The 57671-nt window shown below is 42.4% G+C and carries 52 protein-coding genes; 21 read left to right on the top strand and 31 right to left on the bottom strand.

The features are described from left to right. Positions 1–181 precede the first annotated feature (181 nt). From N482_RS16585 to N482_RS16595, 3 genes are all read left to right on the top strand, one after another. The gene (locus N482_RS16585) at positions 182–775 is read left to right on the top strand and encodes a Crp/Fnr family transcriptional regulator (RefSeq protein WP_063378093.1); all 594 of its coding nucleotides are present in this window, start codon (positions 182–184) and stop codon (positions 773–775) included. Positions 776–947: 172 nt separating this feature from the next. Beyond that, a complete protein-coding gene (locus N482_RS16590; RefSeq protein WP_063378094.1) occupies positions 948–1379 on the top strand; it encodes a hypothetical protein in 432 nt (143 codons plus the stop codon). 404 nt (positions 1380–1783) lie between these two features. After that, entirely contained in the window at positions 1784–3007 is a 1224-nt protein-coding gene (locus N482_RS16595; protein ID WP_063378095.1) for an FG-GAP repeat protein, read from the top strand. A gap of 97 nt (positions 3008–3104) precedes the next feature. Here N482_RS16595 and bfr (N482_RS16600) read toward each other — a convergent pair whose 3' ends face one another. The 3 genes from bfr (N482_RS16600) to norR all read right to left on the bottom strand — a co-directional run bounded on the left by bfr (N482_RS16600) (position 3105) and on the right by norR (position 5858). Further along, a complete protein-coding gene (gene bfr, locus N482_RS16600; protein ID WP_063378096.1) occupies positions 3105–3596 on the bottom strand; it encodes a bacterioferritin in 492 nt (163 codons plus the stop codon). Positions 3597–3599: 3 nt separating this feature from the next. Continuing rightward, positions 3600–4070: a bacterioferritin gene (gene bfr / locus N482_RS16605; RefSeq protein WP_023402135.1), complete on the bottom strand. Its 471-nt coding sequence runs from the start codon at positions 4068–4070 to the stop codon at positions 3600–3602. A gap of 213 nt (positions 4071–4283) precedes the next feature. Continuing rightward, positions 4284–5858, bottom strand: coding sequence for a nitric oxide reductase transcriptional regulator NorR (gene norR, locus N482_RS16610; RefSeq protein WP_081228023.1), 1575 nt, complete (start codon positions 5856–5858; stop codon positions 4284–4286). Between the two features lie 119 nt (positions 5859–5977). Between norR and N482_RS16615 the strand changes: the two genes are divergently transcribed. The 3 genes from N482_RS16615 to hmpA are packed head-to-tail and all read left to right on the top strand — an operon-like array spanning position 5978 to position 8663. Continuing rightward, positions 5978–6271 carry a hypothetical protein gene (locus tag N482_RS16615; protein WP_231100884.1) on the top strand — a complete coding sequence of 98 codons (294 nt, stop codon included), beginning with the start codon at positions 5978–5980 and terminating at the stop codon, positions 6269–6271. Beyond that, on the top strand, positions 6272–7453 hold the full coding sequence (locus N482_RS16620) for an NnrS family protein (protein ID WP_081228024.1): 1182 nt from the start codon (positions 6272–6274) through the stop codon (positions 7451–7453). It begins immediately after the preceding gene. A 46-nt stretch (positions 7454–7499) separates the two neighbouring features. After that, complete coding sequence (gene hmpA, locus N482_RS16625; protein ID WP_063378097.1) at positions 7500–8663, top strand: NO-inducible flavohemoprotein; 1164 nt, start codon at positions 7500–7502, stop codon at positions 8661–8663. Between the two features lie 73 nt (positions 8664–8736). Here hmpA and N482_RS16630 read toward each other — a convergent pair whose 3' ends face one another. After that, positions 8737–10320 (bottom strand): LamG-like jellyroll fold domain-containing protein, encoded by a 1584-nt coding sequence (locus N482_RS16630; RefSeq protein ID WP_063378098.1) that lies wholly within the window; start codon positions 10318–10320, stop codon positions 8737–8739. Continuing rightward, on the bottom strand, positions 10311–10889 hold the full coding sequence (locus N482_RS16635; protein ID WP_063378099.1) for an alkaline phosphatase family protein: 579 nt from the start codon (positions 10887–10889) through the stop codon (positions 10311–10313). The genes N482_RS16630 and N482_RS16635 overlap by 10 nt, the downstream gene beginning before the upstream one ends. A gap of 249 nt (positions 10890–11138) precedes the next feature. On the opposite strand from N482_RS16635, the gene N482_RS16640 reads away from it, so the two are divergent. Together N482_RS16640 and N482_RS16645 are read left to right on the top strand one after the other, a co-directional pair. Then, the gene (locus tag N482_RS16640) at positions 11139–11828 is read left to right on the top strand and encodes a hypothetical protein (RefSeq protein WP_063378100.1); all 690 of its coding nucleotides are present in this window, start codon (positions 11139–11141) and stop codon (positions 11826–11828) included. Continuing rightward, complete coding sequence (locus tag N482_RS16645; RefSeq protein ID WP_063378101.1) at positions 11825–12706, top strand: hypothetical protein; 882 nt, start codon at positions 11825–11827, stop codon at positions 12704–12706. The genes N482_RS16640 and N482_RS16645 overlap by 4 nt, the downstream gene beginning before the upstream one ends. 73 nt (positions 12707–12779) lie before the next feature. On the opposite strand, the gene N482_RS16650 is transcribed toward N482_RS16645, so the two are convergent. The 5 genes from N482_RS16650 to N482_RS16670 all read right to left on the bottom strand — a co-directional run bounded on the left by N482_RS16650 (position 12780) and on the right by N482_RS16670 (position 16681). After that, positions 12780–13289, bottom strand: coding sequence for a hypothetical protein (locus N482_RS16650; protein WP_063378102.1), 510 nt, complete (start codon positions 13287–13289; stop codon positions 12780–12782). A gap of 25 nt (positions 13290–13314) precedes the next feature. Next, positions 13315–14424, bottom strand: a complete 1110-nt coding sequence (locus N482_RS16655; protein ID WP_063378103.1) for a YHYH protein — start codon at positions 14422–14424, stop codon at positions 13315–13317. 146 nt (positions 14425–14570) lie between these two features. After that, positions 14571–14987 carry a nucleotide triphosphate diphosphatase NUDT15 gene (locus tag N482_RS16660; protein ID WP_063378104.1) on the bottom strand — a complete coding sequence of 139 codons (417 nt, stop codon included), beginning with the start codon at positions 14985–14987 and terminating at the stop codon, positions 14571–14573. Positions 14988–15151: 164 nt separating this feature from the next. Further along, positions 15152–15520, bottom strand: a complete 369-nt coding sequence (locus N482_RS16665; RefSeq protein WP_063378105.1) for an MmgE/PrpD family protein — start codon at positions 15518–15520, stop codon at positions 15152–15154. Between the two features lie 684 nt (positions 15521–16204). Then, positions 16205–16681, bottom strand: coding sequence for a hypothetical protein (locus tag N482_RS16670; protein ID WP_063378106.1), 477 nt, complete (start codon positions 16679–16681; stop codon positions 16205–16207). A 1157-nt stretch (positions 16682–17838) separates the two neighbouring features. On the opposite strand from N482_RS16670, the gene N482_RS16675 reads away from it, so the two are divergent. From N482_RS16675 to N482_RS16690, 4 genes are all read left to right on the top strand, one after another. After that, complete coding sequence (locus tag N482_RS16675) at positions 17839–18318, top strand: low molecular weight protein-tyrosine-phosphatase (protein WP_063378107.1); 480 nt, start codon at positions 17839–17841, stop codon at positions 18316–18318. 112 nt (positions 18319–18430) lie between these two features. Next, positions 18431–19132 (top strand): CTP synthase, encoded by a 702-nt coding sequence (locus tag N482_RS16680; protein WP_063378108.1) that lies wholly within the window; start codon positions 18431–18433, stop codon positions 19130–19132. 84 nt (positions 19133–19216) lie between these two features. Continuing rightward, on the top strand, positions 19217–19861 hold the full coding sequence (locus tag N482_RS16685) for a 2OG-Fe(II) oxygenase (RefSeq protein WP_063378109.1): 645 nt from the start codon (positions 19217–19219) through the stop codon (positions 19859–19861). Positions 19862–19980: 119 nt separating this feature from the next. Continuing rightward, a complete protein-coding gene (locus N482_RS16690) occupies positions 19981–20268 on the top strand; it encodes a hypothetical protein (RefSeq protein ID WP_063378110.1) in 288 nt (95 codons plus the stop codon). 34 nt (positions 20269–20302) lie between these two features. Here the strand turns inward: N482_RS16690 and N482_RS16695 are convergent, their stop codons facing one another. The 6 genes from N482_RS16695 to N482_RS16720 are packed head-to-tail and all read right to left on the bottom strand — an operon-like array spanning position 20303 to position 27519. Beyond that, positions 20303–21595, bottom strand: coding sequence for a sensor histidine kinase (locus N482_RS16695; protein WP_063378111.1), 1293 nt, complete (start codon positions 21593–21595; stop codon positions 20303–20305). After that, positions 21595–22929, bottom strand: a complete 1335-nt coding sequence (locus N482_RS16700) for a sigma-54-dependent transcriptional regulator (RefSeq protein ID WP_063378112.1) — start codon at positions 22927–22929, stop codon at positions 21595–21597. The genes N482_RS16695 and N482_RS16700 overlap by 1 nt, the downstream gene beginning before the upstream one ends. A 59-nt stretch (positions 22930–22988) precedes the next feature. Further along, positions 22989–24191, bottom strand: coding sequence for an ABC transporter permease (locus N482_RS16705; protein ID WP_063378113.1), 1203 nt, complete (start codon positions 24189–24191; stop codon positions 22989–22991). Between the two features lie 13 nt (positions 24192–24204). Continuing rightward, positions 24205–25518, bottom strand: a complete 1314-nt coding sequence (locus N482_RS16710; RefSeq protein WP_063378114.1) for an ABC transporter permease — start codon at positions 25516–25518, stop codon at positions 24205–24207. Position 25519: 1 nt separating this feature from the next. Next, entirely contained in the window at positions 25520–26242 is a 723-nt protein-coding gene (locus N482_RS16715; protein WP_063378115.1) for an ABC transporter ATP-binding protein, read from the bottom strand. Between the two features lie 14 nt (positions 26243–26256). Beyond that, a complete protein-coding gene (locus N482_RS16720) occupies positions 26257–27519 on the bottom strand; it encodes an efflux RND transporter periplasmic adaptor subunit (RefSeq protein ID WP_063378116.1) in 1263 nt (420 codons plus the stop codon). Between the two features lie 222 nt (positions 27520–27741). On the opposite strand from N482_RS16720, the gene N482_RS16725 reads away from it, so the two are divergent. Then, a complete protein-coding gene (locus N482_RS16725; protein WP_063378117.1) occupies positions 27742–28215 on the top strand; it encodes a histidine phosphatase family protein in 474 nt (157 codons plus the stop codon). Between the two features lie 309 nt (positions 28216–28524). Here N482_RS16725 and N482_RS16730 read toward each other — a convergent pair whose 3' ends face one another. After that, positions 28525–29964, bottom strand: a complete 1440-nt coding sequence (locus tag N482_RS16730) for a PLP-dependent aminotransferase family protein (protein ID WP_063378118.1) — start codon at positions 29962–29964, stop codon at positions 28525–28527. A 184-nt stretch (positions 29965–30148) separates the two neighbouring features. Here N482_RS16730 and N482_RS16735 point away from each other — a divergent pair, with 184 nt between their 5' ends. Both N482_RS16735 and N482_RS16740 read left to right on the top strand, forming a co-directional pair. After that, on the top strand, positions 30149–30724 hold the full coding sequence (locus N482_RS16735) for a GNAT family N-acetyltransferase (protein WP_063378119.1): 576 nt from the start codon (positions 30149–30151) through the stop codon (positions 30722–30724). Further along, on the top strand, positions 30721–31317 hold the full coding sequence (locus tag N482_RS16740) for an FMN-binding negative transcriptional regulator (protein ID WP_063378120.1): 597 nt from the start codon (positions 30721–30723) through the stop codon (positions 31315–31317). Before N482_RS16735 ends, N482_RS16740 begins: the two co-directional genes overlap by 4 nt. A 425-nt stretch (positions 31318–31742) precedes the next feature. Here N482_RS16740 and N482_RS16745 read toward each other — a convergent pair whose 3' ends face one another. The 4 genes from N482_RS16745 to N482_RS16760 form a co-directional block, all read right to left on the bottom strand. Further along, positions 31743–32189, bottom strand: coding sequence for an Hsp20 family protein (locus N482_RS16745; protein ID WP_063378121.1), 447 nt, complete (start codon positions 32187–32189; stop codon positions 31743–31745). A 286-nt stretch (positions 32190–32475) separates the two neighbouring features. Beyond that, entirely contained in the window at positions 32476–33588 is a 1113-nt protein-coding gene (locus tag N482_RS16750) for a response regulator (RefSeq protein WP_063378122.1), read from the bottom strand. Positions 33589–33671: 83 nt separating this feature from the next. Then, complete coding sequence (locus N482_RS16755; RefSeq protein ID WP_063378202.1) at positions 33672–35267, bottom strand: GAF domain-containing hybrid sensor histidine kinase/response regulator; 1596 nt, start codon at positions 35265–35267, stop codon at positions 33672–33674. Between the two features lie 211 nt (positions 35268–35478). Beyond that, positions 35479–38055 (bottom strand): TonB-dependent receptor plug domain-containing protein, encoded by a 2577-nt coding sequence (locus N482_RS16760; RefSeq protein WP_063378123.1) that lies wholly within the window; start codon positions 38053–38055, stop codon positions 35479–35481. Positions 38056–38543: 488 nt separating this feature from the next. Between N482_RS16760 and N482_RS16765 the strand changes: the two genes are divergently transcribed. Continuing rightward, positions 38544–39587 carry a type III polyketide synthase gene (locus N482_RS16765; protein ID WP_063378124.1) on the top strand — a complete coding sequence of 348 codons (1044 nt, stop codon included), beginning with the start codon at positions 38544–38546 and terminating at the stop codon, positions 39585–39587. An 80-nt stretch (positions 39588–39667) separates the two neighbouring features. Here the strand turns inward: N482_RS16765 and N482_RS16770 are convergent, their stop codons facing one another. From N482_RS16770 to N482_RS16785, 4 genes are all read right to left on the bottom strand, one after another. Continuing rightward, on the bottom strand, positions 39668–40333 hold the full coding sequence (locus tag N482_RS16770; protein ID WP_063378125.1) for a GntR family transcriptional regulator: 666 nt from the start codon (positions 40331–40333) through the stop codon (positions 39668–39670). A gap of 211 nt (positions 40334–40544) precedes the next feature. Continuing rightward, on the bottom strand, positions 40545–42038 hold the full coding sequence (locus tag N482_RS16775; protein WP_063378126.1) for an aldehyde dehydrogenase (NADP(+)): 1494 nt from the start codon (positions 42036–42038) through the stop codon (positions 40545–40547). Between the two features lie 42 nt (positions 42039–42080). Beyond that, positions 42081–43082: a 4-hydroxyproline epimerase gene (locus tag N482_RS16780; protein ID WP_063378127.1), complete on the bottom strand. Its 1002-nt coding sequence runs from the start codon at positions 43080–43082 to the stop codon at positions 42081–42083. 12 nt (positions 43083–43094) lie between these two features. Then, positions 43095–44009 carry a dihydrodipicolinate synthase family protein gene (locus N482_RS16785; RefSeq protein ID WP_063378128.1) on the bottom strand — a complete coding sequence of 305 codons (915 nt, stop codon included), beginning with the start codon at positions 44007–44009 and terminating at the stop codon, positions 43095–43097. A 205-nt stretch (positions 44010–44214) separates the two neighbouring features. Here N482_RS16785 and N482_RS16790 point away from each other — a divergent pair, with 205 nt between their 5' ends. Together N482_RS16790 and N482_RS16795 are read left to right on the top strand one after the other, a co-directional pair. After that, entirely contained in the window at positions 44215–45453 is a 1239-nt protein-coding gene (locus N482_RS16790; RefSeq protein WP_063378129.1) for an NAD(P)/FAD-dependent oxidoreductase, read from the top strand. Positions 45454–45480: 27 nt separating this feature from the next. Further along, entirely contained in the window at positions 45481–46695 is a 1215-nt protein-coding gene (locus N482_RS16795; protein WP_063378130.1) for a M24 family metallopeptidase, read from the top strand. Between the two features lie 45 nt (positions 46696–46740). Here N482_RS16795 and N482_RS16800 read toward each other — a convergent pair whose 3' ends face one another. Continuing rightward, a complete protein-coding gene (locus N482_RS16800) occupies positions 46741–47466 on the bottom strand; it encodes a hypothetical protein (protein ID WP_063378131.1) in 726 nt (241 codons plus the stop codon). Positions 47467–47652: 186 nt separating this feature from the next. Here N482_RS16800 and N482_RS16805 point away from each other — a divergent pair, with 186 nt between their 5' ends. Continuing rightward, positions 47653–50037, top strand: a complete 2385-nt coding sequence (locus N482_RS16805) for a hypothetical protein (RefSeq protein WP_063378132.1) — start codon at positions 47653–47655, stop codon at positions 50035–50037. A 59-nt stretch (positions 50038–50096) separates the two neighbouring features. Here the strand turns inward: N482_RS16805 and N482_RS16810 are convergent, their stop codons facing one another. The 4 genes from N482_RS16810 to N482_RS16825 form a co-directional block, all read right to left on the bottom strand. Beyond that, complete coding sequence (locus N482_RS16810) at positions 50097–50510, bottom strand: hypothetical protein (RefSeq protein WP_063378133.1); 414 nt, start codon at positions 50508–50510, stop codon at positions 50097–50099. A gap of 220 nt (positions 50511–50730) precedes the next feature. Beyond that, entirely contained in the window at positions 50731–50973 is a 243-nt protein-coding gene (locus N482_RS16815; protein ID WP_063378134.1) for a hypothetical protein, read from the bottom strand. After that, entirely contained in the window at positions 50954–51898 is a 945-nt protein-coding gene (locus N482_RS16820) for an ornithine cyclodeaminase family protein (RefSeq protein WP_063378135.1), read from the bottom strand. The genes N482_RS16815 and N482_RS16820 overlap by 20 nt, the downstream gene beginning before the upstream one ends. Positions 51899–51909: 11 nt before the next feature. Beyond that, on the bottom strand, positions 51910–52998 hold the full coding sequence (locus N482_RS16825) for a Xaa-Pro peptidase family protein (RefSeq protein ID WP_331245819.1): 1089 nt from the start codon (positions 52996–52998) through the stop codon (positions 51910–51912). A 588-nt stretch (positions 52999–53586) separates the two neighbouring features. Here N482_RS16825 and N482_RS16830 point away from each other — a divergent pair. Together N482_RS16830 and N482_RS16835 are read left to right on the top strand one after the other, a co-directional pair. Further along, positions 53587–55224 carry an alkaline phosphatase D family protein gene (locus tag N482_RS16830; protein ID WP_063378137.1) on the top strand — a complete coding sequence of 546 codons (1638 nt, stop codon included), beginning with the start codon at positions 53587–53589 and terminating at the stop codon, positions 55222–55224. Positions 55225–55424: 200 nt separating this feature from the next. Beyond that, entirely contained in the window at positions 55425–56678 is a 1254-nt protein-coding gene (locus N482_RS16835) for an aromatic amino acid transport family protein (protein WP_063378138.1), read from the top strand. 50 nt (positions 56679–56728) lie between these two features. Here the strand turns inward: N482_RS16835 and N482_RS16840 are convergent, their stop codons facing one another. Next, entirely contained in the window at positions 56729–57649 is a 921-nt protein-coding gene (locus N482_RS16840) for a diguanylate cyclase (protein ID WP_063378139.1), read from the bottom strand. Between the last annotated feature and the right edge of the window lie 22 nt (positions 57650–57671).

The following is a 57671-nucleotide window of genomic DNA, read 5'->3' on the forward strand; positions in this document are numbered from 1 at the left end:
GTGGTTTAGGCGACGCTTACATTCTACAGGCTCGTTATATTTACAGGAAGTATGAGTGAATCTATGAAAAAGTATTTTTCCTTAGCGATCAGTTTCTTGCTTTTATTGGGCGTAACTACAACTTCATTATTTTTTAATACATTTTCAGGCCCAATATCTAAAAATCACCAACTGTAGTTCTATGAAATATTTTAGAAAAATGATTGAGCACTCTATTCCTGTCGATGACGATGAGTGGGCTAGTGCTTGCAAAATATTTGACATAAAACATATCAAAAAAGGAACAATGGTACATCACGCAGGTGAAGTGTTTAGTGAAATATGGTTTGTTAAAAGTGGTTTAGCCCGTTCATATTTTAGTGATATGAATGGCACAGAACATACTTGGCAGCTCTATTTTCGCGGAAAAAGTAAACATGGTTTAAACCACTTTATGGACGATAGTGTAAGCTTTTACGAAAAATCAGGGTCAATGCTTCACTTTGAAATTCTTGAAGATTCCGTTTTTTATGTAACGTCTCTGGAAGCGCTTGATAAGTTTATATCACAAGATAAAAAATGGGCGTTTTTAGCGAGTAAATGGATACATAACACCTATTACTCTGCAACATACAAACGTGTCCTTTCTCTCATGTCAGAGACTGCTGCCCAAAGATATGAACGTTTACTTGATGAGTATCCTTTTATATTTAAACAAGTTAAGTCATATCATATCGCATCTTATCTTGGTGTCGCTCCCCAAACATTGAGTAAGTTAAAAAATGAATCTAGGTGAATGAATTTAAGTATTCCGTTATCTACCATGTGACTTTTCAACGGAGACTAACAATGAATACCTTGCAAAAATTTAAACACCTACAAGTACAAAACGCCCCGCTGTATTTTGATATCGCGTGGAATTTAAGTAACGTTGCTGAGCTTAGTGTTAGGCATACATGGGGAAAATCATGATAGAACTTACACAGATAGGTGAAAAACTCATCGTTATTGGCATTGTCTTTTTCCTTGTGGGTTTAATACAAGGTGCTTTGATCCCAATTGTAAAAAACTCTCGAATGGCGCTTTCTGGTCACTTGACTGCTGTTCAGTGCGCAATGGCCCTATCGATCTTTGGTGTTATTTGGTCGCTGGTTGAGCTGCCCTTATCTTTAGAAATTTTTGTGGCTTATGGCTGTGCATTGGGATTCATACTTATATGGCTGGGAATAACAATTGCGTCTGTCACAGGTGCAAGCAAAGCACTTCCAATCGCTGGCGCTGGGTTTTCAGCTATCGTCACTACCGAATTTACGGTTAAAGTTATGGTACGTATTGGGTCACTACTTTCACTAATCACCTGTGCTGTGTTGGCTTTTGGGTTACTGCCAATACTCTGGTAGTCGTAACAGATGCATAACAAAGCCATCCATTAAGCCTTCTTCGGTCTCGCTTTTTGGGTTAGGCTCAAGCGCCTGTTTAGCCCAGAAAGCGCGCTGGTCGCCGTCGGTAAATAGCCACGTTAATAAACGTCTGCAATTTACACCTAGAGCTAAGGATAGTTTACTGGTAAACGACCAAGTCTGGCGTATATGCGAACGTCAGATTTAATTGTCCTCCAATAACCTAAACCTGACAGTTTAACTTAAACGCTGCGACGACTATTAATTATTTACCCCATAATTGCTCCCGTAACCCACTATGCTTTTGATTTTTCAACGAGTCACTTTATCAATTATCCCTTGTTTAGCGACAAATATTGGATTAACTTAGATTTTTACCAGTATCTAGCACAAGGAAGATATTTATGAAGTATGGTTCCATTTTGACCTTCTTATCTTGTCTCACATTCATAGGCTCTAGCCAAAGTTACGCCAAGCAGCAAAAACTGTTACCTAATGATGGGAAAGCCGAAGACCAATTTAGTTTCAGTGTTGCGATAGATAACACAACCGCATTGGTGGGAGCTCATAAAGCGGATATCAAAAACATCCAAGATGCAGGCGCTGCCTATGTTTATTCTCTAGGTTCGGATGGTTGGCAACAACAGGCAAAGCTCATCGCATCTCCCGCATTTTCTGGTGACACGCTGGGCGGCAATGTGGCATTAAAAAATAATATAGCCATGTTAGGTGTCATCAAACGAGATGACAAAGGTGACAACGCAGGCGCTGTGTTTGCTTTTGAGAAAAACGCAAATACATGGTCACAAGAGCAAATTTTAACCGCTACAGATGCAAAAGCTGGCGATGCTTTTGGGCAAAGCATTGCGCTGACAGAGCGCTTTTTGGTCATAGGAGCGCCACACAGCGATGCACCATATGAAGATTCGGGCTCTGCCTATGTCTTTGTGCGAGAAAATAATACTTGGCAGTTTCAAACCAAATTAACCGCAAACGACGGTGCTAAGGACGACTTATTCGGCATAAGTGCCGCTATTGAAGGAAATACGATACTTATTGGTGCTGATTTGCATGATGAAAAAGCAAAAGAAGCTGGTGCTGTTTATGCGTTTGAGTTTGACGGTAAGCAATGGCGACAACAAGCAAAGCTCATGTCTAATGATGGTGCAGACACCGATATCTTTGGTGTGCGTGTGGCGCTGTCTGGTGATACCGCTTTGATCTCAGCAAGACGTGATGACATCGAAGGCGTGGGCACCGATGCCGGCTCAGCTTATATATTTGAGCGAAAAAACGGGAAATGGGCGCAAGTGCAAAAGTTAGTGGCACCTGATGGCCAAGCTGATGACAGGTTTGCTCGTGGTGTTGCACTTAATAAAGACACCGCTTTGATCAGTGCGATGCACCACGATGCCAAAGGCAATAATGCTGGTGCATTGTATGTGTTTAAAAAACATCTTGGGCAATGGCGTTTTACCTCAAAATTAATGGCTAATGATGCAGCACCTGAAGACAGGTTTGGTTGGAACATCGCTATAACCGATAAAAGAGCAATCGTTGCGTCGCCCCATCGCGATGACAATGGCAACTCATCTGGCGCGGCTTACGTCCTAGATTTATTGAATTAAGCACAACCTTTTAAACTTTTTAGTACAGATATAAATTAGTTCACAAAAAAAGAGCGCTCTATGCGCTCTTTTACCTTGCTTAACACGCTAACTTCCGTTAGCTGCCAGATCCTGAGCCACCATTCATTTGGCTCTGAATATAATTCTGGATGCCGATCAAATCTATTAAGCCCAAGTGTTGCTCTAGCCAGTAGATGTGGTCCATCTCTGTGTCATCAAGCAACGTTTCTAGCATTTCTCTTGTAACGTAATCTTGCTCTTTTTCACAAACCGCAATCACTTTTTTCAAATGATCTTTTACCACTACTTCAGCGGCTAGGTCATTTTCGAGCATCTCTTTAACGTTACTGCCCACATTGATAGGCGCGCGCGACGCCGTATCTGGCGTCCCTTCTAAAAAGAGAATACGCTCAGAGATGCGCTTTGCGTGATCCAGCTCTTCCTCATATTCATGCGAAAGCTTGTCATGTAGTCGGTCCATACCCCAGTCTTCATACATTTTAGAGTGTGCGAGATATTGGTCCATTGAACTGAGTTCAAGCGTCAGTTGCTTGTTAAGTAGATCGATAACCTTTTGTACACCTTGCATAATTTAGTCCTCCATCTGCGATTGAAGATAGTTTTCAATGCCAGTGTTTTTAATCAAGAAGTCTTGTGTTTCTAACCAATCCACATACTCTTCTTCGTACTCTAAGATGTCTTCAAGCAGCTCTCTACTGACATAGTCTTGTTCTTTTTCACACAAGTCTATCGCTTCTCGAAGTGCTGGTAACTGCTCATGTTCGAACGCAAGATCACAACTCAGCATTTCTTCGGTGTGTTCACCAATACGCAGTTTTTCAAGATGTTGTAAATTAGGTAGGCCTTCAAGAAATAGAATGCGCTCGATTAAGTCATCGGCTTGCTTCATATCCTTAATCGACTTCTTATAGGCCTTTTCGTTTAGCTCTTCTAACCCCCAGTTTTTATACATGCGAGCATGTAAAAAGTACTGATTGATCGAAGTGAGTTCGAGTGTCAAAATTTTATTTAAAGTGACAATTACTTGCTTACTACCCTTCATAGGGCCCCCTAGTGGCAAATTCAGTTAGACGCCATATAACAGTAGTTCAAACACAGGGCTTCGCAAGAATAAATAAAAATAACAAACTAGTTTATATATTCTTTTAAAATAAATAACTTATAAAAGAATTAAGAACAATTTTCATTGCCAATAACAGTTAAATTTCGGTCTCTATTACCACTTTAAATTGACACTTTCGATTACCCATCTTGACTACTTAACTTTCTTGATAGTTTCGATCCCTAAGCGTTTTGCTAAACGCACTAAATTCGCGCGGTCAATGTCAAGTGTGCGGGCGGTTGCAGACCAATTTAGGTGCTCATTATTGAGTTTTTGTAAAATAAGCTGCTTTTGAAATTGCTCGGTCGCGACTTTTAAAGAACTAAACGCTGAACTTTCTAGCAACGTTGTTTCATTTCTCTGCTCGGCTGCCGCAGCCTCAACGTACGTTAGCTCACAGTGCAGGGGCGTTATTTTGATAATGTCTTTTTGCCAATCCGCGTGCTTTGCTTTTAATGCTGCGCGGCTAAGTACATGCTCTAACTCCCTAACATTACCTGGCCAATCATGGGTTTTTAGTTGCTCGAGTAAAGACTGATCTATTACAAGCTGTGATACCCCCAATTTTTTGCGCAGCTGCTCAACAAAGTACCCAGCCAATGGTACAATATCAGTTACCCGCTCTCTAAGCGGTGGCACTTGTAACGGAAACACGCGCAATCTATGGTATAAGTCGGCTCTAAAACGCCCTTCTTCTACTTCCTTTTGAAGATCTCGATTAGTTGCTGCGACAATTCGTACATTAACGTGATGCGGCTTATCACTGCCGACAGGTTGAATCTCTCCACTTTGCAGGGCCCTCAAAAGCTTGCTTTGTATATGCAGCGGCAGCTCACCAATTTCATCTAAAAACAAAGTACCCTGATCAGCCACCAAAAATTTACCTTCACGATTGCTATCAGCACCGGTAAATGCGCCTTTGCGATGACCGAAAAATTCACTCTCTGCGAGATTCTCAGGTAAAGACGCGCAGTTTACTTGTACAAATGGTGCATTGCAGCGACTAGAGCTGCTATGCACTTGCCTTGCTACGAGCTCCTTACCGGTGCCAGTTTCACCTTGGATCAACACACTCAAATCTGAATTAGCAACCAAATTAATATCTGATTTTAATCGCTCCATGGGTGGTGACTCACCGATCATGTTTTGCGCTTGATGGCTGAGTTCATGCAACATCGCAAGTCCCGATTGTGCCCGTTTTGCCAATTTATGTGTATTTAATACAGCACTGTAATGTGCACTTACGGTCGACTGGATCATGGTTAATAAAGAGCGACTGTATGCATCAAAAGCATTTGGGGTCAGGCTATCGAAGGTAACCGCTCCGAGCAGTTGTCCCTGCTCATACAAAGAAAACCCCATACATGCATGCACGGGGAGTTCTCCATCTTCGGCGAGTAACATACCGTCATACGGGTCACTTAGTGCACAATCTGAAGAAAAAATCACAGGCTGCTCTGGTGCTTTGGCAATATTGGCAAGTCTTGGATGTTCAGTGAGCTTAAAGTGCCTCCCCATTACTTCTGGTGCAAGTCCGGTAAAGGCCTGAGGTATTAAAACATCACCTTGTGCTTGCAATACCACAATGGCATCTGCACTGATGCACGCTTGCAACGCACTCACTACAAACTGACTGTAAGTGCCTAATTCTACATGATTAGATTTTGGCAACGCCATTGCCAACTCATGATTCAAAGCGAGCAATTGTGACAAGCGTCTTTGCTCCATGTCATTTTGACCTATATGTGTATTTTAAACTCATACAAGAATATGTCTTTTTGACTCAAAAAATCAAGCAACAAAAACTAAGTGATTGTTTTGTAATAGGTAAAAAGTTGGCATGACTCATGCCATTAATAAACTACCTTATATCGACAGTGAGTTTAATTATGATGTCTGTCCACCGCTTAGATTATTCACCAATGCTGCGTAAGTTCCTCAGCATAGCCAATTATAGTCTCGTGATTAGCGTGATAGGGTTTGGTTTTGCCATTCTTGCAAGCTATCCGCTTGCAACAGCATTCTCACTGCCTGCACAAATTACGGCACATATCAGCAGCTTGCTCTTTGCCACATTACTCAAGATAAGTTATGTCGTGCGCTGCCTTTGCCAGTACAACTTAGGCTTGGAGGTGCGTTAAATGTCACTTATACAACTAGAACAATCATTGCCTGACGCTCACTTATTAAAGCCCTCAACCTGGCCTTGTCTTATGCAGGGGTTTAGGCCCATGTTTTTGCTCTCTGGTATTTGGGCAGTGTTCAGCATGCTAGTTTGGACATTAGTACTTAGCGGCACGCTACCATGGCACTTATCTGTTTCTCCAACACTTTGGCATGCACATGAGATGCTATTTGGCTTTGCCAGCGCAGTGGCCATTGGCTTTTTGTTTACGGCTTCACAAAACTGGACGGGGATCCCTACACTCAATGGTATTGGGTTACTTTTGCTCTCATGCGTTTGGTTAGCTGCCCGCGTTGTATTCCTATTTGCAGATGATTCATTAATTTTTCTAGCTGGCCTGCAAGCTGCATTTTGGTTACTTGCGATTTGTCATCTCACTCACACGTTGGTGCAAGCAAAAAGCCGTAAGAACTATCAATTTGTTATCATCTTGTGTGTGATGGCAAGCTTCAATTTAACGTTTATTTGGCTACTCGAAAATAACGACCTAGCGCTGGCCCATGTTTTTTCTCATTTAGCAATTTTAGGCTTTACCCTGTTGATCAGCGTGATAGCCGGACACATTATGCCCTTTTTTATCACCAGAGGGCTTGGCCTTAATCAGCAGGTGAAAACACCTAGGTTAGATAAATTACTGTTTTGGTCAGCAATCGTTGGGATCAGTGGCTTTTTCTCCCACCATATTTTCTCTAGCCCACTGAACCCTGGTTTCGTTTTAGTCTTTACAGCCTTTTTGCATTTAATGCGCTGCGCATACTGGTTTAACACTGGCGTTTTTACACGTCCACTGCTTTGGTCTTTATATTTGGCTTACCTATTTATGGCTTTAGGCCTTTTAGGGTTTGGTGGCGGATACCTCGGTTTCCCTTGGTATAGCAAAGATGCGTTGCACCTTATTACGATTGGCGCTATGGGTCTGATGATATTGTCGATTATGGCAAGAATATCCCTTGGTCACACAGCAAGACCATTGCAACCTCACCCGCTCATGGGCATTGCATTTGCGCTGTGCACGCTTGCTGCAATCACACGCAGTATTTTACCGGTTTTTATCAACCCTCATCACAGTTGGCTGCAAGTGCCCTACTTTGGATTGGCGCATTTGTCATCTTTGTCGCTGTGTATACCCCTATTTTAATGAAAAAACGCCTTGATGGGCGTCGTGGTTAATTTGGAGAATTTATATGCTATCAACACAAACAATAAAACTGGTTAAGGGCACCATTCCTCTGCTTGCAAACGCCGGAACAAAAGTGACAGACCACTTTTACAAACGCATGTTTAGTCACAACCCAGAGTTGCTTCATGTCTTCAATATCAGCAACCAAAAATCAGGCAAGCAACAGTTTGCATTGTTTAGCGCTTTGGCAGCTTATGCCACGCACATCGACAACCCTTCAGTACTTTCAGAAGCCATTAACCGTATTAACCACAAGCATGCGAGCTTAAACATATTGCCTGAACATTACCCGATTGTTGGCACCCATTTACTAGCAACTTTGGAAGAGATGTTCCCAAATGAATGTACGCCTGAAATCATCGCCGCATGGGCTGAAGCGTATGGCTTTTTGGCAGACTTATTTATTACCCAAGAAGAAGGGATTTATCAACAAAACGAAACCAAAGCGGGCGGATGGCGAGGCAAACGACGCTTTACTATTTCGAAAATAGTGCAGGAGTCTGATGTAATAAAAAGCTTTTACCTAAAACCTTTGGATAGTCGCCCTGTTGCTCAATACCAACCGGGACAATACCTTGCTGTCGAATGCCAAGCTGAGGACCAAGCATATCGCCAAATTAGACAGTACTCTCTTTCTCAAAGTGCTAAATCAGATCATTATCGCATTTCGGTTAAAACGGATGGGCTTATCTCTGGTCACCTGCATACATTAAATGAAGGTGATGAAATTGATGCCTACCCACCAGCTGGCGACTTTGTACTTCAGGTTAATCAAGCGCCAAAAGTACTTATTAGTGCAGGTGTTGGTATTACGCCTATGATGGCAATGTTAGAAACCCTTGCACAGCAGAATACTCAAGCACCATGTATGTTCTTACATGCATGTCGTAATATTGGAGAGCGCGCATTTTCTAGCAGTGTAGAAAGCTTTAAAACCGAGCTTCCTCAATTACAAACGCATACTTGGGTAGAAACAGGCCCTGAAGGGGCACACAGCGGTCTTATGCACCTTGCAGCACTAAAAGAGCTGCTGCCTTTGTTCGACGGTGAGTTCTATCTTTGTGGGCCGAGTGGCTTTATGGCATTTATCAAGGCTCAATTAATCGAACTTGGTGTAGACGAAGCGCGCATTATGTACGAAGTATTCGGCCCGCACGAAAGTCTATAAACTCAATCTTAATCAGACGAGTTCAGCAACCTGAACTCGTCTACATCATTCTCTATTTGCAATGAAACGCCTATTACTGCTCAATGAGCTGGATCGTGACGCTATCTGTACGTGGTCGGCAGTCGAATTTCGCATTGCGCTCACCGCCTATCAAATCGGCTTCCCACTCTAATCCACATTCCTGACCATAGGCTCTGGCGCTCACTTTACTGGCATGTGCGTTATTTAGTAAGGTAAACGTCAAATAGTCTCCACCTGTCCCTTCATCGAATTTAGCGTTACGTTCATTCAATATATGATCAGCATCCCACTCCAGTGCGCCTTTACCACCTTGCGCTACAAGGTAACCAGAAACTCGCTTAGTGACCTTAGATGACTCAACTTTATTAACTTGTAGCATTAACGGATCAGCGCGTCCTGCACAGTCCCATTTGGCGTTACGCTCTCTACTTCGTAACGCGGCGTCCCACTCAAGGCCACAAGTTTGACCATTTACTCTGGTAGTAATAATCACAGGATAATTTTGCCCAGCAGCAATGTTTGACTCAGCCGTTAAATATTGCGTCGATGTATTACCTAATATGCTGTTGATTTCTTTGCCTGCTCCGCCATTATATAGCGTGCGAACTTCATCCAAGGTTAACGCGCGACCCCATACAGCAAAATCATCCAAATCGGCTTTTAAATTGTATTTGTATCGGCCAGTTCCATCCTGTCCGATATTCCAATCAAGCGAAGAAGTAATATCTCCAACATCTGCGATACTCCCCGAGATGATATTCAACTCCCCTGTAGGGCTGCCAGCATATAATGTCGCGCTGCCGTTACGGTCAAACGTCGCGACCAAAAGCCACCAGCCATTAAAAGTATAATCAATTGGGTCGATGTCTTTTCGATCTGCCGAAGTAGATGCGATGTTGATACCGACATCATCGCCATTGCCTTCATTAGCTAAAAGTAATGTGCCACGGTTACTGCCGCTGTCCCAGTTTTTATTGCCGACAATTACCGGGTCGCCATGTTGATCACCACTGACGCGATACCATGTCATTAAGGTAAAGTCTCTTGCATGAGCAAAGTCCAGCTCAGCAGGATTGCCTAAGGTCAAAAACTCTTTGTCGCCATTTATGGCAACAAAGCGACCAAATCTCCCCCCAGAATTCATTTCTGGATTTCCCCCGCCAACCTCTGCGTGTAGGTGATTGCCCGATTTATCTTGAAAGTCGCCTTCAAACGGCAAGTATGTAATGAGATCGGTTTCAATGGCATCAGGAGCCTTTTGCTGCACGCTGTCACCTCTGACGACGCCATCCATATTGCTAGGCACAGCTACGCCGTGATGTGCAAGCACAGTCGGTGCTGCATCATAATTTTTTGGAATGCCCGTTAAATAACCCTGCTTTGCGGACTTAGATGCCACCAAAAATGGAATGGTATAGTTGTCGGCTGAGTGAATACCATGCGATGAACCCCGACCACCATGATCAGAGGTCACTACAATTTGCCAATTCTCATTAGCAAAGTTTGGGCGTGCTTTAATCGCATCGATAATACTACCAATTTGCCTGTCGACATCAGCGATTTCATCAACATAACCGGTGTCAGAAGCTGTAAAACAGCAGCTGTGACCTGCTGCATCAACGTCATCTAAAAACAAAAAATTGAATCAGGCGTAGTACCACGAGGCCATTTTGCGGCTTGATAGGTCCCGTTAATAATGGCCAATGTATTAGCAACATTGCCAGCATCATTAGAGTCAATTTTTACATCCGCTTCGTTGTCAATCTGCATATCAGTTGACCACGTTACTAAATAAGCAGTATTGAGTTTACTATTGTGTCGCTCTAACAGAGTTTGATAATGAGGGTACTGATCGTACCTTCCCGTATGTACGTCTGAATTCCCAGTTACGCCGCTTTTGGCAGAAGTAACACCGGTCATGATCCCGACATGATTAGGCCCACTGTTTGGCGCTGCGTCTTTCATTGTCTGCGCGTAGAATGCAAACGCACCTTGATAACCCTCAGCCCAAGTACCTTGAATTAACCTATCAAAGTTAGGCGTTTTCGCATTTTCAATACCGTCGCCGCGCAAACCATCGACAGCAATTAGTAAAGAGTGGTTACTTGCATCAGCCGCATTTACAAATGACAAACCGAGTGAGGCTAGCAATGCAGAACAATAAATGTTCTGACGTTTCTTTCTTGAGTTGTTTACTTTAAACATTTTCACATGATGTCCTTGTTGTTGGTCTAGTCCAATTACTCGGTGCCATCTTGATAAAAAAACACTCAAAAAATGAATTTATTATTAAACTTTTATGAATGAAAAATCTGAGGAGATATCATAAAACGCACTTTAAAAAATGAATTATTTTATGCCTTTTATAAAACTTTACAAAACCTTACAAATATAATTGCAATGAACTACCGATGTACCTAGAATTCCGCCTTTATTTTTTCAAAAGGTAAAACAATGAAAGCGATAAAATTAATTTTTGTAGCTGCACTTACTGTGTTCTTGGCTGCGTGTGGATCAACCCCTCAACCCACTGTTCAACTACAAAAACAACTTCTCAATGCAGAGAAACGTGTGGGAATTTATGTTGACGTAATTAATGAACCAACAACAAATATCTACGGTGCTGGTTGTTTGCTTTGTTACGGTGTTGCCGTAGCGGCAAACTCGTCTTTATCTAAACACCTTGAATCTCTACCAACTAGCGATATTGAGTCAAGCAAGCAAATCCTACTTGAAGGCTATAAAGCGAAGACTGGTTCTGTAGAGTTTATCGAACTAACAGAGCAAGAATTTAAAAAGCTTAAAAAGTTCAAAGGTGAATTGGGCTACGCGAAAAAAGATTTTCGCTCTTTAAAAGAATCAAAAAATATTGATGTACTGGTTGTATTAGATATTGCAACTCATGGTGCCTATAGAGGGTACACCAACTACATTCCAAATACTGATCCTCAGGGTTATGTGCGCGGCTTAGTGTACTCAGTAGACTTAGAAACAAACCAATACCTTCAATACCTTGAGCTTGACAAAAAAATCGTTGTTGATGGTGAGTGGGATGAGCCAAAGCAACAGTTCCCAGGCGTAACGAATGCTTACTATCAAGCGGTTGAACAAGTTAAAGAGACAATCAATAAGATTTTCTTATGATAAGCGTAAAGAAACTTTTAGTCTCTTTAGTGACGATTGCAGCCTTAGCGGGCTGCAAATCTCCAAAAAGAGATGACTATGTTGTAGCTAAGTCACTCAATAAAGACGACGTTATTGAACAAAGCGAATTTAAGTTTTATCTAGATACCAGTGCCCCGGTTGAGATTCGAGGTGAGTATTCTCACGATCGCTCTATCGATGGCAGTCAGGTTATGTATTACGGCACCCCCGGCGCCGCGTTAGTACAGGTATTTTCTCATGCTGCGATAAACAGTTCGTTAAAAGAGCAAAAATTAAAAGAACAGCAAGAAGAAGCAAACCGCTATATAAAACCACTTATTGAAGCTTCAAAACAAGTTACTCATGTTACTTTAACTCAAGGTATGAGTGATTACCTAGTGAGGCAGCTTCCTGTTGCTGGTGACAAAACGGTACATGTGAGGCCCATCTTCTTTTCTAATCAGGACATGAACAAGTTGTCTTTAAAGCTCATAGCCTGGATAGAAAAACCTAAGTCAAGTAAAACTAAAAGCCGTAAAAAGCTTAATAACTTGATGTACCAGAACATAATTGAGGTTCATGGTTCAACTTGGGGTGATGAATTGGCAACTCAGCTGATGGAAGGGCAAGCAGATATCTCAGAGCAATATGAGGCACTTTTTGTTCGCGCTGTCGACAGTTTAAAAAAGGACTTATCAGGCACGTACGTTCAGACACCACCGCAACAAACACTACACATTAAGAAGAAAAACAATAAACAATTCTTAAGAGCCAGCGTAATCGAACAGTCATGTGAATACGTTGTCATAAAAAACCTAAGAAACTGGATCCTTCACTATCCAGCTAGCTATGTCACTAATATCCAAAACCAATGTTAGTCACATTAAGTGAGTGTTGCTACAACTGATTTGTGCGTGCAACACTCTCTTTTCCTCTCAAAAATTTGGTCTCTTAAAATACTTTGGCACTGAGCTGTTTTGGCGTCAGGACAAACCTTTGCTTTAACCCTAAGCGTTTATATTTGGCAGTCATTGTCAGCTTTTGCTCGCCACTTTGACCATATAAACCATTATGAAATAACAACTTCTGTTTATGGTTTATGGCCATAAACTTACCCATTACCACGATTTGGTCAATGACTTTGCCATCACCACCGTGTGCAGCCTGAGGCGAAACCATTATACCTTGCAGTGTTTTCTTGGTTTCATTTTGATCCATAAATATCTGTTCCTGAATGGCCTCAATGATATTGTTCTTCGCGGCCTTAAACTCAGTGAGCGACAACTGTCCACTTTTATCTCTGTCAGCTTCTACAAAACTGGATGCGCTTAACGACACCACCATGTACGCACCAGAGTCGTCAAAGTTTAATGTGCCGTGCTCTGAAACCATTAAATGAGCTTTCGACGTGGCACAAAAAACCAGACTCACGGCAACAATTGCGCTAAATAAATGTCTCATTTCAACCTACTCCACACGGTAATTATTAAAGTTGGCCTTTTACACAGCGCTGAAAGTATGGGTAGCTATCAGTCGCGTAATAATGGTAAATACCCTCTGGAAATTCAGGTGTAACTCCAAAGCGACCATTGCATTCATCCAAGTCGCCGCTTCCAGCTACATATTCCCAATCTTGTGCAAATGTGCCCAGCGCATAAACCGAGGTAGAGGGGCGGTTACTACTGACATTTTCGACTAATTGGTAGCTGCCTTGCACCGCCTTTAATTCAGATTGCGCATTTTCTGCCTCGCTGTAACCATATCTGGCATAAATTGGAAATCCATCAGCGGCCCAGCCAATCAAAGTCATCGCGCTTTGAGATCCACTTCTTAGCGCTATAAACCCTTCTGGCATGCCATGGTAATGATAAGAACCATCCGGCTGGACATGTGCGTTGTTATCATCTGTGCCAAAATCAAAACTGGTTTGCCCAAGTGCCTCAATACTCCAATTACCCGTGTTGCCAACAAGGCTGCAACTGTTACCAGAGTCGTCACACGATCCCGCTGTATTTGCATCAATCTTAACGCCATTTAACACATAACCTGTCGCGCCCCTTGGGCCGCCTAGGGTACTGGCAGTGTCGGTTTTTGTGGGTGTTAGGGTATAAGCTATCGAGACATTAACTTCACTGATGGTATTAGGGTTACCTTGATTAGGGAAAGTACCCGTTGCGTGGTCCGGTATGCCATTTGCTACTAGTTGGCGCGCTGTGCCGCTGCAACTCCAATCGGCGCTACTGGTCGCTTGTACTGATGCCGCATCATTAAACTCGTTGTATACGTACTCACATAGCACCCCGTCGGTTGACCCTTCGGTTTGTGCTGTTCCATTCGCGCCGTCGTCGCTGTCGCTGTTATCCGTACTGGCATCTCCAGCATTTGAATCTGTGCTGGTGTCAGAACTATCCGACGACGAGGCGCTTTCCGATGTGGCAGCGCCACTATTTGTTGAACTTGCACTATTGTCAGACTGCACACTATCCGCAACTTGATTAGCATTATTGTCACTTGAACCGCACCCAGTGAGTACTAAAACAGACGCGCCCAAAGTCATCGCGATAACTCGATTAAGATAGATATTGTCGCATTTCATTTTTCACTCCTAAAGCTCTCAAAAACATCGGCCATGTTACTCGATCTATTCTTGCATTTTCGTTAACTATAAAAGTTGATTGTGCAAATACTGTGCAACCCGATAATTTGTTTCAACTTACTGTAGATATCGGAAATACAGGTAAATTAATTCAATGAGTTAGTATTAAACTCTAAGCCATCTTGTAATAAGTTTTGCATTGATAAAAACAGTGGTTTAGGCAATTGATCCAGAGGGAACCATTGCCACGATTTACATTTGTTGGGCTCCATTATGCTTGCTTCACCAGTTTGACACTGAGCTTGAACAAACAAAGTAATATAATGCTTCCCTTCTTTAAAGATGTCATTGGTAAAGCCAACTTTGGTCGGATTGGAGATCTTCAAGCCAGTTTCTTCTAGTACTTCTCTTACAGCACACTCTTCGACGCTCTCACCAAGCTCCAAATGGCCTCCAGGTGTTGCCCACGTATTTTCACCATGAGAGCCAATACGCTCCCCTAACAAGATCTTATTGTCACGCACCAGAATTACACCCACACCCACTCTGACGGTTTTTTCCATGATTGTTCCTTTTGTAATTTTCAAATTGCACTCAGCTGGGGTCAAAACGACCACCCGAATTTATCACTTAAATGCACATGGTCATTTTAACATGGAGCAAATCAGGAAATACATTCAGAATGCTCAAGGCAGCGCATAAATATCCTACCTTGATGATCAATAGCTTAGAATACAAGCAAATCCATCAAGCGATTAACGGGCGTCGATGTTAGCTTGCCAGCATCTTTACACAAATCATAAATAGTCTGGCATTGTGAAGGTGGGAATCGCGTGGCTAAACTTTGTCTGAACTTCTCTTCTAATACTGACATGCCCTCTTTTCGACGTTCTCTATGGCCGGTTGGGTATTCAATCTCTCCTTTTTCAGTGCCGCTACCGTCATTAAAAAACACCTGAATAGCATTCGCAATGGAGCGTTTTTCTGGGTCATGATAGTCTGCGCTGTAACGTTTATCTTCTATTACCACCATTTTATTACGCAGTGTAACTATTTGTGGCTTGCTGTGTTGGAAGGCATCGACATTCGCGCTCATACTTATAACTCCTGTTTTTCGCTGTTAGATGATTCTCATCCAGTCGAGCTTCGTTCTGTATCGTTCACTCAGAATGAAAAGGGCTGGCACAAAATCTAAGTAAATAGTCATTCATTTACGCACAATTTAAAAGATGGTACAGGTGAAATACTCTAAATTAATTAGGGAAAATATATGGTCGCTCGAAAACTCTCTTTAGTCTCCTCCTCAGACTCTGGATCTTTGGTTGTTAAATACAATCAACTCATTGAACACGCTGAAAAAGCGTATTTTTTGGCTTACAAGAGAAAGTAAGTAACACCTACAAGCAAGCATTTGAATTAAGCATTCAGTTACTTTGATCCCCCAATGCAAATATAGTGTCGGTTCGGCGTGTTGTTGAGGTGAGTAGCTACCGGTTTGATCACTGTCCTGTTTTCGAAGAAGCTGAAGATTAATTTTATTTAGAGGCGGCCGCTAACGCATTGGAAGATGTAGTGTGTGCAGGTACAGATATCGCGACAAGGAAGCAGCATTACAAGCATATAAATCAATAGCGTGCCTCGCCTGTGAACTCGTTCGTTTTAATCAAAGTATTCGCTGTCAGGTATTAATCCATCAATATGTTCAGACAAAAATGAGGCACTCTAAATTCCTAGCAAATTAATTTACATAGTGTGATGAATGTCCTGACAGCGAGGTGTATTAGTTAAAAATGTATGTGTATGCACCCAGATAAGACTGATTGTTACCCGATTTAGCTGGAATTCGGCATTCAAAATGGTACGCAGTACCAATGTCTCTGTCGCTACCACCTATCCCACTCGCTGACACGGACTGTAACAAGAAACCGGGGTAACTTGAGAGTGTAAAATCTTTGACGTTCAGGGTTGGTTTATTCGCGTAATGCTCCCAGTGTCTGCGTACCAAGCTACAATAAACCGTGCGATGAGGGTTTTTCCAAATTTCTAAGCTACTAAATTGCTTACCGTTGGGGTTTGGAATTGGGCATCTAAGCTTTAGTTCGTGCGTTGTAGACACATTTGTAACACCCGCTTCTTCATATGCTATTTCGCCATACAAACCCATTTGCTTACACTCTGTAGGATCTACTGATACTTTAACCTGCGCGGAGGTTGCACAACTGGCCAGTAACGCAGAGATTGCTAGTGTATATTTCATGATTCATCCTTAATCTTACCTTTAATGGAAACTCAATATCGCACAAATAAAACACAAAATACACATTTTAATTACAAGTTGTTAAGCTTGAATATTCCCTTTGATAAAAGACAACACATAGCTACTATCCTGTTCTAAATAAGTCGCTAATTTACGATTTAAATAGCGTATATATTGTGGCTTAAAACTTGTAATCACATCACCATTTTGCGTCGTTTCTACTCTAAAATATGCGCTTGGGTGTGCTCTTTATCGTCAGGAAAGTCAAAAAAGCACAATATTGATAAAATTCGATTGAGCTGCTCATAGCCAGCTTACCTTCAAGCCTTTCAAGCGCTTTCTTAACGTCTCTTGTTTCGACCAGCAAACGCTTTATGTTATTAAAATGACTCAAATGTTGATCCAGCCATGTGTGATAACAGTCAATCAGGTCCCCTTCAGGTTCGAGCAAAAAGTCTTCAGCATCACATTACTCAACTAATTGTCCAACGTGTGTACCTGTCTTTATTACACCCCATATGAACATAATACAAATCAAGTACGCCTATCATACCAGCTTGAATATCTCTAAAAGGCCACGTTGAACGTCGATAACACTCACTGTCAGGCCAAGGTAATTACGGATTATAAAGTTCGAGCTTATGTAGCTTTTGAAAACCCCAATCAGGTCCTGCCCCACCATTACTCAGCTCTTAATACAGGGTGAACAATTGCTTTGGTAATGCCAACTTCATATTTGTTTCGTACTGTCTCAGTGAATGACGACTAATCTGCTGACCAAACTCATACTTATGAAACCTTGAGTCAAGTACTTTAAAAAGCGGTTTGTTTGCTTCAATTCTTCGATACGCATACGGATGGCGGACCAAGATTTTTCACCATGGGCCAGATCAGTTGTGTATAGAAACTGTAAATCAAGAATACCTCCTACCGATCACGTTACTTTAGACTCTGGTCACTGAGACAAATTAAGTAAATATCGGGTATCTAAAAAATACTCACTATTGCGCTATCAAAACAGATTTGCATAGCCAAAACCATCAACGTATAAAAAAGCTTATAAATTTCAAAAAAGCGTGCTATTCGCTTTTCTTGATTAGTCGAGAGTGTTAGTTTTTAGCCTCTAAAAAATAAACTTATAATCAACAGGTCAAGACATGGCAGCTAACACATCGGTCAAAAAAATACTGGTCGTTTGTATGGGTAATATTTGTCGCTCCCCTACTATAGAAGCAGTAATGAAAACCAAAGCGCAAGCGCAAGGACTAACGCTCACCATCGACTCAGCAGGTACTATTAATTATCACGAAGGCAATTCACCTGATAAGCGCAGTGCCAAAGCAGGCCAGAAACGAGGCTACAGTTTCTCGGGTATTACCTCTAGACAAGTTGTTAAACAAGACTTTGAAGAATTTGACTTAATACTATGTGCAGATAAAAACAATTTGGCTGACTTGCAAGCAAACTGCCCACAGGCCTATCGACATAAACTACATTTGTTTTTGACTTATGCAGGCATGGACGTTGCTGAAGTACCTGATCCGTATTACGGAGATGGCGATGGATTTGAGTTAGTGTTAGATCTTGTTGAGACAGCGTCAGATCGCATTATTAAAGCACTGAACTCTTCCACCTAATCAACAACTGGAACAATTCTTCACAAATCTGTTCTCAACTTGATGGACCTATAGTATGTTTTTACCCATAATGAAAACATATTAAGAACAACCGAACACTTAAGGAAAAGAGATGAAAAACATATCAATCGCCTTAGTTGGAGACTACGATGACTCAGTCCCAGCTCACCAAGGTATTCCTCTTTCTTTGGATATTGCAGCAAGTGACTTAAGACTCAACCTTAAGGCCACATGGCTAGCGACAGACAATGTCAAAGATACAGACTTAAGTCTCTTCGATGGGATTTGGTGTGTACCAAAAACTCCTTACGTTGATGCTGATGGCGCATTAAATGCGATTAGATACGCACGCGAGAACCTCATCCCATTTTTAGGCACCTGCGGTGGTTTTCAACATGCGATATTAGAATATGCCCAGAATGTGATTGGCTGGAACGACGCGGTACACGCCGAGTCTGCCCCCCAAGGTCATCGACCTGTCATTTCAGAGCTTGCTTGCGCATTAGTTGAGACAACTGAAGTGGTAAACATCTTTGCTCACTCACAGTTGGCTGCAATATATGGCACGACAACAATTCGCGAAGGGTACCGTTGCAGGTATGGCCTAAACGACGAGTTTCGTCACGCACTACTGCAAGAGCCACTGGTTGCTTCGGCAGATGATGACACTAAGGAAGTAAGAGCGATAGAGCTCACCGTGCATCCTTTTTACATTGCTACGCTATTCCAACCAGAGCGCGCAGTGCTCAGCAAGAAGCGCTCACCTCTGATAGAAGCGTTTGTTAACGCATGTGCGCAAAATCAAGGTTTATAGCATTGTAAAGGTCTGCCTAGAAGTATCACTTGCCTTTTCTTCATTGATTAGGTAAAAAGCCTCCACACTATCTGGAGGTATATCTTGTCTAACTTTGACTCTCAAAACGTATATACGCAAATTGCCGATGATTTGCGTGCAACAGGTCTTAGCATTATTGAAAGTGCGGTTGATCCCCAAATCATACAAAATCTCAACAAGCGAATTGCAACGCTAGAAGAAGACAAGTTCCAAACGGCTGGGATAGGTAGACAGAGTGATCATGAAAAAAACGTCAAGATCCGCCGTGACAAGATCTTATGGTTAGACCAAGGTAATAAATTGGAGTTAGGTTATATCCAAGCTATGGATGAGCTTAAAGACTTTTTAAATCGGCGCTTGTTTATGGGTCTATTTAGTTACGAGAGCCACTTTGCTCACTACCAAGAAGGTGCGTTTTATAAAAAACATTTAGATGCATTTAAAGGCAGAGCAAACAGAGTATTAACAACGGTATTTTACCTTAATGACCAATGGCAAGCAGAGCATGGCGGAGAGCTCGTAATTTATGACCCTAACGATCACGAAAAAGAACTCTGCCGCGTGCTACCCAACCAAGGGACATTGGTCACGTTTTTAAGTGATGAGTTTCCACATGAAGTGCTACCTGCGCGTAAATCCAGATATTCCATTGCGGGCTGGTTTAGAATAAATGCGAGTACCGCAGGCCACATAGACCCTCCACGCTAGACCCAAAAATGCTGTTTTCTAGCTCCGCATGCTTATGGAGCTAACCGCTTTCAATTACATTTTTTACTTTAAATTTATGCGCTAAGTCGATAGTGTAGCGAAAAAGATAGGAAATCTTCATGCGCATTTTTACACTGACAGCCTTAATTTTATGCTTACTTTCAGGTTGTATATTTGTACCAAAGGAAGTGCAATACTTTGACGAACAGTGCCAAATCACAAAACGAAAACACGTCTTATCACAAGAAGAAATGGGCTATTTGGGTGGTTGCTCAGACAAAGCATGTGCCGTGTTTATGGTAGGAGCTGGCCTCGTTTCGGCTGCGAGCTTGGTTGTCTCTGGTACTATCGTAATAACTCACAACACCTTGACTTGGATCGAGCAACGAGGCGACTGTGGGGACTAATTAAAAACCGCAGGTTAAACTAGTTTCCCCCTGTCTAATTCGGTAATCCAACTTCTACGCATAGGCCACCTAATGAGCGATTGCTCAAGTTAATATAGCCGTTGTGCGCTTCTACGATTTCTCTGCATAGGGCTAAACCTAAGCCCGTTCCACTATTTTTAGTAGAGTAAAACGGAACTAGCGCGCTGGTTAATACCGCCTCAGACATCCCCTGCCCGGCATCTTCAAAGAGAAATTTAGTCATGCCATTGCGCGACTGAACTGTAAGGGTGATAGCATCCGACTTTGAGCCCGATTCATGGGCGTTTTTTAATAGATTAATTATGAGTTGCTCAAGCTGCCCTCTATCCGCTTGCAATGTGTCTACATCACATTGAATTCGGCTTGGCCATTGCAGTTGAATCGATTCAAGTAAAGGGCGAATTTCTATTGCGGTCAGTATGGGCATAGGTAGCTTTGCAAATGTGCCATACCCTTGTACAAACTCTGTAAGGTGGGAAATACGCTCGTCAATTGTGCTAAATACGCGATGTAACCTCGTATCTTCCAATTTAGTCGCGATGATTTTTCCGCTATGTGACATCGATGAAATTGGCCCTAGCGAGTTGTTTAACTCATGGCTGATAACTCGGATAACCTTTTTCCATACAGCGACTTCTTGACGGTTTAATTCACGGGTGAGCTGCTTAAAGATATACAGGTTATGGTGCTGATTATTCAATAGAATTTCACCAACAGAGGCGTGCCAAACTTGCTCATCTGCATCACCTTGGCAAATACTGATTAAGCCATCTTGTGCAGTGTTTATGGCTGCCGTAATTTCTTGCGGTGCCGTATCTTGCAGCTGTGAAATTGATAAGCCTTCGAGCGCTTGCAAACTACCAACCAAGTTTTGAGCGCTCTGATTAGCAAACACCACCACACCATTATCATTAATTAACAGCAACGCTTGCGGCGCGCTTTGTAACATTTTGTCTAGCATCATTTCCCTTTGATACAGCCATTGCTTTTCTTTTCTCAGTTGTTGTGCAGTTTCGTTATAAAGTTGGCATAACTCGCCAAACTCGTCTTCATTTTGATACGCCAATTGATTTGAAAAGTCGCCATCTTTAAAGTTTAACAACCCGACATTCAACGCCTCAACCGCTTTAATAAGCTTATGAAATATCAGCTTTAATAACAGACAACAGCTCAAGCTTGCAACCACACTCAATATAAGCCAGTTCTGCCAAGTAGAAAGTAAAATCACGGGTGAGCAGGATATAAAAATACTGACAAAAATTAGTAAAATGACTTTGCGCTTTAATTTACTTAACGGGCCACTCATCAGTAATCAATTCCGTGCTTTTGCAATCTTCGATAGAGCGCTTGACGACTTATCCCAAACTGACGCGCGACCTTAGCAATGACGCCTTGGCATTGATGCATCGCTTGTTGCAATTCTAGCTTTGTTGGCTCTGTAGCTTGTTGCTTATTCGATTGTGGGATCACATTATCCAGCAAACCGAAATCTTGCGCTAGGAGCTCTCCTTGCGGTTTCAACACGCCAGCTCGTTTGCAGGCATTTTCAAGTTCTCGCACATTGCCTGGCCAACTGTGCACACACAATGCTCTCTCCGCCTCCAAACTTATTTGGCGACCGGGTAAAAAGTGTCTCACCAGCGGTAAAATATCGTCTTTACGCTGAGCCAAGCTTGGCAAATTTATTTCTATCACATTGAGGCGGTAAAAAAGATCTTCTCTAAACTTTCCTGTCGCTACATCATTCAACAAATTCGCATTTGTCGCAGAAATCACTCTAACATTTACTTTTTGTGTCTCAACAGAGCCAAGACGTTCAAACTCTCCTGTTTGTACCACTCTGAGTAATTTCATTTGCCCTGATAATGGGAGATTACCGATTTCATCTAAAAACAGTGTGCCACCATCTGCCGCCTCGAACCGCCCTACGCGCTTTTTGTTTGCACCGGTATAGGCGCCGGCTTCTGCTCCAAATAACTCAGCCTCGATTAGATTATCAGGCAGTGCGCCTGCATTGACCTTAATAAACGGTTGATTAGCGTGCTTAGAGTTTGCTTGAATGATCTGCGCTATTTTTTCTTTGCCGCTACCATTTGCACCGGTGATCAAAACAGACACATCTGACTTTGCGACCTGTAGCGCCATTTCTACAGCTCGCTGCATTGCAACACTCTCATAAATGAGGCCAACCAGTTCGGCACCTGCATGATAGTTTTCTCGCTCTATTTGCTGCCTGTGCAGTTGCAGGCTATCTGAACTTGCTTTACCTAGGGCGATTAAGTTAGCAACAGACACTAAGAGTTTGTCATCATTCCAAGGTTTCGCTAAATAATCAGCGGCTCCGGCCTTTACCAAAGAAATGGCCATTTCAAGTTCAGTCCAAGCTGTTAGCAAAATGATTGGCAAATTTGGCGACAATTTGCGTAGTTTGTGGAATAACGCTTTGCCTTCTTCACCTGAGGTGGTGTCCGCCGTAAAGTTCATATCCTGAATTACTAATTCAACGCGCTGATATCGCACGACTTGCTCAGCCTCAAACGGGCTGCTCGCGACTACAACCTCATAGTTATGCAATTCAAAGAGAAGAGATAATGATTGTAGAACCGCCTGATTGTCGTCGACGATAAGTATTTTATCCATGTGTTTATTATTCATTATGTTACACTCTCTCGAGTGTAACATAATCTTGTTTCCTCTGATTAAATACTGCGAGTAGCTATACTGGGAGAAATATTGGCGGCCCGCTTAGCTGGTTGATATACAGACATTAAGCTCATACCTAACATCGCAACCCCGGTATAAAGTACAATTGACCAATCCAATGCTGGGATGTTGTATGAGGCCATCAATTGTCCACCTAAATACAGCGCTGCGATAGAGCCAGCAATGACACCAAATAACGTCACCAACGTGTTTTCAACTAGAAAGTAGCTGAAGATGGCAGACTTTCTTGCACCTAGGGCGCGGCGCGTGCCAATTTGTTTAGTGCGCTTGCTAATGTTGAAATGGGTCAAACCAAATATGCCCAAAGCAGTGATAATCACTAAAAATACAATCAGCGCCACCAGCATTCTTATCATCAGCGTATCACGTTGATAGGTTTGCGCCTTTGCTTCATCAAGTCCTTTGACATCAATAATGACTCGTTGGCGCTCATTTTCTAACAGTAAAGGCTCAATCAACTTCATGATTTTTGCTCGTTTACTTGGCTCTGTTTTTACAATGACACGCTGGTACATCCTGCTTCTTTCTATTGGAATAAGCATGACATTGTCACCCATTTTAGAGTCAGGCCACTGGCTTTTCATGGTTTCTACAATGCCAACAATCTTCATCATATTGTCGCCACTATAAATAAACTCATTGAGTCCTTTACCTTCTCCAAACAGCTTGTTTGCAACGGCGCGGCTTACAATAGCAACAGAGGGAAATTGACTATCTGTCCCATCACTTTCATCCTGAGGTTCAAAATCTCTCCCCTCACTAACTTTGAGGCCAAACGCATTTACCACTCTGTGATTTGCTTGAATATAGCCGCTGTCAACGCGCTTTCCTTGCATTTCATCCGGGTTATCACTGATGATCCAAGACCCACCACTACTCGACAATGGAATTGAGCTCACAGTCATGGCTTCGATGACTCCATCAATTTCTTTTAGCTTGGCCATGTCTTCTTTAAATTGCTTCGCTCGGTCAATATTTCTGTTGTAAGTCAGTACTGTAAAAGCAATGATACCTTGCTCATCATAGCCTGTATCTTCACTAAGCTTATCGACTCTATCCGACACAATAGATATCGCGTTGCTCACAATGGCCAAAGTAACGGCAATTTGTAAAATCAGCAGTAAAGCCCCGGCTTTAGAGCGCATCAAGGTATTGAGAATAGGTTTAATTTCTGACATTTTCAGCACTCCCCTATTGAACTTTTAAGTGGGTTGCAGGTGAAGTTTTACACACCACCCAAGCTGGAAACAGACCCGCCAACATACACGCAAAGATGGCTATGACAGGAGATATAAGCAGCATCATCCAATCCATTTTCGCGATCCCCACGTAAATCGACATGGTTTCTCGGATCCCAATGAGGCCTAGCTGTGCAAGCAAGATACCGACTAAGCTGCCCAAAAATCCAAGGAGTGCAACTTCAACTAAATGTTGATAAAAAATCTGCCTTTTACTTGCCCCTAGCGCACGTCTTACGCCTGCATCTGGTGCGCGTTTCAAGAATTTAGCCAATAGCATGCCTAATATATTCGCCAAACATACCGCTAAAAACATAAAGCTTAGGCCAACCAAAATCTTATTATCCGGATCAACGACCTGATTGTAGCCAAGCCACTCATTAACATTTTTAAGATTGTAATCTAGTTCCTTGCGATTAAAGCGTCCTAACTTTTGCTGTTCAAACATGTGATCCATTAAAAGTTGTTGGTAGCTTTTTAGTTGCGATTGGGAATTTATCTCCACCCAAAACTGCAACCAAATCATTTCAGAATTAAGGAATTGCGCATACGAGCGTGTTTCTTCATTTTTCCACGCATTGGTGTTACCCCAGCTATGAAGCTGATACGCTTCAATATGGCTAAACGGAATGAATATGTGTTCTGCTCGTTGAAAAGGGCCATTGTTTACATCATAAAACTTCAGTGATGGCTGCCAAGATTGGGTTACACCAATCACTTCATAGCTGCGCTCATCCAAGTAAATTGACTCTCCGAGAACATCCGTGCGTTGGAATAACCGCTCTGCTAAATCTTCGCTAATAACAGCAACTGGCGCAGCCTGTTCGCTTTGTGCTTGAGTCCAAACTTCTCCGTGTAAAAACGACAAACCAAACATGGAGAAAAAATCTCGCCCTGTGATCCGTACATCTTGAATAAACGGAGTACTGCCAGCCTTATCTATATGGACGGCAGCGCCAGACTTCATCATGGCTACCCGCTTGGTCAATGGGGAGTTTTCCATCAAATACTTAGCATCTTGATAGGTCAATTGAGTAGGTACATCATCATGCGTATTCCAAGTTTGCCCGTCATCCATCGTCTGCAATTGCACAGCGTATAATTGCTCACTTTTTTGTGGGATCGGATCTGCACTCATCATGTGATACACAGATAGCGACGTCATGGTGACACCAATACCAATTCCGATTGCAATAATCATCAACAGACTGATTAATGGTGTGAGCTTTATATTTCTCCATGCCAAATCAAAATAGTGCACCAACATGCTAAACCTCCACAGACATTTGTGGATTAACATGAGGCGCCTGAGTCCCTTGATACAAAGTAAAGTCAGCGACTTGGCCATCAACTATTTGAATATTACGCGGCGTTCTTCTAGCCAGTTCAGGGTCATGCGTAACCATAACGATGGTCGTGCCAGCGCGATTTAGCTCTTCAAGCAACGTCATGACTTGTCTTGCCATCAAACTGTCGAGGTTGCCGGTTGGTTCATCAGCAAGTAGAAACCTTGGCTCTCCGGCCAAAGCGCGTGCAATCGCAACACGTTGCTGCTGGCCACCTGACAGCTGCTGAGGCAAGTGCCTAGCTCGCCCAGCTAACCCAACCTGTTCAAGGCAGTGCTCGACACGTCTTTTTCGTTCTTTGGCTTTTATACCTCGATATCGCAGCGGTACTTCTATGTTTTCGAATAAATTTAGGTCTGGTATCAGATTGAAGCCTTGAAATATAAATCCAATTTTTTGATTTCGCAGATCCGAGCGCTGATTGTCGTTGAGTTTGCCGACATCAATCCCATCTAACATATATTGACCTGACGAATATGACTCTAACAACCCTGCAATATTTAAAAACGTTGTTTTACCTGAACCTGATGGCCCTGTTACGGCAATAAACTCGCCTTCATTAACGGTTAGATTAAATTCTCTCAGTGCCTGTGTTTGCACCATTTCTGTTTGGTACAATTTGCCAATATTTTGCATGTTCAACATAATGATTGTCCTTTTTAATATCTAATGAGCACTGAATCTGCTTGGGTAAACGCATCATATCCAGAGACGATGATTTCGTCACCCTCTCTTAACCCAGCTTTGACTTCAATGTCTTTTAAACTGCTTGAACCCACTTCAATCGACACTCTTTGTGCCATATTGCCCTGAAGCCGATAGGCGAAGTGCCCACCCACATTCAAAAATGGTCCACGCTTAACTTTTAATACGTTTTCTTTGTTTTCTAATTGAATACGTGCGAGTACACGTTGGTTTTGACGAATACCCGAGATATCTTGACGCCTGAATTTAACACGGGTCGTGACCTCTCGATTGTTTACTTCAGGTGAAATCGCACTGAGCTCCCCAATCAACTCCTGAGCCCCGACTCTCATGACGACTTGCATCGCAAGTCTGAGTTCGTTGGCGTAGCTTTCTGGGACTTGCAACTCAACTTCATATGCAGATAAATCGACTAGACGCATTAAGGCCTCGTTTTGAGAAACTGCGGCCTTGTTTTGCACCAATAAGTTGCCAACAATCCCCTCCACCGAAGCTCTAATTTCAAGGTTGTTTACACGGCGTTGAATTTCTTCGACTACAAGTCTTTGTCTTTCATAACGATTTTTGGCAGAGGATAATTCGAATTTTAAAGTGTCCCGTCCAAGCGCAGCTTCTTGTTGAGCATGTGCGTAGTTTAGCTTTGCACGCGCATACTCGTCCTCCGCTTGTTCAAGATCTATTTGGCTGATTAAGCTTGCTTTGATGGACAGCTGAGCGCGGCGGTTTTCCCGTTCAGCGGCTTGTAACGAAACACTCGCTAAGTCCAATGACTTGGTCAGTGCCAAGTCTTGACGGCGGGACTCTAACTTTTGCCTCTGCCACTCTCCCTCTAAACGAGTCAACTCTGATTGTTGCTGTTTGAGTTCATTACTAAGCTCTGGGCTGCTGAGTTCAACAATTAATTGGCCAACTTCAACTTGGTCACCGGCTTTAACGTGCAAGGTTGCAACACCGACTTCTGGACTGTACACCGTTGGCGCATGAGCTGCGACTATTTTGCCATTTGCACTGACTTCTCGTGTGAGTGTGCCCAATTCAACCCTAGCAATATCCAAATCTTGCTTAGCCACAGACAACTGAGCCGTTGTCTGTGTCATTGCACCATAGCCAAGCGCAGCCAGTAAAACGCCTAAGCCCAATCCAAATACTCTTTTGCGTTGCCAAATAGCACGTCGAGTACCTACAACAACGTCTTGTCCGCGTGTGTCCTTTATCATGGTATTTCCTGTAATTGGGTATATTGAAATAAAGGAATACCAATACCATGCCAATTTTAACTAATTGTTTTTAAGTTGTTTTTAATTTTTATTGAATCACATTTCTGTCCGCGGACAGAAAATGTGTCCGCCGCGGACAGGTGAGAGGACGCGAATGATTTTGAGTGCGTGAAAACACATAAAACGCTATAGTGAGTTAAAAATTACAACGAGATACCATTTATGCGTACCCTAATTTTCATTGCTCTAAGTTTACTAACGATGCCAGTGGTTGCGGCACCAGACAACATTGTTTTACTACGCCACGCCGAAAAGCAAAAGGGAATAGATCCCTCTTTGACTGCTAAAGGTATAGCGCGAGCCGAACGCTTTGCGCAAATGATGTTGCCACTGGAGCCAACCAAGCTCTACGCGACGAACTATAATCGCACCAAAGCAACCTTAGCACCTTTGGCTGATATGATAGACACACATGTTGCCACTTATGACGCCGGTAACTTGGATGGTTTTGCCAGAGAATTAAAGCTAAAGACTGGCACCGTTGTTGTCGCAGGCCACAGTAATACCACTCCGGTACTCGTGAAGCTACTTACTAACCGAGATGTCGAAATTGACGAAGATGAGTTTCATAAAGTGTTTATTGTTACCTTTGTGGATGATGAACCTCGACTCGAGATAAAAAGCTCCGATAAATAGTACCTCGAGAACAGTACATTACACTTTATTGGTGTAATAAAGTGTAATACACCTCGACCGCTTTTGACCCTATAGTGGACTCTATCAGGTTCATATAATTTGAGCGCATATCTAGCGAAGCACAGCAATTTATTGTTGCACTTGACCAAAAAGAAGATGGTAGCTACGTAGAAGGCAAATTGAAGTGCAACACCGCGAATCTAGATGGCAAACTCGCATGGTGCCCTGACTCAAAGTAATTCCCTTTTAAAACATGCAATCAATACGTCGATAATGGGCCTAGGCATGGGCCTTTTTTCTTTTGTATTCCTATAACAAACTAAATAAAGCGTCTAAACCATTTTCAATATCTTGTTCAGCTTGGCCTGCAAACCCCAAGCGGATATGTGTATAACATGCTCTTGGACTGTGACAAAAGCTCTGCTCTAGGTGTGCATTAATGCCTGCTTGCAATAGTTTTTTAGGTAACTGAGAGACGTCTTGCTTTAAATCGACCCAATATGCCATGCCGCCTTGTGGCTTAATATATTCAATATCAAACCCTTGCTTTTGATAGCTTTGGAGCAATCTGTCCATCACATCACAGCGCTGTCTGTATAACTTTGTCATTCGCCTTAAGTGTCGCTCGAAATTCCCTGCGGCCATCCAATCTGCAACTGCCAACTGCATTAGCGCGTCATTTTTGTGATTTACGATCTGTTTTAATGCAATGAGATGTTTAAGCACCGCCTCAGATCCTGTGACGTACCCCATACGCGCACCAGCAAACATAATCTTGGAGAATGTGGCGAGATAAATGACGATTTGTGCTGGGTCATTGGCTGCCATAGGCTGCAACGGTGGACAGCTGTAATGAAATTCATGGTCGTAATCATCTTCAATGATAAAAACCCCATGCTGAACACATAATCGATATATTTCCATGCGCCGTGACACTGGCATAGTCACGGTTGTTGGGTATTGATGTAGCGGAGTTAAATACAGCAATTTCACGCTGTTTTTTGAGAGACAACGTGCTAAGGAGTCGACGCAGAGCCCATGTTTATCTTGTTCAAGATCATAAATTTGAGCGCCAGCGGCTTGAAATGCTTTTCTTGCTGGTGGATAGCCCAGTGCTTCCATTGCCACTCCCAGCCCTGCTTGAATAAAAGCCTGTCCGATAAGAAATAGTGCTTCTTGAGAACCATTACATACTAAAATATCGTCACATGTTAGCCCTCGTGCAGTACGCAAATAGTGTTGTAACTGAGTCCTTAAAGACAGTTCCCCGGCAACACTTTGATAGTGTAATGATGCTGCACTCGCATTTCGACAGACTCGGTTCATGCTACGGCGGAACTCGTCGAAGGGAAAAAATGCAACATCAGGTAACCCTCCTGCGAAGTTATATTTGTATTTTGTTGGTAGGGTTAGATCTTCGTGCTCCACCGTATATGCAAACTGCGGGTTAATTGGGCCTGTCTCGTCCGTTTTCTGCAAAGTTCCCACACTGTCAACAATCGGGAGCTGCGTATTTACCTGATAGCCTTTTCTAACCCGAGAAAGCAGCCAACCTTCAGCCACAAGATTTTGCATTGCGGTCATCACTGTGTGTCGATTAACTTCGAAAAGTAGCCCCAATTGACGCGCGGAAGGTAATTCATCACCGGGTTTTAACTGACCGGCCTGGATCGCTTCGCGAATTTGGCTTGCAAGTTGAACATATTTAGCTTGTTGAGTGTTACTGTCTAAAGGCCTACCTGAAAACATAATACCTGCTACTAAGTATAAAGCTTTTAATACACTACAAAACTCTGTTTCCCAGTACAAGCTGGTATAGCTAATTTTTTAAATCTGGTTGTTTTAACCAACCCAGAAGTGGATATGCTAATAGCCATACCTTGTGAGATTTACCCCACACTACTAGTTCATTGCACGTGCGAAAGGAGTTTTTATGTTTGAAGCAACTGTATTATCCACAGATAAAGTGTGCCTAGAACCTTTATCAGAAAAACATTTAGAACAGTTACAAAAAGTCGGAGAAGCTGAAGCAATATGGCGCTGGGTACCAAGTAAATACTGTGCAACACCAAAAGTATTAAAAGACTGGTTTGAACAAACGGCGCAATTTGATGCCAAAGAACAAATTGTTTTTGCCATTATTGATATAGCAACAGGTGCCGTGACCGGCAACACCCGTATTTTTCGCCTTGATGAAGATAATTTGCAAGCCGAAATTGGCCACACATTTATTGGCCTAGAATGGCAGCGCAGCCATATCAACACTCATGCAAAGTACTTACTGCTACGACATGCCTTCGATCAATTAGGGCTAGTGAGAGTTGAGTTTCAAACCCACGAGCAAAATCATAAATCTCGCAGCGCGATTGCCAGATTAGGTGCTCACTTTGAAGGGGTACACCTAAAAAATAGAAAGTTACCAGATGGAAGTTTTCGTAACACCGCACGTTTTAGCATCACCGATGACACGTGGCCAGAGGTTAAATCGCGTTTGGAGGGCTGGTTATGAGTTACCCTCCAAAAGACTATGTTGAATCAAACAAAGTTGAGTTATTTGACATCATTGAGCGATACCCATTGGCAACGTTGTTTTGCCAATCTCATGACATGGACCATAACATGAGCACCCATAGCTGTCATATGCCGCTGAGCCTATGTAAAGAATCGCTCACGCTATACGGCCATGCCAATCCAGAGAATCCATTAAAAAAGTTTAAAGGCAAGCAAATACACTGCGTCTTTCATGGCCCCAATACATACCTTTCCCCTGCTCAGGTAAATAGTATTAAGTTGCCAACATGGGATTATGCAACTGTTCATATCCAAGCAGCGCTGCATGAGATTGAAGAGTTTGATAAACAGGTAGAGGTTTTACATCATATGCTCATTGCTTTTGAAACAAATTCTCAGCCATGGCAATTGAGTGCGGTGCCAGAAAAACAGCTAATTGCCATGTGTAAAAGCCTACTGTTCTTTGAACTCAAAGTAAAACATATCACTGGCCAATTTAAATTAAGTCAAAACAAACCGGCTGAAACACGAAGCGAAATAGCCAACCTGTTAAGCGCCTCGAAATCCGAAATGAGTCCATATTACCAATAGCTTAAGAGGCGCTACCAACGCGCTTCTTGCGCCCTTGTGGTGGCGCCAAAAATTGCAACACCATCACGGCATTTATGATAATTTAAACATCGAGTATTCGTATCCAATGCAAATGGAGAGCACAGTGGAAGTTTTAGCTCAAAAACCCTATTCGTGATCACTCCTTCGTGACGGAAATGAGTATATCTTCTCAGCTGTTCAAGGTGGTCATGCAATAACTAGCCGAGAGATTACCCCAATCGCACGAGAAGTTAGTTATACGAAGCCTATGGCGAAGAAGTTTTAGACAACTTGGCAAGGCAAGTTAATCAGTGAAGCGTTTGCTGTATGGCACAAAAAGGGGACTGGCTAAATACCAATGCAAAAAAACCGCCCAAAGGCGGCTGGTTGGAAACTTAACAACAAGTCACAAGGAGAATTTTTAACTACTGTTCAATCAATTTGTTTGGGGCAATCTCTATTTTTCTTGGCTTCATCGCTTCAGGTATTTCTCTTTCTAGGTCAATCACTAATAAGCCGTTTTCTAATTCTGCACCCAATACTTTTATATGGTCACCGAGTTGGAACTTTCGCTCGAAGTTACGCTCTGCAATACCTTGATGAATAAACTTTCTTTCTTGTTGTGCATCTTTATCGCTTTTTTCACCGGTTACGATGAGCGTATTGTTTTCTGACTGCAACGACAGCTCTTGCTCTGAAAAGCCTGCCACTGCCATGGTAATTTGGTACTTATCTTCATCCAAAGCTTCGATGTTATAAGGAGGAAATCCAGATTGCTTTTCGGAACTTCTTTGAGCAGAATCCATCAGTGAAGCAAGGTGGTCTAGGCCAATAAATGAACGATAAAGTGGTGATAAATCTACTGTACGCATAATAATATCCTCGTTAAGCGATAACAATGCTATTCACCCTCAAAAAATGAGCAATAAATAGCTTTAAAAACATATGGTTATTTAAATTTCAGGCCCCTATCGGCGACCTCATAAACATATCTATGGACACATCACTTTCTTTTCAAGGATTATCTTGGAAAAAATTTTTAATTATTTTTAAGATTTTGAATTTAAACAATTAAATAAATTGTGAAATTTGATTTGTCGCTACTAGCTAGTCAATTACCAGCAGCGGATCTTTGAGCCCAAAAGAAGCCTTACAAACCTAAAATAAGGTTGTATCAGGTTTTGGAGCGTGTTCTTTAAATAAAAACCTCAGCTCCTGAGGAGGCTTTTTTAAGCTTCCAAGAATAGCACTGATTTTTTCAGCATTATCACCAAACTCCTCAATCAAACCCACCAAGTTATCACTGGAACTGGCAATAAGTTCGTCCAGATCATTTTCATCTTGTAGATCAAATTGAGAAATTAACCCTGAATCAAACAATTGTGTCTTTAGTTTACTGCTTGATTTAAATTTTGCGTCTTTCAAATTTGCCAATATTTCTTTATTGGTTTTCTCAATGGTTAAAATTTGAGCTACCATATCAGCCCGACGACTAAGGTTGCTAAGAGCAAGTTCCAATGCATCCATAACATGAGCGCAAATGTCGGTTAACTCACCAACATTTTTAACCAGTAAAATACTGCTACTCCAATTAAATACCATGGGACCATGCTCAAACTGATGGATACGCTCAAAATCCTCGTGATGTAACAACAACTCTCTCTCTAGCTTAGCTACATTGCCTGACGCACTCCCAATCTGTTCTCGCCCTTTAAAATGCACAACAGCACGCATGTCTAAATTTGTCATTGTGTTGATAAACACCCTTTGCAGCGCATCAAAGTCACTGCAAAAATGTGTCGCTTGCATAAATAGACTAATTGATTTCATACACGCATTTTGCCGTTGCAGATCGAGTAATAGAGATTCCTTTTCATCAATATCAGCATGCGCTTCGAAATAATCGTGATCCGCTTCTAATATTTCCACGACCTTGGTTTTGAGCTGATCTGGATGAGTGGTTTTACAAACGTATTCATTGGCGCCTATCTCAAAAGCTTGCAAACGACAATCTGACGAAGACAAATTTGATATAAAAACAATGGGGGTGTGGCTCAGATGCTCAATTTTCCTCAGTTCCGAACAGGTTGCGTATCCATCAATACCTTCCATGATAATGTCGAGCAAAATTACATGAGGCTTAATTTGAGTGGCAATACGAATGCCCTCTTCACCACTGCAAGCAACTGACACATCATACTCACAGAATGTTTGCTGTAAAAGCGCTCGATATGTTTTGTCATCATCAATTACCAAAACACGAGTTGTCATTTTAGGTCCCTTTCATTAACTAGCCTAATCAAAATATAGACGGAAAATTAAAAAGCATGTGTTTCTGCCTGCCATTTATTCCTCTATGTCTTTGCTTTGTTCTTTAGTACATCTGAGATCTGTACTTTGCGATAAGGTTTAGTGATCACTCCATCAAATGCAACTCTCAGCTCCCGCTCTCGAAAGATATCGGCGGTGACTGCAAATACGGGTTTTGATGGGCATATGGCTTTTATTTGTTGTTGTGCTTCTAGGCCCGACATACCTGGCAGATTTATATCCATTAAAAAGGTATCATATTCATTTAAATGTGGACTGCTCAACATACTCTCTGCACAATCAAAGATCTCAAATCGGCACTTTAATTGTTTTAGGATCGTCTGCATTAATACTTGATTCAATGGATTATCTTCAACAACACATACGTATTGATGACAAGGTACTTGTGCGTCAGTATTTATTGTTTTCACTTTTGCCTTTGCACTGGCTATGGGCAAGGTAATACGCACGATTGTTCCTTTTTTGAGCTCACTGCTTAAATGAATACTACCGCCCATTAATGTAACCAGCCCTTTGCATATACACAGCCCAAGACCTGTACCCTCTTTTTGTACAGCCCCCACTTGACGGTACTTGTCGAACAATACTCGCTGGTCCTCGTCACTAATACCAGCTCCTTGATCTATCACTTCTATCGAAAGTTTGTTATTCACTTTTTTGGCAACTAACTTCACGGTAAGGTTCGCTTGGGTATACTTAATAGCGTTACTCAAAATATTGGTCAAAACTTGAGTCAACTTGGTCTTGTCTAGGTTAAAGACAGCCTCATTTAATTCAGAGGATATCGATGACTCCAAATTAATATGTGCTTTTTTGGCATTGACCGTCATCATCGCCAATACATTACTAATCAAGTTCGATATCTCTGTAGGCTCAGGCTGCAACTCCATCTTTCCAGCATCAATTTTCTCAAGATCCAATACTGAATTCACAATACTCAACAATTGCTGAGATCCAAAGTCGATATTTTTTACATAGTTGGTTTGTGCCGCACTTAAGCCTGTTTGTTCTGATGATTGCAGTAGCAGTTCACTAAATCCGAAAATCGCATTGAGCGGCGTTCTAATCTCATGACTAATATTGGACAAAAACTCATCTTTGGCCTGATTAGCCTTGGAGATTTCTTTAATTCTTTTCCTGAGTTCTAACTGGGCTACAACTTGTCTACCTAAAATAGTCAACGCGTTACGCTGCTCTGCGTTTAACTGCATGGGTTTTGGGTTAATCACGCACAAAGTGCCAATGGCTTGGCCTGAAAATGACCTCAAAGGTGCACCTGCATAATAGCGGATTTTTGGTCCACCAGTTACTAAGGGGTTGTCAAAAAACCTAACGTCTACCGACGCATTACACACTTCGAACACTTCGTCTTGCAAAATGGCGTGGGCACAAAATGCGAACTCTCTTGGTGTCTCAGAGGCATCTAGCCCAACTTTAGATTTAAACCACTGTCTTTGACTATCAATCAAGCTGACCAACGCAATGGGCGTGCCGCATAGTTGCGACGCCAATTCCGTGATTTCATCGAAACAATGCTCGGCCTCAGTGTCCAATACTTCATATTCATGTAATGACTTTAGTCTTTCACTTTCATCATCGGGTAACTTAGCTGCTTTCACAAATGATCCACCTTGTTGTACTGCGCTTCCACCTATAAAGCTAGCAGTGACTAACATAACTGCCTAACTTATCAGCTACGAATATGGTAATTTTTGTTTCAGCATAAAATAAAGTAAAAAAGGGCCACATAAAATATGCGTGCCCTTTGGGGTTCTCTAAAGAGATTGTGAACAATTAAAGTGCGTGTTTATTGAATCTGTTGCTTCAATTTTAAAACTTTATATTCATACCCGCATAAACATATCGCCCGAGCGTGTCATATGTGTATGGGTCGGTATTAGAGTCATTGTTCCCTGTGTAGTACGGTGGCTGCTTATCAAATAAGTTGTTGATACCTGCCGTTAATTTCATGCTATCGTTAATAAAGTAACTACCTGATATATCGTGATATACAATGCTTGGTAAACTTGGCGCGTAGCAGCTACTTGGGTTATCTATGCATGCAAAGCTATCCATAGACGACAAATATCTAACTTTATAGTTTGCATTCCAAACGTCCGACTTCACCGCTAGGTTAAGGCTTGATTTGATATCTGCATAACTACCTAAGCCAGAGGTTATCAGCCCTGTGTAATCAATGGTTTCGCCAGCCATTGTTACTGTACGCTCATTCAGAATCGACGTATCTAGACCTGCATGCCAATTAAGCCCCATCGCTTCGAAGTTGTAAGCAAGATTAATGTCATAACCTTGCGTTGTTTCGTCACCAATATTTTGCAACTGATTGTTGAACGTTGCTTTACCATTGGCTATTTGGATGTTTGCCGATTGGCACACTGCCAAGCCTTGATTAATTAAATTACCCGAGCTGTCGACACAACTATCCACGATATACTGATTGTTCACTTCGCTAATCGCGTTGGTAATCGCGATATCAAAGTAATCAACCGTCAATGAAAGACCTTCAATAAAACTGGGCTCATATACCAATCCGAAAGTCAGCGTATCCGCTTCTTCAGGCGTTAGACTTGCGTTACCTCCTACAATAACTTCCGCTTGGGTATCTAACAATGGATGAGAGATCTGTTCAAATGAAGGCGACTTACCACCATATAACTCATCAACGGTCGGTGCTCTAAATGCGGTTGATTTCACCCCTCTAAACATAAGCTGGTCGTTAAGCTTCCACGTAAAACCCAATTTCCACGTCGAATCACTGCCAAAGCTTGAATAATCGAATGCGCGTACTGCCGCACTTAAGTCTAAATTCTGTGCAAAAGGTACATCTGCCAATACAGGAATAGCAAATTCTACAAAAGCTTCTCTGACATCATAAGAACCGCTGGTAGGTTCTACTTTCGGGTCGTTAGCCAGCCCTTGTGAAGTTAATGAGTCAGGTGTATACCAAGCTTTTTCAGTGCGCTGTTCGATACCAGTCGCAAAACCAAGGTAGCCCGCTGGTAACTCAAGTATGTCTCCCGCAAGAGAGGCACTTAGATTGAGCATCTGGCTGCCACCGGTATTTTGTTCCGTATAAATGTAATCGGTCATGTTATCTGCCGACCAAGAACTTTGATCTAGCGGATTGAAATTGCCTAGCTCTATATCTTCTGTAAGACTTCCAATGTTGTGCAAGTTTGAAAGCTTGTCTACCGAATCATTACGGCCAAAGTTAACCGCAACATCCCAGCTCCAATCGTTAGCTAACAGGCCTTCAACGCCAACAACTGTTCTCACCGTGTCGACTACCTGTGCAAAGTCTCGAGTGCCAGTGTCCGTCATACGACGGCGATAGTGAATTGAGTCGCCATACTCAGCACCATGCTCTAACAAATCATCACCCATGGCTTCGGTGTACGTAAAGTCAAACCACACTGGCTGCGCTGCCATTTGTTGTTCAGACCAACGCTTTGAGTACATAGCCTCAGTAAATAATATCGTGTTGTCATTTAGTTCGTAATTCAGGTTACCCGTGATATTCAGCCGCTGCATTGGCGTGTACAAGTAACTTTCAGCTGCATAATTATAAGGGTCTGTTGCAGGGTTATACTCTGCATAATTACCGTCTTTGTCCCCTTGCAACTCCTTACCTTTTTCTAGATATAAATGACCATTAGGAGTGATAGTCGAGCCACCACAAGCCAAAGCACTGCCATTATCAATTTCAGTGATCGGACATTTAGAAAAGTCCCTATCCGCTTGGCTTGCAGATCCCCTTTCCATGTACTGAATACCAAACACCATATTACCGCGGTCAAAGCTAGTTCCCACAGTTAAGTCTACGTTGTGTTGTTCAGCATCGCCTTCACCGGACACACCCGTTTGTGCGTTTAGCTCTGCGCCCTCAAAGTCATCTTTTAAAATAATGTTGACGACCCCAGCTACAGCATCAGTGCCATACACCGCAGACGCACCATCTTTGAGTACTTCGATATGCTTAATCATCGCAACTGGAATCGTATTTAAATCCACCGTCGAAGCGGCTCCTGTGCCCGAGTTGATCATTCGCCTACCGTTGACCAAAACTAACGTGCGCTGAGCGCCTAACCCACGTAAATTTATACTAGCATTACCGCCTGATCCGTTATTTACACCAGGGTTGGTCATTGCCCCCGCTGCGGCAGTGATATCTTGTAAAACATCATCAATTGTCACTGCTCCACTGGCTTGGATAGCGTCTGCACCAATAAAGGTGACCGGGCTAGCTGTTTCCATATCAGCGCGCTTGATACGAGATCCAGTCACCTCAATCTTTTCAATTTTCGCGGCGGAGTCTTGTGCAAAGACGGGCGCCGCAGTGGCCGTGGTAGACACTGCTATTGCGATACTTAACGCAGTTTTTCTCATAGATACTTTCCTAAGTTGGTATTGTTAATACTTGCCATGGCGCTTGCCCAAGACATTAGGGCCGGAAAAATGAATAAAAAATTAATAAAAGCGCAACAAACAACCAGGTTTTCAAAAGTGTTCTCAAAATGTCATGACAATCGACTGGAAAGAATAAAAAATAAATAAGAATCAAGTAGATAATAAATTTGAAAAGATAGGAAAAGGTAGGTAAAGAAGCGTTTTAGAGTGTAAAACCATGTTACCCAAGTTGATAAATATTGATTAACCCGCATTTAATATGAACTTTTTGACAACAGTCAAATAAGCTTGTTGGGTATACAAAGGCTGATTTTCTGAAAGAAAAATAAATATATTTATAAACGCTTTATTATCATGAGTTTAAATACAAAAAGTTACCATAGTTAAAAAATATTTTAATATTTGTGAAATAAAAGAAACTTAACCATGGTCTTGCTTATTGTCATTTAATTAAGGAGAAATAAATCATGACAACTTTAAGCAAACCAGCAACTTATTACCCTAACTATGAAGTAAACGCTGACGACATCATGACTGTCATTGAAGTTTGCCACCCAGATAGCCCATATAAAAAACGCGCATTTGAAATGATCCAAAACTCTCAAGTAGAAAAGCGACACTTGATCATGCCCCTTACAGACGTTGTAAAACAAGGGGATTTCGGGGAGCGTGCTCATGTATATCAAGATGCGGCCATAGAAATGGCAGAAAAAGTTGCCCGTGAAGCGATCCACAACGCTGGATTAGATGTGGATGATATTGACATGATCATTGCCACCTCCTGCACTGGGTTTATGATGCCCTCTCTTACCGCACATTTAATTAACCGTCTGTCACTACGCCCCGACACTAAGCAAATTCCGATTGCACAACTTGGTTGTGTCGCTGGCGCATCAGCTATCGGCCGAGCGTTTGAGTTTTGTGAGCATCGCCCAGACCGAAATGTGTTAATTGTGTGTGTTGAAACATCGTCTCTGTGTTTTCATAAAGAGGCTGGACGACTTCAGGATTTTATCAGCAACTCTTTGTTCGCTGACGGTGCCGCGGCAGTTGTCATGCGCGGTGATAATCAAACATGGGGGCTGAAACTGACTCACAATCAAAGTGTAACGATTGAAGACACCATGCCATATATCGAATATCAGCTAACAGATAAGGGCTTTAAGTTTTCTTTAGATAAAGACGTTATGCATTCTATTCCTCACGTTGCCCCTTACCTTCAGTCATTTTGTCAGGACAAGTTGAAAATTAATGCAAACAGTGTCGACAACACCATATTTCATACCGGTGGCAAACGTATTTTAGATGAGCTAGAGAGATGTCTGGAACTAACCCCCGACAAAGTTAGGCACTCTAGAGCATGTCTTGCAGAAACGGGGAATACTTCCAGTGTGGCTGTAATTGACGTACTGCGCCGCACATTTGACAATGCACAATCAGGAGAAACAAGTTTACTGGCCGCTTTTGGGCCTGGCTTTACATCAGAAATGAGTGTGGGTGTTTGGCAGTGATAAATTAACCCAACTACCATGAAGCAATATGATAAAAGCCATTTTACTCTTGTCGCCGAGCAAAATGGCTTTCCTGATTACTAAGCTTCTTCTTCCAGCCTCAGTAACAGCGCTTTAATATCTTCTTTGGCACCTTTAATATGCTTCTGTAAATACGCACAGGCACCATTTGTATCTTTATCACGACATAATTGAAGCAGTGTTCTATGCTCTTCTGGCGCAGTCACAATACCGCCCGCGAGTAAAATATGCATACGCACATATCGCTCAGAGTTTTTACTATAGACGGCAACAAGCTCTTTAGTTTGCGGTCGCTCTGCACGGCTATATAGCTTATCGTGAAACTCTGCATTAAGCTTACCTGTCGCCAATTGCGCATCACCCGCATTCATCGCTTCTTCAAGATCAGCCAAGATCGCTTCAGCTTCCAATAGATCTCGATTCGTTAACTTTTCAATGGAATGGCGCAGTAATTCCGCTTCAAGTAAAGCACGTAAATCGAAAATTTCGTCGATTTGCTCAGCGCTCAAACGGGTTACGGTCGCACCTTTGTGGGCTTCAAAATTAACCAACCCTTCCGCTTCCAGCTGCAGTAATGCCTCACGGACAGGAATTCGACTCACATTGAGTTCTTCCGCAAGTGCCGCTTGGCGCAGAGGCTCTCCGGCTTTGATTTCGCCACTTAAGATTTTGTCTCGAATCGCTTCGGCTACAAGTTGAGTTCTAGTTTTATGTACGATCGCCATATGGTTAATCAAAAGTTTACAGTGGCTTACATTATACGTAGCAAAATAAAAAATGCACGTCAGGCAAGATACCTTTCAAACCTGAATAATGTAAAAAAAGCCTCTTCACAGCAAGTGAACAGGCTTTACTCCACTGACAAATAAAAACACGCAACATTCTATTTCGCACCTGACCGGGCTTGAAAAGACTTGCTCTCTTTCTTTTTTAAGCTTAGCTTTGTATACACAAAGGTCTTAAAAAACGGGTCATGGCTTGCAATCCGACTGATGTTGACCTGACATCAGTTGAAGATGGGAATGGCCCACCATGATTCATCGACGCGCATATTTCAACACCTGTCGGCATTTGTCCAAGTGTAATCCGGCCAACTTTGTAGTGTAAATCGCAGATAAGCTCAGCATTTTGTGAAAGCTCCTCTTCAGTACCGTGTACACTTGCTGTTAATTGACCGGCTAGCGAATCTACTGCCTGAATAAGCGACTCTTCACTGTTATATCTCACAATCAGAGCACAAGGCCCAAAAACCTCTTCTTGTAGGTGTTTATCCGTCAGGAAAGTCTCCACTTCACATGCAAATAAATGTGCATCCGCATGGTAAGGCTTTTCTAACTGACCTTTAGCAAGCTTAGTTACGCCATCACAACTTTCAAATTCAGCAATAGCAGAAATAAATGACTTAAGAATTCCGGGCGTTAACAGAGTATCAGAGCTCGCCGCCTTAACTGCTTCGATAGCTGCGCTCTCAAACTCTGTTTGTCCAGACGGCACAAACCAAACACCTGGACTGGTACAAAACTGACCGTTGCCCATCAACATGGACGTTACCAACTTCTGAGCTAAAGCTGCTCCTTCTTGCGACGCCTTGTCTTTGAAAATGACTTGAGGATTGACACTGCCAAGTTCGCCATAAAATGGAATGGCCTCTTCACGTTTATTTATCGTTTCTATAAGTGCATTTGCGACATTGAATGAGCCAGTAAAACCGACCGCTTTAACCATGGGGTGAGCCACCAGCTGATGAGAGATACTATATGCTTTGGCTTGCAACATAGAGAATACACCGTTTGGCATATCACACTGCTTAATTGCGCTGTCTATTGCCTTTGTCATTAACTCACTGGTTGCTGGATGAGCATTATGTGTTTTGACAATCACAGGGCAGCCCGCAGCGAGTGCCGCTGCCGTGTCCCCACCTAACGTCGAAAATGCATATGGGAAATTCGATGCGCCAAAAACAGCAACAACCCCGACTGGTATATAGCCCAGCTCAGTACGCGGCTTAGGCAGCGGAGCGCGATTTGCGTCGGCTTCGTCAACATAGTTTAGATTTAGTGGCGCTAGATCCTGTTCAAGTGCGTTAGCAAAAGCACGCAACTGCGAAACGGTTCGCATGCGCTCACCTTCGAGCCGTTGACGCGGCAAGTTGGTTTCTTGCATTGTGGTTTCGATAAGAATATCACCGAGGTTCATTATCTCTTGTGCGATAGTATTTAAAAATTCAGCACGTTGCAGGTTACTCAGGTTACGGTAGGGCTTAAATACAGCTTGAGCGGCTTCTGCTGCTTGCTCTAGCTGTGCCTCAGTCGCATCATAAAATGTCGTTGGTAACTGCTCATTTGTGCCCGGGCAAAAACTTTGGAAGGTTTTGCCATCTTGATTGCCAAGCCACTGCCCAGCAATATAACTTAATCCTGTGATTGCCATCTTCGTCTCCTATAAACGATGATACCGATATCTTTAATCTACTTAGATCACTTGAAAGCCGTATGCATATGGATCGTCATCGTCCACAGTAATACAGTTTGCGCCTGTGCGTCTTGCCCAACCTTGGATGCTGGGTAAAATGGCGACTTTGCCCGCCACTTCCGTGACACCTTCTACACGCCCGATGAACTGACTGCCAATATAACTTTCATGAACAAAGTCTTCCCCTTGCTGCAACCGGCCTTGGGTAAATAGTTGTGCCATTCGGGCACTTGTGCCGGTTCCGCAAGGCGAACGGTCAATTGCTTTATCTCCGTAAAACACGGCGTTTGCAGCACTAGAGCCAGAGTTTTTGGGATCACCTGTCCACAGAACATGTGTTGCCCCGCGTACAGTCGGATCTTCGGAGTGTACGCATTCAATTTGCGCATTTACCGCTTCACGTAATTTGCGACTCATTGCAACTAGTTGATCTGCTGTAGAATTGTGGGTGCCACTAAATAGTGACTGGGGTTCAACAATAATGTAAAAATTGCCTCCGTAAGCGATATCAACTGAGAACTCGCCGAGTTCAGGCACATGAATAACTTGCTTTTCGTAGGCTAAAAACGCAGGCACATTGAAAAGTTTTACCCAATTCACTTTGCCATCACGCATCTCATAGTGCGCGTCAACACGCCCAACTGGCGTATCCAATTTAGCTAACCCCGGCTGTTTCGGATGCAATAAACCGCGTTCTAAAGCAAACGTTACGGTGCCAATCGTGCCGTGCCCACACATAGGTAAACAGCCTGAAGTCTCAATAAACAAAATACTGATATCGCCATCTTCAGTACAAGGCGGGTACAAAAAAGATCCTGACATCATGTCATGACCACGCGGCTCAAACATCAATGCTTGTCGGATCCAATCATAGTCTTTTAAAAAGTGTTGTCGCTTTTCACTCATTGTGGCCCCCTCAAGATGAGGGTGGCCACTGGTGACTAAGCGCACAGGGTTGCCACATGTGTGGCCATCTATACAAAAGAATGTGCCCCTGTTCATCGCGTCTTATCCTTAGTCGAGGTTGTACTTACTTAAATCAATACGGTTGTTAAGTGCTTCATCATATAAGCGACTTACATAACTCTTTTCATCTTCAGTCAAAGCTAAACGGGGTGAGCGCGTTTTTTCACTGCCACGACCCGCCAGCTGCTCCGCATATTTGATGCATTGCACCAAAGTTGGAATAGTGTCTAAACGTAACAATGGTAAGAACCAGCGCCATAATTCGCGCGCTTCTTCGTAACGCTCTTGCTGAGCAAGTTTATAAATAGCCACTGATTCGCGAGGAAATACGTTTGTCAGGCCAGAAATCCAACCCGTTGCACCCAACATTAAGCTTTCTAGAGCGATGTCATCTACACCACCAAACACGACAAAGCGGTCGTCGAATGCAGAGAATAGTTCACTGATACGACGTGTATCTTCTGTCGCTTCTTTCACAGAAACAATATTGTCTTCTTGTGCAAGTACACCCATACCTTCGATTGAAACATCAACGCCGTATGTAATTGGGTTGTTGTAAATCATAATGGGTAGCGATGTGGCGCGCGCTACTTGCTGATAGTGGTGAATAGCTTCTCTCTCTGTTGAGCGGTAAACCATACCAGGTAACACCATGAACCCATCAATACCGATAGTTTGTGCATCTTTTACAAACTCAACAGCCAGTGCAGTTGTTGTTTCAGCAACACCTGACAACACCGGCACCCGACCCGCAACGACTTCTTTCGCGGCTTCTAGTACCTGTCTTTTTTCTTCGGCGCGCAGTGAACAATTTTCACCGACTGTACCTAGCACGATGATGCCATGAACACCTTCTTCAACGAGTGAATTGATCATCGTTTTTGTGGTTTCAAAATTAATGCTTTCGTCGTCGTTGAACTGTGTTGTTACTGCTGGGTAAACACCCTGCCAATTTACCTTCATAATTATTCCTCTGTGATAATTCTTGCCTTTCATCATAGGTATATTGTATACAATAATCAATATGCTTTTTTGATGCTTTGCAAAAACATCCACTCAAACCATCAAAAAACAGCTTATAAACTTGTTTGTATTGAAGTTATTTATTTTTATTTTTTTGATAAGCCTTGCAATTGGGGTTGATGCAATCTGAAAAAAGAGAGATACAATGGAAAAAAGCAATAAAATTGCAGTAATAGGTGCAGGTATTGTAGGCCTCTGTAATGCCCTTCAATTACAGCAACAAGGGTACCAAGTCACATTGTTTGACAAGCATGGTGTTGGTGAGCAATGTTCTAAAGGCAATGCGGGGCACTTTGCAACAGAGCAAGTATTTCCGCTCGCTGATAAATCACTCCTGCCCAAACTTCCAAAAATGTTGCTAGATAGCATGAGCCCATTACGGATAGACTGGCGCTATTTCGTAAAGGCAATGCCTTGGTTTACGAAGTTTTGCCATAATATGTTGAGCAGCAAATACCAACGACACACGCAAGCACTTAAAGTCCTCAATAAAGACGCAATAAACGCATACGCCAGATTGCTTGAAGATAGTTTTGAGGAGCATGTCACACTCAGTGGCAGCCTGTTAACTTTTGAACACGGCAACCTTACTGAGATTCGCACACTACAAAACAAGTTTCTAAAAGAAGGCATCAAAGTAGAGTTACTTAATCAGGATGAAGTGCAAGCGCTTGAACCGCAGCTAAGTATTCGTATTAAGTATGCTTTACTGTTTACTGAAGTTGGGCACACCACCGATCCATTTCAGCTTAGCCTTTGTGTTTACAACAAGTTTGTTTCTTTAAGGGGACAGTTTGTACAACAACAAGTTACTGATATTTGTCAGGCCAATGGCACATGGAAAATGACCGCGCAGCAAACTGAGCATGGCGAATTTGACAAGATTATTGTGTGCACTGGTGCTTGGAGTAAACGCTTATGTAAGCAACTGGGGTATCAAGTGCCTATTGAAGCTGAACGCGGTTACCACAATATGCTCTCCACCCATGTCCTATCGAGACCCGTTGCTTCTGCAGAAAGACAATTTATTATGACCCCAATGAACTCGGGCCTCAGGTTGGCAGGCACCGTAGAATTTGCCGGACTCGAAGCCCCACCGATGTATGAAAGAGCGGCATACCTGTTGGCACATGCAAAGAATATGTTGAAAGACTTTGATGAAGTTCAGCAAGGGGAGCACTGGATGGGCCCAAGACCATCCCTGCCAGACTCACTCCCTGTTATTTGCGAAGCGCCAAACCACCCTAACATTATTTTTTCATTCGGCCATCAGCATCTCGGTTTGACACAGGCCGCTATCAACAGTGAACTCGTCGCAAATTTGGTTGCAAAGCAGCCAAGTGCATTTGATATTAGCCCCTACAGTATTACGCGTTTTCAGTAACACTGAGTAAAACATTTAGGATTATTTATGAAAGGTATAGGTTTTCAAACAAAGCAGGCAGCATTAGATAGCCTCGATAATATGACCGCGGGCGTTGCGCCCATCGCCGAAGAAGAGTTCAAAGCAAGGATGGAAAGAGCGCAGTCATATATGCGTGAGCACAACATCGATGCCCTGTATCTTAATGCTGGAACCAATTTAAAGTATTTTACAGGGCTATCATGGTCTGCAAGTGAACGCTTGGTTGGTGCTATTTTGCCTGCACAAGGTCAAGTTAGATTTATTGCGCCTTTTTTCGAGCTTGGCACTATCAATGAGTATCAAATCATCAAAGGTGAAATCCATGCTTGGCAAGAAGAAGAGTCTCCCTACTTACTGGTGGGTGAAGTCCTAAAAGAAATGGGCATTGCTCAGGCAGCAACACTGGCGATAGATGAAAGCACTGCATTTTTCACCGTTGACGGCATTGCAAGCGTCAACTCTGAGCTAAACATCATCAATGGCCACCACGTAACAGCTCATTGTAGAATGCACAAATCAGATAATGAAATTGCGCTAATTCAGCACGCAATGGACATGACGCTTGAAGTACACAAAGCCGCAGCGTCTATCTTACATGAGGGTATCTCGACTACAGAAGTAGAAGAGTTTATTGAACTGGCCCACCAGAAAGTCGGTGTGACGGGCAATTATTTTTGCATTGTGTTATTTGGTAAAGCGTCGTCCTTCCCGCATGGTGTTAAAGACCCTCAAACGCTGAAACAAGGAGATGTGGTTTTAATTGATACAGGGTGTAAACTACACGGTTATTTGAGTGACATCACACGAACTTATGTGTACGGCGAAGCAACAGAGCGTCAAAAAGCGATGTGGCAACATGAAAAGACCGCACAAGCGCGTGCTTTCGAGGCTGCTCAGATAGGTGCAACGTGTGGTGATATTGACCATGCAGCCAGAAGTTATTTAGCGTCACAAAATCTTGGACCTGATTATCAACTGCCTGGTTGCCCACATAGAACGGGCCATGGTATTGGATTGGATATCCATGAATTGCCTTATCTAGTGAAGGATAACCCACAACCTCTTGCTCCAGGAATGTGCTTTTCGAATGAGCCTATGTTGGTGATCCCTGATGAATTCGGCATTCGACTTGAGGACCATTTCTATATGACTGAGCATGGTCCCAAGTGGTTTACAGAGCCAAGCTATAGTATCGATGACCCATTCGGAATCGATAAATAAAATACGTTATGACCAACGGGTATTTTACTCGTTGGCCCATTCGATTTATTGCTCTTTTATGTCATACAACTTAACATTACCAGAGTCGTCGCCAAGTAATTCAAATGCACCGGCGTTTCTCACGGTAACATTACCACTACCATCGTCCACAGACACTTTTCCTGTCACATTTTCAATCACTATATTGCCAGAACCATCCTTGACCACCACATTACCTTCAATGTCTTCCGCCCGCAGCTTTCCGGAGCTATCATCTACTGTAAGTGCTCCTTGGATACCTACTAGCTCGATTTTGCCCGAGCCGTCCTCAACTTCTAGTGCAGTAATATTGTCACGAACTTCAATCGAACCAGAGCCGTCATCAATAAAACTAATACTCGCATCTCGCGCTTTAATAGAGCCCGAGCCGTCTTTGATTTTCGTCATTAATGTACTTGGCAGCGATACTGTCAAATGAATAAGCGTGTAGTTGTTCCTCGTATGGCAAACATTGGCTTGCAACTTTGCTGTACCGCCCTTTTCAACCAAATTTAAACAATAATCTGAGCTCTCTTCAGATTGGTAAATATCTGCTTTTACAGAGACTTCATCAGTATCTGTGCCAACCAATGATAGGCTACCCGCGCCAGCATCTATTTTTAGGCGCGTGACCTCTTTGGTTGATAGCGACAGCATTTCACTTTTAACAAACTCATAGTCGCTAGAATAAAATTGGTGTGCCGAAACACTCGTAGCGCTCAGCGCCATTGCCGCAAATACATAAGCTTTCATTTATTCATCCTTTATCGCTCTATTTTGTTGATTAGGACGCAGCCGCACCAAAAATGGTTTAAATCCATTTAAAATAATTTCCATTTCCCCTTTGATACACACACCGATCTCTGTGGATAAGAAAATACCTTGGATTTACATAAAAATTATTGTATACAATATACATAAAACAAATGAGATCCTGTTATGTATAAAACTTGTTTAAGTTTATGTTTTGCGACGCTCCTAGCAGGGTGTGCAATGACATCCGCAACCAAATCCGAATCTAATATAAAATCACCTGCGCAGATGCAAGTAGATATCGATGTCTCAGGGCGAGTAAGTACACTTAACCACATTGATATTCAATTTGTTGGAAAGCAGATCCCTCGCACCTTTAGCGATGGTAAAATATCCAATAGCCGAGGCTATAATTGGTGGGTTAGTAAGCACTTTGCACTGAAAAGTGATTTACCGGAAGAGAAGGTATATTTGTACCTAGAGCTTCTAGAAATGTCGTACCCTCACTACGTTGAGCTATTTGGTATGGAACCCAGTAATATTGAAAACCAACGGATTGCTGTAGTGTATGGCAGTTCCCGTGAGCGTGTGCGCGAGGCAATGTTGGATGATGGATTTTTACGCGGCGTACACACACATGCTGGCGGTGAAACCATGTTTTATAATCGCGTAGGATACAGCTTTCCAAGCCATCGTCAGCACCATCAAAGGTATATCGTAATTCACGAAACCATGCATGCATTCCATATGGCCTTAAATGGGCACTCTACGTGGGCACCAAACTGGATAACCGAAGGCATGGCCGATGCAATCGCAAGCCACACGTACGATCCAATATTAAAGCAATTAAATGTTATGGTGTTTGATAGAGCTCCTATGAACTATCTCGCGTTAGGTCTAGAACAGTACCACAATGCCAATCAACCCAGCTTTGAACAAATTAATGATGACCGGAGACTAAAAAGAGGGTTAAACTTTTTTATCGTACATTTCTTACTTAGCGACCCAACTCGTTACCATTATTTCAAACGCTATTTGCGCACGCTCATGAACGCTAACCCTGATTCCGAGCACACATTACCAACAGCCAATAAGCTGCTTAAAGCAACTTTTCCCAACTGGCAGACACTCGAAACACAATTTGCTCAATTTATTCAATCTGCACAGCCTAGCTTTTACATAGTAAAAGGTCCTTGGGAGCAAAACGGAGCAGGCTATTTCTTACGTAGCGATAAAAGTGACGTTTTACACCGTATAGATATCCTTGCAAACAATGACAGTAAACAAGTCACCCTCGACTTTCCAGCACCACTTGCACACCCTTTGATTGCTCCAGTAAAACAAGATAGCCTCAGTGCGCTAATTGATTTTGAGTCAGAGCAATTAGCCCGGGGTAAATTAGGACTGGGATTGATCACCGAGCTTTCACCAGACAGTAAACAAAAGCGGTTAGGTTTAGTTGAAAAAGCAGATTTTAGCCAAGATAAGATGTTGGCTTTATTGATAGAGAATGGCAACAAACTTACCTTACAGTTTGTCGGTTATAACTTGCCAAAACAGTTTGTTTCTCTCCCAGCAGAGATTATTAAAGACATAGCGTTACACCATCAACTTGCAGTAAATTTAAGGCAAAAAGGCAACACACTTAACGCGACTATCAATACCAAAAATCACAGTCATCATGTTGAATTTACCTTGCCAGAGAAAATTAGAGCCAATTTAGACTTACAAAAGTTATCTGTTTTGGGTAGTGCGATGAACCACACCATAACGCCCTATATATTCGGGCACACAAATAAAGTACAAAGGCTCGCTTCAGCCTCTCCAAACCCTTGGCAATATCAAGACGCGGCGCTTGCCCTTCGCGCTTTCAATACCTGTGAATCTTATGTATCGCAGCTGAAAGCTTGTAGAGCAAAACTTAATCGGGCATTGAACAAATTGACAATGCCAAGCCAGCATGAGGCACTCTCTACCCAACTTTCCTCGTTATTAAATACTTGGCAAACACAACTTGATGCGCCAGATGCAACCACACTCAGCGGCATTATCATCTACCCGAGGTACGATGCCCAGACACCATTTTTGCAGGTTGTAAATCCGAGCAAATACGCGGCAAAACTAACACTGACTCAAAACGGAAATAGTGAAAACCATATGGTCTTACCAGGAAAGAACCGTATTGAGCTGCCCGCTGAAGCGGCACAATATACTTATCAATTGAATTGGCAAGGTTTTGATCAGCAAGGCGCAATAGATATTGAGCCTCACCGTTTTGACGGCGTTTACTTAAACGCCGCTCTGCACCAACAGCAACTTCAGATTGCGCTGTCTGGACCGTATTCAGGCGCCACAGCAGGTCAATTAGATGTAAAGTTTTTGCCCTACGAAACACCAATAAGCACACCAGTATTGTGGCAAGATAAAGTCGAAATCGCGCCGTATGAAAGCCGCACATGGCAACCTAAGCTACCGAACCTAACTCAGTTAGCTCATGGTGTTTTAGAGATCACGGCAACACTTGACGTGGATGGCGAGCCCATTTTGCTAAAACAGCAAATAAAGCTTTAAAACACTAAAGCGCATAGCGTATTTTACTATACGCTATGCGCCTCATTTAAAATTTATTTCTACTTGCAGCTAAAAGACATGTTGATTTGATACGGTTCACCCATTGAATCTTCTGCGATACCCCCACCAATCCACATAGCAGTTCCCACATCATCTACCGCATTGCGACCAAATATCGCCATCCCAGCACCAGCAACTTCAACCGCATTTGCCAAGTCTCTGTTACGTAAATATTCTTCTTCCGGCATGGATCCCACGTAAGTCAACTGCTCATTGATTATATAAGCCCGATCACTGCCTTTTTCTTCACAGAAATGATTGGCTTGGTCAATGGCCTCTTCAGCCGCTTTTTCTCTAGTTTCAGCTGTCAAGTTGACATAGTGCTTACCATCTTCAGCAGGTCTTACATTGTTGTGGTGTGCACACCCAGTTGCTAATACGGCTAGAAGCGATGCAGCGATAAGTTGTTTCATGTTTTTCCCCAATTTGTTTGTTAGAAAAAATAATAAGCGACCTCAGTGTGCGTTTCAGTCAGGGAATGTTTGAAAGTGTTAAGTTTGTTATGGTGTTTTTGACATTGGCTACAAACGTAACGCCAAAATAAGCAAGAAAAGATGTAATGAGTCACTGAGTGACAAGTAACAGAGTGACTCAATTATAAGTTTGGTGACTATTCGCCTATGATAGCGAATATTACAAATGCCATATCATTTTGTCATCTGCGAGAACATACAATTGTTCAGTAACTCTAGACTTTTCAAAAAATGATTCATCGTAAAGCACTTTATTGCTGCAAACTTCATCATCATACTGATATGCGATTAGTAAATGCGCTTGATGGCAGACAAGGGGATTGCATAGCCGCTTGTCATGAACGACGCTGACCTCTAGCACTTTACATAATTGGCATTTCGCTTTATTCTTGAACCAAGTCATAAACGAGTTTTGCAGTCACCAAATCACTCAGTGCCGTCCCTACTGATTTAAATAAAGTGATCTCACTTTGAGATTCACGCTGGTTGGTGTTACTTTTGGTCAACTCGGTCAATTCTGCTTTAACCTGATCTGCACGAAACACATTTTCTGTGATAGGGATTAGCAGCTCACCTGCTTCGTTTAATACATTTGCTCGGCTATCCACATACACTGAACTTCGTGTTACGGTACGGGTATCGCATTCTCTGTATTGCTTGTGGTGATTGCCAATCACATCAATGTGCGTACCTTCAGAGATCCAGTTACCGTCAAACAAGGGGGAGTGACTTCCTGTTGCACAACTAATTACATCGGCAGCTCGAATTACATCTTCACTTGCACTTCCAAGAGCAAACTCAACTTGACGAAATTGCGACGCCATTAAAGAGATTAAAGTACGTGCCTTGTCTTGATTTCTCGCAATAATAGTAACTTTTTCATATGTTCGTACACTCAAGTGAGCACGGATCATAAATGGCGCTAAGTTACCAGAACCAAAAAATACGAGATGCTTTGCATCTTGCTTTGCTAAATAAGATGCAGCCAGTGCAGACACCGCAGCGGTTCGCCATAACGTTACTTCTGTACCGTCAACCAATGCTAATGGCCCTCCTGTTGCCCTCGAGAACAGCATAATTTTTGAGTAGAGGCTTGCTTTATCTTGCTTAAAATTATCGGGAAAATAAGTAAATGCTTTTACCCCTATTACTTCGTCATTCCAAGCAGGTAAAACCGCAAAAGCATCATAGTTAGTTGGATTGTCGTCTAGCTCAAAAACTTGCCGCATTGGCACGCCAGCATTGCCCGCAAACCCTTTCTGCAAAGCAGATATTAACTTATTAAAACTAAGCGCTTGCTTTACTTGCGCTCGATTAATTTGCTGCATAGAGATAGTCCTTATAATTCGAATGTTTGAGGAGCTTTCGTGAGGTACTTGCAACCCTGCTCCGTTACGACAATATCTTCTTCAAGGCGAACTCCACCAAATCCAGGAATGTAAATACCTGGCTCGATTGTGATGACATTCCCTTGCTTTAAAATATGAGAGACTTTGGGTTTGATAAACGGTTGTTCATGCAGGTTAAGTCCTAGACCGTGACCTAAGCCTTCACCGGCGAATCGTGCAAATGGGCTACTCGTCAAAACTTGATGTGCCACCTTATTTAAGCTGTCGCAGTCAATTCCAGACTTCACACTTTCTAATGCTCGTTGCTGTGCTTGCTGAACAGTATTAAATACGGACGTTTGTTTGGCTGTTGGTGTGCCGAGTACATATGTTCGCGTCATATCAGAGCGATACCCATTCACGACCGCACCGAAGTCAACCAATATAAAATCACCTTTTTTCAAACGCCGCTCACTGGGGTTACCATGGGGTAATGCACTGCGTTCGCCAAATAATAAAATGGTGTCGAATGAAACCCCTTCAGAGCCCTTGCTACGCATTTTGTACTCAAGCTCTAGTGCTAATTCGCGTTCTTGTACACCTTCTTTTGCAAGCGTCAACATTTCACTCAGTGACTCATCCGCGATTTGTGCGGCTTGCTGGATGTAAGAAATCTCTATTTCGTCCTTAACTTCACGTAAAGCTTCTACGCACCCTGTCACCCCTCGTAAATTCGAGTAAGGTAACTCAGCAGCAATTACACGCCATTGGTCAACGCTAAAATGAGCAGCCTCAAAGGCAACAGCTTCACAATTAGGCAAACAGCGCGCGATACACTGACCAAGTGATTCAGTGTCTCTATCTCTTTGGATCACTTCAATATCACTTGTTTCTTCACATGCACGTTCAAAATAACGATAGTCTGTTATTAAATAGGACTCGTGTTTACTCATTAGCAAAGTCGCAGCATTGCCACTGAACCCAGTGAGGTACCGGATGTTTTGACGGCTAGATATAATCATCATGTCTGCTTGATGCTGCTTCAACGATTGCAGTAACTTGCTCTTTCTTGATTGATAATTAACGTTCAACAGTTTCACCTTTCATAAATTAGTGATGGACACTCTCGCGTAGGCTTACTCACTAGAATAAAATATATTGTATACAAATGAATTTAGCAAGCGAAATACCGTGCGATAGAAGACTTTAAGGTATGGTGTTACTGAGAAGAAGTTCGTGACATTACTTAAAATGAGAAGGTCAACACTTTTACATTAACCCATTAATTAGCTTAAATAAAAATCAACAAAAAATGATGAAGTTTTTTAAATAGCGAAAAGCAGAACCACAATAATGTGAATACAAAAAGATAATAAAGCATAGGCCCCTACTACTAGTCTAAAAAGTCAGCATATTAATGTACCAACTCAAACTCTTATGAATCCTTTTTCCATATTATCAGTAACACTTTTTATATTTAAGAAATAACACGCTAACAGACTAATTTTATGAAGAAAATCATCCCCTATAATTTAAATTATAATAATAAATAACAACGTTAAACGACCTCCTTAGCACTTAATACCTGAATGTTTGCATACACCGAAAAAATCCATTCATTTGCAAATTCCACTTTCGCTTACTAACGTTAGAAATAGTTAAATTTTACTATCAAGGACTGGCCTAAAATGAGTATCCAATTGCGCCATGCTTTCGACTCAGAGAAACTTGTTAACTGCTTAAATGATGCAATAGTCATTGGCCATGTTACACGTTCCACGGCAAAGGTATGGGTAAGAAGTAAACACTGCGGCAAACATTATGTAGTATTGAGCGATACGCCAATTCAGCCAATAGGCATTAACATTGACTCGCCTGATACTAATACCACTTTGCAAAACGAATTCGAAACGGGTGGTCAGGGTCAAGTTCGACCAATTGCTTTAGACGATACAACAGACCGCACTCATTGTGTCGAGTTTCAGGGCTTGCAACCCGCAACACGATATTGGGTAGCACTCTTAGCTGACCAATCGGTCCCTGCTCGACGCCATTGGCGCAGCGGTTACGAAATACCAGCTTCATTTAAAACACAAGTAGCTAATGCTCAATCCCTCGCTTTTGGCTTTTTTAGCTGCCATGACCCCTATAAAAAAGGTCATGGACCTGATGATATTTTTCAAGATATATTGAACAGATTAAATGAACTAGGCGGCGACTTTATTATCGCCGGCGGAGATCAGGTCTACGTCGACTCAAGCACCAAAGAATTCGATATATGGCGATGGGTAACCGATAATAAAGCGCAGTTAAAACCCTACTTTGAAACACAGGACCAAGCGGGCTTAATTAAAGAGCTCAGCTATTTTTATCGGTTTATTTATCGACTATATTGGCAATCAGCACATTTTCAAAAGTTATTGCGCTCATACCCTACGTATATGATTTGGGATGACCATGAGATTATGGATGGATGGGGCTCACTTACTGAAGAGGAATTGAGTAATAAGTTAGATACTCTTTTTGAGTGGGAAGACAGTGAATTTAACCTGTTTATCGCACATGCAATGTTTCATGCTGCTGCACAAGTCTACCAAGAGTATCAGCATAGCCATAACCCAACGACGCCTTCTCTACCAAACGTACCATTAGCAAACTCTCAGTGGGACTATAGCTTTGCTCATAGCTTAGCGAACTTTTACGTATTGGACCAAAGGGGACATCATCAATTTCAAAATCCAGAAGGTTATGATCTATTGGGGCCTAAGCAATTTGCTCGTTTGTCTCAATGGTTCGAAAACATACCTAGCTCCGCAAAAGCGATATTCATAGTTTCTCCTGTTCCCGTTGTGCACTGGAGCTGCACCGTTGTGAACATGGCTGACATAGGCTCCTATAAAGATGATTTTAGAGACGAATGGGACCATGAGGCAAACCACCAAGAACGCAATGAGTTACTTGATTTAGCTTTCGACGCCTCGCAAAAGCACAAGGTACCAGTGATATTTTTGTCCGGCGATGTACACTGTGCGGCATCTTTTAAACTTAAACGCCGTGCAAATAGCGGTACTGTTTATCAATTTACAGCCAGTGGTGTAACACGAAAGTCAGCGCCATTTGTCAGCAAAGCCATTTCTTGCGCGCAAGGCACATTGAGCGGCTGCAACGTTTTAACGACGTTTGAGCGACTAGCTTTTAGCACTGAAAACAACTTTGGCATCATCAAACTTTTTATGGACGCAGAGCAAACATACCTTGTTGCGGAGCACATTTCTACAACAGACGAAGAAGATGAAATTTTAATAAAACAAGTGCGATTAATTTAGTTTTAACCAATTTATTTGTCATTGGATACGGCTTAGGATTAAGCCGTAGTTGCCTACCTTTAACTCTCTTTGTGAACACTCATTAACCACAAACCACTTTAAAAGATTACTTTTCAATCAATCAATCCGAATAAACATGCATCATTAAGTGAATTTCTATATCATCCGCCCGATTAAAAAGAAAACATAGGACAACAAGTATGAGTAATTCACAAGCGGGAGATGCCCGCAGCATGATGCCAGAAGGCCAAGCTCGCTGGACCCAGCATGATACTAATTGGGTACTTAGCCTGTTCGGCACCGCTGTTGGCGCAGGCATATTATTTTTGCCTATCAACATCGGCATAGGTGGATTTTGGCCATTACTCATTATGGCGGTACTCGCATTTCCAATGACTTACCTTGCGCACAGAGGCCTAGCAAGGTTTGTGCTTTCTTCTAAAAACAGCGACTCTGATTTTACCGATGTCGTTGAGGAACACTTTGGTGCAACAAGTGGTCGATTAATTTCTCTTCTTTATTTTTTCTCTATTTTCCCAATTTTGCTTATTTATGGTGTAGGTTTAACCAACACAGTAGACAGCTTCATGGTTAACCAAATGGGAATGGAGTCTCTACCAAGGGCTTTACTTTCAGGCGTACTAGTAGCGGGTATGATTGCCATTATGTTAGGTGGCGAGAAGCTATTGTTGCGTGCATTTGCTATTTTGGTATATCCACTAGTCGGTGTCCTACTATTTTTGTCACTTTATCTTATCCCAAATTGGCAAATCCCAGCTGTTTCAGCGCCAGACATTGGTTCGCTAAGCGAAACCCTTTGGCTATCTGTTCCAATTATCGTTTTTTCATTTAGCCATGCCGCAGCCATTTCGAGTTTTGCAAACACTCAGCGCCGCCACTATAAGTCTGAAGCAACAATCAAATCAGAATCCATTTTACGTAATACTGCTTTGATGCTGATTGCGTTTGTACTGCTATTTGTATTCTCTTGTATTTTCTCACTTACACCTGAACAAATGGCAGAAGCAAAACAAGCGAACGTATCAGTACTGTCCTATTTGGCAAATGTTTACAACAATCCTTTTATTGAAACATTAGGACCTTTAGTCGCGTTTATTGCTATCACCTCTTCATTTTTAGGTCATTTTTTAGGTGCGAGAGAAAGCTTCAATGGCCTGTTAACTAAGCAAACAAACATCAGTCTCAAAACAGCTGACAAGCTAGGTGTTGTGCTCATGTTTGTTTCTATTTGGGTTTGTGCGGTTATTAACCCTAGTATTTTAGACATGATGGGCGCGATATCCGGCCCTGTTATCGCATTGATCTTGTTTGTAATGCCAACTATTGCAATATATAAAGTGCCTGCATTACAAAAATACAAAGGCAAACTCAGTACTTACTTTGTACTCGCTGTAGGCTTGTTAGCAGTCTCAGCTTTGCTATTCAATATGTAAATGCAACTAGATGTGATGTGTGTTCGAGTTAGTTGAACACACATCACCGTTTATTCATCCAACAAAAATGATTGATTTCGGCCGTTACCTTTGGCTTGATAAAGTGCTTTATCGGCGGTTTTTATCAACTCTTCCACTTTGTCGTAATGACCATATTTACCCACCGCGACACCTGCACTGACAGTCACGACATCAAACCGCGACTTACTATGCGGAATTTCGAGTCCTTTTATTGCTGCTACAATGGCATTCGCGATCTTCTGAGCGCCTTCTCTATCAGTATTTGGCAGTAATACAGCAAACTCTTCACCTCCGTACCTAAATACACTGTCAAGGGGTCTATTTACCATTTTTACTGCTACTTTTGCCACGGCTTTAAGCGCGTCATCGCCTTGCAAATGACCGTAATGATCATTGAAAAACTTAAAGTAATCGATATCCAACATTATCACAGAAAGACTCTGCTGCTGGCGTAAATTTTGTTTAAATAGTCTCTGACATTCCATATCAAAATAGCGTCGATTGAATACTTCTGTCAGGCCATCAAAGAAGGAGTACTGTTTGAGAATATCCGTTTGTCTTTTGTACTTAAGATGCGTGCGGACTCTATTCACTAAAGTTCTTGCAACTATTGGCTTACCTAAAAAGTCAACCGCGCCCGCATCCCAGCACAACTCCTGTTGATTTTCATTCGTGTTTGATGTCACAAAAATGATTGGGATCTCATTGAGCTCATCCATCGCTTGAATCTTTTTACAAGCTTCTAAGCCGGTCATTCCTTCGAGTATCCAGTCCATTAAAATGAGGTCTGGCGGATTATCTATGCAGTGCTTAATAGCATCTTCTGCCGAAAAAACACAGTCAACTTTACACAACCCATCCAAGCAAGCACTCAACACTTTTTGCGTGAGTGAGGAGTCCTCTACAATTAAAACTGAACTATCGCTGAGGTCATCAATATCCTTAAACATACGGCCCCCAAAAATAATTAAA

It is taken from the genome of Pseudoalteromonas luteoviolacea NCIMB 1942 (assembly GCF_001625595.1).
In the GTDB taxonomy this organism is placed as follows: Bacteria; Pseudomonadota; Gammaproteobacteria; order Enterobacterales; family Alteromonadaceae; genus Pseudoalteromonas; species Pseudoalteromonas luteoviolacea_A.

Bases quoted from the DNA above. Each gene is read 5' to 3' on its own strand.
- norR (WP_081228023.1), bottom strand. From the start codon at position 5,858: ATGGAGCAAAGACGCTTGTCACAATTGCTCGCTTTGAATCATGAGTTG.
- N482_RS16690 (WP_063378110.1), top strand. From the start codon at position 19,981: ATGCGCATTTTTACACTGACAGCCTTAATTTTATGCTTACTTTCAGGT.
- N482_RS16695 (WP_063378111.1), bottom strand. From the start codon at position 21,595: ATGAGTGGCCCGTTAAGTAAATTAAAGCGCAAAGTCATTTTACTAATT.
- N482_RS16635 (WP_063378099.1), bottom strand. From the start codon at position 10,889: ATGTTTAAAGTAAACAACTCAAGAAAGAAACGTCAGAACATTTATTGT.
- N482_RS16805 (WP_063378132.1), top strand. From the start codon at position 47,653: ATGTATAAAACTTGTTTAAGTTTATGTTTTGCGACGCTCCTAGCAGGG.
- N482_RS16675 (WP_063378107.1), top strand. From the start codon at position 17,839: ATGGCAGCTAACACATCGGTCAAAAAAATACTGGTCGTTTGTATGGGT.
- N482_RS16765 (WP_063378124.1), top strand. From the start codon at position 38,544: ATGACAACTTTAAGCAAACCAGCAACTTATTACCCTAACTATGAAGTA.
- N482_RS16760 (WP_063378123.1), bottom strand. From the start codon at position 38,055: ATGAGAAAAACTGCGTTAAGTATCGCAATAGCAGTGTCTACCACGGCC.
- N482_RS16775 (WP_063378126.1), bottom strand. From the start codon at position 42,038: ATGGCAATCACAGGATTAAGTTATATTGCTGGGCAGTGGCTTGGCAAT.
- N482_RS16680 (WP_063378108.1), top strand. From the start codon at position 18,431: ATGAAAAACATATCAATCGCCTTAGTTGGAGACTACGATGACTCAGTC.
- N482_RS16700 (WP_063378112.1), bottom strand. From the start codon at position 22,929: ATGGATAAAATACTTATCGTCGACGACAATCAGGCGGTTCTACAATCA.
- N482_RS16780 (WP_063378127.1), bottom strand. From the start codon at position 43,082: ATGAACAGGGGCACATTCTTTTGTATAGATGGCCACACATGTGGCAAC.
- bfr (WP_023402135.1), bottom strand. From the start codon at position 4,070: ATGAAGGGTAGTAAGCAAGTAATTGTCACTTTAAATAAAATTTTGACA.
- N482_RS16585 (WP_063378093.1), top strand. From the start codon at position 182: ATGAAATATTTTAGAAAAATGATTGAGCACTCTATTCCTGTCGATGAC.
- N482_RS16790 (WP_063378129.1), top strand. From the start codon at position 44,215: ATGGAAAAAAGCAATAAAATTGCAGTAATAGGTGCAGGTATTGTAGGC.
- N482_RS16715 (WP_063378115.1), bottom strand. From the start codon at position 26,242: ATGTTGAACATGCAAAATATTGGCAAATTGTACCAAACAGAAATGGTG.
- N482_RS16810 (WP_063378133.1), bottom strand. From the start codon at position 50,510: ATGAAACAACTTATCGCTGCATCGCTTCTAGCCGTATTAGCAACTGGG.
- N482_RS16830 (WP_063378137.1), top strand. From the start codon at position 53,587: ATGAGTATCCAATTGCGCCATGCTTTCGACTCAGAGAAACTTGTTAAC.
- N482_RS16745 (WP_063378121.1), bottom strand. From the start codon at position 32,189: ATGCGTACAGTAGATTTATCACCACTTTATCGTTCATTTATTGGCCTA.
- N482_RS16735 (WP_063378119.1), top strand. From the start codon at position 30,149: ATGTTTGAAGCAACTGTATTATCCACAGATAAAGTGTGCCTAGAACCT.
- N482_RS16645 (WP_063378101.1), top strand. From the start codon at position 11,825: ATGATAAGCGTAAAGAAACTTTTAGTCTCTTTAGTGACGATTGCAGCC.
- N482_RS16590 (WP_063378094.1), top strand. From the start codon at position 948: ATGATAGAACTTACACAGATAGGTGAAAAACTCATCGTTATTGGCATT.
- hmpA (WP_063378097.1), top strand. From the start codon at position 7,500: ATGCTATCAACACAAACAATAAAACTGGTTAAGGGCACCATTCCTCTG.
- N482_RS16670 (WP_063378106.1), bottom strand. From the start codon at position 16,681: ATGAAATATACACTAGCAATCTCTGCGTTACTGGCCAGTTGTGCAACC.
- N482_RS16770 (WP_063378125.1), bottom strand. From the start codon at position 40,333: ATGGCGATCGTACATAAAACTAGAACTCAACTTGTAGCCGAAGCGATT.
- N482_RS16665 (WP_063378105.1), bottom strand. From the start codon at position 15,520: ATGAGCGCGAATGTCGATGCCTTCCAACACAGCAAGCCACAAATAGTT.
- N482_RS16785 (WP_063378128.1), bottom strand. From the start codon at position 44,009: ATGAAGGTAAATTGGCAGGGTGTTTACCCAGCAGTAACAACACAGTTC.
- N482_RS16615 (WP_231100884.1), top strand. From the start codon at position 5,978: ATGCCATTAATAAACTACCTTATATCGACAGTGAGTTTAATTATGATG.
- N482_RS16740 (WP_063378120.1), top strand. From the start codon at position 30,721: ATGAGTTACCCTCCAAAAGACTATGTTGAATCAAACAAAGTTGAGTTA.
- N482_RS16710 (WP_063378114.1), bottom strand. From the start codon at position 25,518: ATGTTGGTGCACTATTTTGATTTGGCATGGAGAAATATAAAGCTCACA.
- N482_RS16650 (WP_063378102.1), bottom strand. From the start codon at position 13,289: ATGAGACATTTATTTAGCGCAATTGTTGCCGTGAGTCTGGTTTTTTGT.
- bfr (WP_063378096.1), bottom strand. From the start codon at position 3,596: ATGCAAGGTGTACAAAAGGTTATCGATCTACTTAACAAGCAACTGACG.
- N482_RS16835 (WP_063378138.1), top strand. From the start codon at position 55,425: ATGAGTAATTCACAAGCGGGAGATGCCCGCAGCATGATGCCAGAAGGC.
- N482_RS16620 (WP_081228024.1), top strand. From the start codon at position 6,272: ATGTCACTTATACAACTAGAACAATCATTGCCTGACGCTCACTTATTA.
- N482_RS16795 (WP_063378130.1), top strand. From the start codon at position 45,481: ATGAAAGGTATAGGTTTTCAAACAAAGCAGGCAGCATTAGATAGCCTC.
- N482_RS16655 (WP_063378103.1), bottom strand. From the start codon at position 14,424: ATGAAATGCGACAATATCTATCTTAATCGAGTTATCGCGATGACTTTG.
- N482_RS16815 (WP_063378134.1), bottom strand. From the start codon at position 50,973: ATGACTTGGTTCAAGAATAAAGCGAAATGCCAATTATGTAAAGTGCTA.
- N482_RS16730 (WP_063378118.1), bottom strand. From the start codon at position 29,964: ATGTTTTCAGGTAGGCCTTTAGACAGTAACACTCAACAAGCTAAATAT.
- N482_RS16660 (WP_063378104.1), bottom strand. From the start codon at position 14,987: ATGGAAAAAACCGTCAGAGTGGGTGTGGGTGTAATTCTGGTGCGTGAC.
- N482_RS16750 (WP_063378122.1), bottom strand. From the start codon at position 33,588: ATGACAACTCGTGTTTTGGTAATTGATGATGACAAAACATATCGAGCG.
- N482_RS16840 (WP_063378139.1), bottom strand. From the start codon at position 57,649: ATGTTTAAGGATATTGATGACCTCAGCGATAGTTCAGTTTTAATTGTA.
- N482_RS16595 (WP_063378095.1), top strand. From the start codon at position 1,784: ATGAAGTATGGTTCCATTTTGACCTTCTTATCTTGTCTCACATTCATA.
- N482_RS16820 (WP_063378135.1), bottom strand. From the start codon at position 51,898: ATGCAGCAAATTAATCGAGCGCAAGTAAAGCAAGCGCTTAGTTTTAAT.
- N482_RS16705 (WP_063378113.1), bottom strand. From the start codon at position 24,191: ATGTCAGAAATTAAACCTATTCTCAATACCTTGATGCGCTCTAAAGCC.
- N482_RS16725 (WP_063378117.1), top strand. From the start codon at position 27,742: ATGCGTACCCTAATTTTCATTGCTCTAAGTTTACTAACGATGCCAGTG.
- N482_RS16720 (WP_063378116.1), bottom strand. From the start codon at position 27,519: ATGATAAAGGACACACGCGGACAAGACGTTGTTGTAGGTACTCGACGT.
- N482_RS16640 (WP_063378100.1), top strand. From the start codon at position 11,139: ATGAAAGCGATAAAATTAATTTTTGTAGCTGCACTTACTGTGTTCTTG.
- N482_RS16800 (WP_063378131.1), bottom strand. From the start codon at position 47,466: ATGAAAGCTTATGTATTTGCGGCAATGGCGCTGAGCGCTACGAGTGTT.